This is a genomic window from Acinetobacter tandoii DSM 14970 = CIP 107469 (genome assembly GCF_000400735.1).
Taxonomy (GTDB): domain Bacteria; phylum Pseudomonadota; class Gammaproteobacteria; order Pseudomonadales; family Moraxellaceae; genus Acinetobacter; species Acinetobacter tandoii.
Window position 1 is genome coordinate 436,873 of record NZ_KE007365.1, and the last position, 57,671, is coordinate 494,543.

At 40.6% G+C, this 57,671-nt stretch carries 58 protein-coding genes (2 of these 58 only partly in view); 13 read left to right on the forward strand and 45 right to left on the reverse strand.

Annotated elements, in window-relative coordinates; genetic code table 11:
- The 5 genes from I593_RS06050 to efp all read right to left on the reverse strand — a co-directional run.
- On the reverse strand, positions 1-749 hold the 5' portion of the coding sequence (locus I593_RS06050) for a DUF58 domain-containing protein (RefSeq protein WP_026441054.1). The gene continues 157 nt to the left of window position 1, outside the view; 749 of the gene's 906 nt are visible here — the first part of the coding sequence; it begins with the start codon at positions 747-749; its stop codon lies off the left edge, out of view.
- 20 nt (positions 750-769) lie between these two features.
- On the reverse strand, positions 770-1,729 hold the full coding sequence (locus tag I593_RS06055; protein ID WP_026441055.1) for an AAA family ATPase: 960 nt from the start codon (positions 1,727-1,729) through the stop codon (positions 770-772).
- A gap of 86 nt (positions 1,730-1,815) precedes the next feature.
- On the reverse strand, positions 1,816-2,118 hold the full coding sequence (locus I593_RS06060; RefSeq protein WP_016166690.1) for a YbdD/YjiX family protein: 303 nt from the start codon (positions 2,116-2,118) through the stop codon (positions 1,816-1,818).
- Between the two features lie 45 nt (positions 2,119-2,163).
- Entirely contained in the window at positions 2,164-4,263 is a 2,100-nt protein-coding gene (locus I593_RS06065) for a carbon starvation CstA family protein (protein ID WP_016166691.1), read from the reverse strand.
- A gap of 170 nt (positions 4,264-4,433) precedes the next feature.
- Positions 4,434-5,003, reverse strand: a complete 570-nt coding sequence (gene efp / locus I593_RS06070) for an elongation factor P (RefSeq protein WP_016166692.1) — start codon at positions 5,001-5,003, stop codon at positions 4,434-4,436.
- Positions 5,004-5,093: 90 nt separating this feature from the next.
- On the opposite strand from efp, the gene epmB reads away from it, so the two are divergent.
- From epmB to I593_RS06085, 3 genes are read left to right on the forward strand one after another with little or no spacing between them, the layout of a single operon-like run.
- Positions 5,094-6,110 (forward strand): EF-P beta-lysylation protein EpmB, encoded by a 1,017-nt coding sequence (gene epmB / locus I593_RS06075; protein ID WP_016166693.1) that lies wholly within the window; start codon positions 5,094-5,096, stop codon positions 6,108-6,110.
- 14 nt (positions 6,111-6,124) lie between these two features.
- Complete coding sequence (locus I593_RS06080; protein WP_026441062.1) at positions 6,125-7,870, forward strand: hypothetical protein; 1,746 nt, start codon at positions 6,125-6,127, stop codon at positions 7,868-7,870.
- Complete coding sequence (locus I593_RS06085) at positions 7,852-9,963, forward strand: EAL domain-containing protein (protein ID WP_016166695.1); 2,112 nt, start codon at positions 7,852-7,854, stop codon at positions 9,961-9,963. Before I593_RS06080 ends, I593_RS06085 begins: the two co-directional genes overlap by 19 nt.
- Positions 9,964-10,051: 88 nt before the next feature.
- On the opposite strand, the gene rpmE is transcribed toward I593_RS06085, so the two are convergent.
- From rpmE to I593_RS06105, 4 genes are all read right to left on the reverse strand, one after another.
- Entirely contained in the window at positions 10,052-10,279 is a 228-nt protein-coding gene (rpmE, locus tag I593_RS06090; RefSeq protein ID WP_016166696.1) for a 50S ribosomal protein L31, read from the reverse strand.
- Between the two features lie 201 nt (positions 10,280-10,480).
- Positions 10,481-11,458 carry a bile acid:sodium symporter family protein gene (locus tag I593_RS06095; RefSeq protein ID WP_016166697.1) on the reverse strand — a complete coding sequence of 326 codons (978 nt, stop codon included), beginning with the start codon at positions 11,456-11,458 and terminating at the stop codon, positions 10,481-10,483.
- Positions 11,459-11,618: 160 nt separating this feature from the next.
- Positions 11,619-12,020, reverse strand: a complete 402-nt coding sequence (gloA, locus tag I593_RS06100; RefSeq protein ID WP_016166698.1) for a lactoylglutathione lyase — start codon at positions 12,018-12,020, stop codon at positions 11,619-11,621.
- 1 nt (position 12,021) lies between these two features.
- Positions 12,022-14,181: an AmpG family muropeptide MFS transporter gene (locus I593_RS06105; RefSeq protein WP_016166699.1), complete on the reverse strand. Its 2,160-nt coding sequence runs from the start codon at positions 14,179-14,181 to the stop codon at positions 12,022-12,024.
- Between the two features lie 182 nt (positions 14,182-14,363).
- Here I593_RS06105 and I593_RS06110 point away from each other — a divergent pair, with 182 nt between their 5' ends.
- The 3 genes from I593_RS06110 to I593_RS06120 all read left to right on the forward strand — a co-directional run bounded on the left by I593_RS06110 (position 14,364) and on the right by I593_RS06120 (position 19,075).
- On the forward strand, positions 14,364-17,006 hold the full coding sequence (locus I593_RS06110) for a Lon protease family protein (RefSeq protein WP_016166700.1): 2,643 nt from the start codon (positions 14,364-14,366) through the stop codon (positions 17,004-17,006).
- A gap of 238 nt (positions 17,007-17,244) precedes the next feature.
- The gene (locus I593_RS06115; RefSeq protein WP_016166701.1) at positions 17,245-18,204 is read left to right on the forward strand and encodes a hypothetical protein; all 960 of its coding nucleotides are present in this window, start codon (positions 17,245-17,247) and stop codon (positions 18,202-18,204) included.
- A 4-nt stretch (positions 18,205-18,208) separates the two neighbouring features.
- Complete coding sequence (locus I593_RS06120; RefSeq protein WP_016166702.1) at positions 18,209-19,075, forward strand: arginase family protein; 867 nt, start codon at positions 18,209-18,211, stop codon at positions 19,073-19,075.
- Between the two features lie 60 nt (positions 19,076-19,135).
- On the opposite strand, the gene I593_RS06125 is transcribed toward I593_RS06120, so the two are convergent.
- The 3 genes from I593_RS06125 to I593_RS06135 all read right to left on the reverse strand — a co-directional run bounded on the left by I593_RS06125 (position 19,136) and on the right by I593_RS06135 (position 21,506).
- Positions 19,136-19,492, reverse strand: coding sequence for a hypothetical protein (locus I593_RS06125; RefSeq protein ID WP_016166703.1), 357 nt, complete (start codon positions 19,490-19,492; stop codon positions 19,136-19,138).
- A 60-nt stretch (positions 19,493-19,552) separates the two neighbouring features.
- Positions 19,553-20,536, reverse strand: a complete 984-nt coding sequence (locus tag I593_RS06130) for a hypothetical protein (protein WP_016166704.1) — start codon at positions 20,534-20,536, stop codon at positions 19,553-19,555.
- A gap of 427 nt (positions 20,537-20,963) precedes the next feature.
- The gene (locus tag I593_RS06135; RefSeq protein ID WP_016166705.1) at positions 20,964-21,506 is read right to left on the reverse strand and encodes a GTP-binding protein; all 543 of its coding nucleotides are present in this window, start codon (positions 21,504-21,506) and stop codon (positions 20,964-20,966) included.
- A gap of 544 nt (positions 21,507-22,050) precedes the next feature.
- Between I593_RS06135 and I593_RS06140 the strand changes: the two genes are divergently transcribed.
- Together I593_RS06140 and I593_RS06145 are read left to right on the forward strand one after the other, a co-directional pair.
- On the forward strand, positions 22,051-22,395 hold the full coding sequence (locus tag I593_RS06140) for a hypothetical protein (protein ID WP_016166706.1): 345 nt from the start codon (positions 22,051-22,053) through the stop codon (positions 22,393-22,395).
- A gap of 203 nt (positions 22,396-22,598) precedes the next feature.
- Entirely contained in the window at positions 22,599-23,645 is a 1,047-nt protein-coding gene (locus I593_RS06145) for an NAD(P)H-dependent flavin oxidoreductase (protein WP_016166707.1), read from the forward strand.
- 41 nt (positions 23,646-23,686) lie between these two features.
- Here the strand turns inward: I593_RS06145 and dusB are convergent, their stop codons facing one another.
- The 20 genes from dusB to I593_RS06250 form a co-directional block, all read right to left on the reverse strand.
- On the reverse strand, positions 23,687-24,703 hold the full coding sequence (gene dusB, locus I593_RS06150; protein ID WP_035302169.1) for a tRNA dihydrouridine synthase DusB: 1,017 nt from the start codon (positions 24,701-24,703) through the stop codon (positions 23,687-23,689).
- A 555-nt stretch (positions 24,704-25,258) separates the two neighbouring features.
- On the reverse strand, positions 25,259-25,693 hold the full coding sequence (locus I593_RS06160) for an excinuclease (protein ID WP_026441059.1): 435 nt from the start codon (positions 25,691-25,693) through the stop codon (positions 25,259-25,261).
- 16 nt (positions 25,694-25,709) lie between these two features.
- Complete coding sequence (locus I593_RS06165; protein ID WP_016166710.1) at positions 25,710-26,933, reverse strand: beta-ketoacyl-ACP synthase; 1,224 nt, start codon at positions 26,931-26,933, stop codon at positions 25,710-25,712.
- Positions 26,933-27,658 (reverse strand): 3-ketoacyl-ACP reductase FabG2, encoded by a 726-nt coding sequence (locus I593_RS06170; protein ID WP_016166711.1) that lies wholly within the window; start codon positions 27,656-27,658, stop codon positions 26,933-26,935. The genes I593_RS06165 and I593_RS06170 overlap by 1 nt, the downstream gene beginning before the upstream one ends.
- Positions 27,655-28,092, reverse strand: coding sequence for a hotdog family protein (locus I593_RS06175; protein ID WP_016166712.1), 438 nt, complete (start codon positions 28,090-28,092; stop codon positions 27,655-27,657). Before I593_RS06175 ends, I593_RS06170 begins: the two co-directional genes overlap by 4 nt.
- Complete coding sequence (locus I593_RS06180; protein ID WP_016166713.1) at positions 28,089-29,285, reverse strand: beta-ketoacyl-[acyl-carrier-protein] synthase family protein; 1,197 nt, start codon at positions 29,283-29,285, stop codon at positions 28,089-28,091. Before I593_RS06180 ends, I593_RS06175 begins: the two co-directional genes overlap by 4 nt.
- Positions 29,278-29,835, reverse strand: coding sequence for a DUF3261 domain-containing protein (locus I593_RS06185; RefSeq protein ID WP_016166714.1), 558 nt, complete (start codon positions 29,833-29,835; stop codon positions 29,278-29,280). The genes I593_RS06180 and I593_RS06185 overlap by 8 nt, the downstream gene beginning before the upstream one ends.
- The gene (locus I593_RS06190) at positions 29,825-31,126 is read right to left on the reverse strand and encodes an NAD(P)/FAD-dependent oxidoreductase (RefSeq protein ID WP_016166715.1); all 1,302 of its coding nucleotides are present in this window, start codon (positions 31,124-31,126) and stop codon (positions 29,825-29,827) included. The genes I593_RS06185 and I593_RS06190 overlap by 11 nt, the downstream gene beginning before the upstream one ends.
- A gap of 18 nt (positions 31,127-31,144) precedes the next feature.
- Positions 31,145-33,469 (reverse strand): MMPL family transporter, encoded by a 2,325-nt coding sequence (locus I593_RS06195; RefSeq protein ID WP_016166716.1) that lies wholly within the window; start codon positions 33,467-33,469, stop codon positions 31,145-31,147.
- A complete protein-coding gene (locus I593_RS06200) occupies positions 33,444-34,085 on the reverse strand; it encodes a LolA family protein (RefSeq protein ID WP_016166717.1) in 642 nt (213 codons plus the stop codon). The genes I593_RS06195 and I593_RS06200 overlap by 26 nt, the downstream gene beginning before the upstream one ends.
- Before the next feature lie 7 nt (positions 34,086-34,092).
- Positions 34,093-34,512, reverse strand: a complete 420-nt coding sequence (locus tag I593_RS06205; protein ID WP_005090845.1) for an acyl-CoA thioesterase — start codon at positions 34,510-34,512, stop codon at positions 34,093-34,095.
- A 9-nt stretch (positions 34,513-34,521) separates the two neighbouring features.
- Positions 34,522-36,054, reverse strand: a complete 1,533-nt coding sequence (locus I593_RS06210) for an HAL/PAL/TAL family ammonia-lyase (RefSeq protein WP_016166718.1) — start codon at positions 36,052-36,054, stop codon at positions 34,522-34,524.
- Positions 36,055-36,059: 5 nt separating this feature from the next.
- Complete coding sequence (locus I593_RS06215; protein WP_016166719.1) at positions 36,060-36,974, reverse strand: LpxL/LpxP family acyltransferase; 915 nt, start codon at positions 36,972-36,974, stop codon at positions 36,060-36,062.
- Positions 36,975-36,991: 17 nt separating this feature from the next.
- Positions 36,992-37,726: a glycosyltransferase family 2 protein gene (locus tag I593_RS06220; RefSeq protein ID WP_016166720.1), complete on the reverse strand. Its 735-nt coding sequence runs from the start codon at positions 37,724-37,726 to the stop codon at positions 36,992-36,994.
- Positions 37,727-37,739: 13 nt separating this feature from the next.
- Positions 37,740-39,401 carry an ApeI family dehydratase gene (locus tag I593_RS06225; RefSeq protein ID WP_016166721.1) on the reverse strand — a complete coding sequence of 554 codons (1,662 nt, stop codon included), beginning with the start codon at positions 39,399-39,401 and terminating at the stop codon, positions 37,740-37,742.
- Between the two features lie 51 nt (positions 39,402-39,452).
- Positions 39,453-40,007: a COG4648 family protein gene (locus I593_RS06230; RefSeq protein WP_016166722.1), complete on the reverse strand. Its 555-nt coding sequence runs from the start codon at positions 40,005-40,007 to the stop codon at positions 39,453-39,455.
- Positions 40,004-40,252 carry an acyl carrier protein gene (locus I593_RS06235; protein WP_016166723.1) on the reverse strand — a complete coding sequence of 83 codons (249 nt, stop codon included), beginning with the start codon at positions 40,250-40,252 and terminating at the stop codon, positions 40,004-40,006. The genes I593_RS06230 and I593_RS06235 overlap by 4 nt, the downstream gene beginning before the upstream one ends.
- Before the next feature lie 9 nt (positions 40,253-40,261).
- Entirely contained in the window at positions 40,262-40,522 is a 261-nt protein-coding gene (locus tag I593_RS06240) for a phosphopantetheine-binding protein (RefSeq protein WP_016166724.1), read from the reverse strand.
- Positions 40,515-41,318: a lysophospholipid acyltransferase family protein gene (locus I593_RS06245; protein WP_016166725.1), complete on the reverse strand. Its 804-nt coding sequence runs from the start codon at positions 41,316-41,318 to the stop codon at positions 40,515-40,517. Before I593_RS06245 ends, I593_RS06240 begins: the two co-directional genes overlap by 8 nt.
- Positions 41,312-41,935, reverse strand: a complete 624-nt coding sequence (locus I593_RS06250) for a beta-ketoacyl synthase chain length factor (RefSeq protein WP_016166726.1) — start codon at positions 41,933-41,935, stop codon at positions 41,312-41,314. The genes I593_RS06245 and I593_RS06250 overlap by 7 nt, the downstream gene beginning before the upstream one ends.
- 308 nt (positions 41,936-42,243) lie before the next feature.
- Between I593_RS06250 and I593_RS06255 the strand changes: the two genes are divergently transcribed.
- Both I593_RS06255 and I593_RS06260 read left to right on the forward strand, forming a co-directional pair.
- Positions 42,244-43,458: a DUF1615 family protein gene (locus tag I593_RS06255; protein WP_016166727.1), complete on the forward strand. Its 1,215-nt coding sequence runs from the start codon at positions 42,244-42,246 to the stop codon at positions 43,456-43,458.
- The gene (locus I593_RS06260) at positions 43,425-44,072 is read left to right on the forward strand and encodes an HAD-IB family hydrolase (protein ID WP_016166728.1); all 648 of its coding nucleotides are present in this window, start codon (positions 43,425-43,427) and stop codon (positions 44,070-44,072) included. The genes I593_RS06255 and I593_RS06260 overlap by 34 nt, the downstream gene beginning before the upstream one ends.
- Positions 44,073-44,151: 79 nt before the next feature.
- On the opposite strand, the gene grxD is transcribed toward I593_RS06260, so the two are convergent.
- Positions 44,152-44,493, reverse strand: a complete 342-nt coding sequence (gene grxD, locus I593_RS06265) for a Grx4 family monothiol glutaredoxin (RefSeq protein ID WP_016166729.1) — start codon at positions 44,491-44,493, stop codon at positions 44,152-44,154.
- A 238-nt stretch (positions 44,494-44,731) separates the two neighbouring features.
- Here grxD and I593_RS06270 point away from each other — a divergent pair, with 238 nt between their 5' ends.
- Entirely contained in the window at positions 44,732-45,943 is a 1,212-nt protein-coding gene (locus I593_RS06270; RefSeq protein ID WP_016166730.1) for an aspartate aminotransferase family protein, read from the forward strand.
- Between the two features lie 75 nt (positions 45,944-46,018).
- On the opposite strand, the gene I593_RS06275 is transcribed toward I593_RS06270, so the two are convergent.
- From I593_RS06275 to surE, 3 genes are all read right to left on the reverse strand, one after another.
- Positions 46,019-46,948, reverse strand: a complete 930-nt coding sequence (locus I593_RS06275) for a LysR family transcriptional regulator (protein ID WP_016166731.1) — start codon at positions 46,946-46,948, stop codon at positions 46,019-46,021.
- A 95-nt stretch (positions 46,949-47,043) separates the two neighbouring features.
- On the reverse strand, positions 47,044-47,853 hold the full coding sequence (locus I593_RS06280; RefSeq protein WP_016166732.1) for a peptidoglycan DD-metalloendopeptidase family protein: 810 nt from the start codon (positions 47,851-47,853) through the stop codon (positions 47,044-47,046).
- Positions 47,854-47,979: 126 nt separating this feature from the next.
- Positions 47,980-48,747 (reverse strand): 5'/3'-nucleotidase SurE, encoded by a 768-nt coding sequence (gene surE, locus I593_RS06285; protein ID WP_016166733.1) that lies wholly within the window; start codon positions 48,745-48,747, stop codon positions 47,980-47,982.
- A gap of 155 nt (positions 48,748-48,902) precedes the next feature.
- On the opposite strand from surE, the gene I593_RS06290 reads away from it, so the two are divergent.
- Together I593_RS06290 and I593_RS06295 are read left to right on the forward strand one after the other, a co-directional pair.
- A complete protein-coding gene (locus tag I593_RS06290; RefSeq protein ID WP_016166734.1) occupies positions 48,903-50,120 on the forward strand; it encodes a tyrosine-type recombinase/integrase in 1,218 nt (405 codons plus the stop codon).
- A 300-nt stretch (positions 50,121-50,420) separates the two neighbouring features.
- Positions 50,421-50,810 (forward strand): PAS domain-containing protein, encoded by a 390-nt coding sequence (locus tag I593_RS06295; protein WP_016166736.1) that lies wholly within the window; start codon positions 50,421-50,423, stop codon positions 50,808-50,810.
- A gap of 245 nt (positions 50,811-51,055) precedes the next feature.
- Here the strand turns inward: I593_RS06295 and I593_RS06300 are convergent, their stop codons facing one another.
- The 9 genes in view from I593_RS06300 to I593_RS06340 are tightly spaced (at most 60 nt apart) and all read right to left on the reverse strand, a layout consistent with a single transcriptional unit that may run on beyond the window.
- Positions 51,056-51,433, reverse strand: a complete 378-nt coding sequence (locus I593_RS06300; RefSeq protein WP_016166738.1) for a hypothetical protein — start codon at positions 51,431-51,433, stop codon at positions 51,056-51,058.
- Entirely contained in the window at positions 51,430-52,008 is a 579-nt protein-coding gene (locus I593_RS06305) for a glycoside hydrolase family 19 protein (protein WP_016166739.1), read from the reverse strand. The genes I593_RS06300 and I593_RS06305 overlap by 4 nt, the downstream gene beginning before the upstream one ends.
- A gap of 58 nt (positions 52,009-52,066) precedes the next feature.
- Positions 52,067-52,453, reverse strand: coding sequence for a hypothetical protein (locus tag I593_RS06310; RefSeq protein WP_016166740.1), 387 nt, complete (start codon positions 52,451-52,453; stop codon positions 52,067-52,069).
- A gap of 60 nt (positions 52,454-52,513) precedes the next feature.
- Positions 52,514-52,744: a hypothetical protein gene (locus I593_RS06315; protein WP_016166741.1), complete on the reverse strand. Its 231-nt coding sequence runs from the start codon at positions 52,742-52,744 to the stop codon at positions 52,514-52,516.
- Positions 52,737-54,638 (reverse strand): hypothetical protein, encoded by a 1,902-nt coding sequence (locus I593_RS06320; protein ID WP_016166742.1) that lies wholly within the window; start codon positions 54,636-54,638, stop codon positions 52,737-52,739. The genes I593_RS06315 and I593_RS06320 overlap by 8 nt, the downstream gene beginning before the upstream one ends.
- Before the next feature lie 14 nt (positions 54,639-54,652).
- Positions 54,653-55,054, reverse strand: coding sequence for a hypothetical protein (locus I593_RS06325; protein ID WP_016166743.1), 402 nt, complete (start codon positions 55,052-55,054; stop codon positions 54,653-54,655).
- Positions 55,051-55,332, reverse strand: coding sequence for a carboxypeptidase regulatory-like domain-containing protein (locus I593_RS06330; RefSeq protein ID WP_016166744.1), 282 nt, complete (start codon positions 55,330-55,332; stop codon positions 55,051-55,053). The genes I593_RS06325 and I593_RS06330 overlap by 4 nt, the downstream gene beginning before the upstream one ends.
- Positions 55,332-56,528: a hypothetical protein gene (locus tag I593_RS06335; protein ID WP_016166745.1), complete on the reverse strand. Its 1,197-nt coding sequence runs from the start codon at positions 56,526-56,528 to the stop codon at positions 55,332-55,334. The genes I593_RS06330 and I593_RS06335 overlap by 1 nt, the downstream gene beginning before the upstream one ends.
- A gap of 58 nt (positions 56,529-56,586) precedes the next feature.
- Positions 56,587-57,671, reverse strand: partial view of a hypothetical protein gene (locus I593_RS06340; RefSeq protein WP_016166746.1) — the 3' portion only. 532 nt of this gene lie beyond the right edge of the window; only the last 1,085 of its 1,617 coding nucleotides appear in the window; its start codon lies beyond the right edge, outside the window — the gene reads right to left on this strand; it ends in the stop codon at positions 56,587-56,589.

Consider the following 57,671-nt stretch of genomic DNA (forward strand, 5'->3'; position numbering starts at 1 on the left):
GTACTCGGCATATGTAGATAATCAATATCTATGCTATGTAAATCATCATGTTGCTCAAAAACTTTCACATAAAGCCCTTGTCCCCGTGCCACCTGCTTCCAAGAAACGGCTTGGATAGAATCACCTTGTCGAAAATCACGTAACTCTCGAAATTCGTCCAAATCTAATTCCTGCGCTTGTCGCGAATACTGCTGTTGCGTGACTGAATATTGAGCATGTGGTGCAATCCAAGATTGCCCTTTTAAATACATATAAGTCCATGCCCGAACAAGTCCGAAAGGATAGACTGAAAAAAGCTTGATTGTAGGATATTCAAATGCTCCACGTTTATTGGTTTTGAGTTCAATTACATAGCGATATCTAAGATCTGCAAACATGATCCGATGTATCTGCGTATCAACACTCATCCATAAATAACGTGCTTGAGGTTGAGACTGTTTAAAATAGAGCTCTAAGCTTAAAGGCTGCCCCACTTGCCCCAGTTCCGTATAGGCAACTTCAATCTGCAAACCATGCAACTGCTTAAAAGTAAGGTAAAAACTAATACATAAAATGGCACTAATCAGAAAACAAAAACCAAGAATTAAATTATTGGCATAATTCACACCCGCAATAAAGGTAATTAAAATCAATACCAGATATAAGTAACCTTGCTGATACATAAAAACCAACACATCTTTTTGCGTCAATATTTTCTGTTGCTCAAAACTAAATCTTTTTTTTGTCCATTTCGCCCACAATGACTGAATCAACGTAAATTTCCTTGCCATTAACTGATCGGAATCTGTCGCATAAGCTGTGCAGTTTCAATTTCACTGAGACCTATTCGATGTGCCGTAACCGCAACAAAAACAGCTTGGACATCATCCGCAGTGACGAAACTACGCTGTTCAATTAAAGCATGTGCTTGTGCTGCTTTTTTTAATGCCAATAGCCCGCGTGTTGATAAACCGTGACACCCTTTACGGCTTTCTTGCGCCAAATCTAGAAGATAATCCATGACAACATCGCCCACATAAACCTGCTGTACCAAATGTTGTAATTGCAATATCTCATCTTGCTGAAAGACTTGTGCCAAAGTTGAAATTAAAACTTGTCTTGAATCTTGCTGTAATAATAATTTTTCTGCTGAGCGCGAAGGATAGCCCAGAGACAACCGCATTAAGAAGCGATCTAGCTGAGATTCAGGTAAGGCATAGGTTCCACTCTGGAATAACGGGTTTTGCGTCGCAATCACCCAAAACGGTTGCGGTAAGGTATAACGAATCCCATCGACAGTAACCGCACCCTCTTCCATCGCCTCTAATAAAGCACTTTGCGTTTTCGGGCTACAACGATTAATTTCATCAGCCAAAAGAATTTGAGTAAAAATTGGACCTTGTTTAAACTCAAACATATGCTCTTTTTGATTAAACATATTGACGCCAATCACATCACTCGCCAACATATCATTGGTAAACTGAATGCGTTGAAATTGCAGTCCTGCAATATGCGCCAAAGCACTAGAAAGCGTAGTTTTGCCTAAACCAGGTAAATCTTCAAAAAGTACATGTCCACCTGCCAACAAACAGCTTAGCGCCAACTTGGTTTGTTGTTCTTTATCTAAAATAATCTGGTTAATTTGAGTCAAAAAAGTCTGAACTTTACTGGCATAGGCTTGAATTTTGGCATCTATTTTTCGTGTGTCTTCTGCTAAGTGTTGCTCTTCTTTCTGTTTTGCCCAAATCACAAATGTTCCCCAATAAAAACGGTGCATGATTAACATACACCGTTTTCAACTTTTTCCAAAGGAATCAGTGACTTTCTAAATGTCCATCAACACGGACATTTCTTTAAATTACCACCAGCCGTCGGATAACGTGAATCTATACAATGACGATAAAAGGTTTTTGCATCCATTGGCGTTAAATCAGGATGGTGCTTTTTCATATGCTCCACATAGTTTTCATAATCTGGAACACCAACCATCAACCGAAAGCTTTGCTGTAAACCCTGCCACAATGTTGCAATTCTTGACCAATTTTTTGGCGAAAAAATTAAGCCTTTTTGCGACATGATGGTTATCTTGATGATTTTATAAATCACCGTTTTACCACCTTTGGCAAATTTAAGATTCATCTTACTCACCTCACCTTATGTACTTGCAAAGTCATATCGCAAAAATTAATGTGGCTTAGAAATTGTGACTTCTTCAGTATCTGCATACACAGCTGGCGCTTCATTAACCGTTGGAACTGGGCTTGCCAATGCACGACGAATTACACCAATCGCAGCAAAGATCATCACCACTGCCACAATCATAAAGAATGCACAAAGCGCAGCATTGATTTGATTCGACAATACAATCGTTTGCATTTCTTCAAATGTTTTCGCTGGTTTTAAAATTTCACCCTTCGCAATAGCAGCTGAGAATCTATCTGCTTGCGCCAAGAAACCAATTTTTGGATTTTCATGGAAGATTTTTTGCCAACCTGCCGTCATACAGGTAATGATTAAGAAAACCGTTGGGATAATGGTGACCCAAACATATTTCTCTTTCTTCATTTTAAACAGAATGACTGTACCCAATATCAACGCCATAGCCGCCAACATCTGATTACCAATACCAAATAACGGCCATAAACTATTAATACCACCGAGCGGATCAACAACGCCTTGATAAACGAAGAAACCCCATCCTGCGACAGCAACTGCTGTACCGACCATGTTTCCAAAGAAATTGTGTGTGTTTTTAAGTGAAGGAACGACAATACCTACGGTATCTTGCACCATAAAACGACATGCACGTGTGCCCGCATCTACCGCAGTTAAAATAAACAGGGCTTCAAATAGAATCGCAAAGTGATACCAGAAAGCCATCATCGAACGGTTATTAAAGATTTCCGTAATGATGTGTGCCATACCAATCGCAAAAGTCGGTGCACCGCCCGTACGCGAAAGAATCGTCGTTTCGCCCACTTCTTTGGCAAGCAAACTTAAGGTTTCAGGTGTTACCACAAAGCCTAAATTGCGTACAGCCTCCGCTGCGGATTCTACAGTCGTCCCAAGAACAGCAGCAGGTGCATTAATTGCAAAATACACCCCAGGTTCTAGTACAGTCGCACAAATCATTGCCATAATGGCAACAAATGATTCCATCAACATGCCACCATAACCGATCACACGAATATTCACTTCGTTATCAATCAATTTAGGCGTAGTTCCAGATGAAACTAAAGCATGGAAACCTGAGATTGCACCACAAGCAATGGTAATGAAAAGGAATGGGAACATAGAACCTGCAAATACAGGGCCAGTTCCATCAATAAAATGCGTCACAGAAGGCATTTTCAACATCGGCATTGCAACCATAATTCCGACTGCAAGTCCTGCAATGACCCCGATTTTTAAGAATGTAGATAAATAATCACGCGGTGCTAATAATAACCACACAGGTAAAACAGACGCGACAAAACCATAAATAATCAAACACCACGTTAACTGTACGCCTGTTAAAGTAAAAAATGGCCCCCAGTATGGATCTGCAGCAACATTACCTCCATAGACAATTGCCGCCATCATCAATACAAAACCAATGATGGAAACCTCTGCGATCTTACCTGGACGTAAGTAACGCATGTAAATACCCATGAACAACGCAATCGGTATTGTTGCCGCAATAGTGAATACACCCCAAGGACTATGTGCAAGTGCTTTGACCACCACCAAAGCCAATACAGCCAAAATAATGATCATTACGCCAAGCGCACCAAGCATGACCACAATACCTGCAAATGATCCTAACTCCTGCTTGGCCATTTCACCCAGTGATCGTCCATCACGACGGGTTGAAATAAACAAGACCAAGAAGTCTTGAACAGCTCCAGCAAGAACAACACCCACCAACAACCAAATGGTACCAGGCAAGTACCCCATTTGTGCGGCCAAAATAGGTCCAACTAATGGCCCCGCGCCTGCAATTGCAGCGAAATGGTGACCAAAAAGAACATATTTATTGGTTGGCACATAATCCAGACCATCATTTAAACGTTGAGCTGGGGTTAAGCGTCGTGGGTTAAGTTCAAAAACTTTGGTTGCAATAAATAAACTATAAAAACGATAAGCAATGCTATATACACAGATGGCAGCTAAAACCAGCCAAACTGCATTCACATGCTCGCCGCGACTAACCGCTAATATTCCAAAAGATACCGCGCCTATAATTGCGACTAAACTCCAGATCAATTTGGAAGGGAGTGTAGATTTTCGTTGAATCGTATCCATTCATGACCTCATCTAAGATTCATTAAGCAGTTTGATTTTCTTGTTCGCGTTATATCTGCCGAATTCCTTGTCGACTTTACTCCTTCAACTTTAGTCTGCCACTACGACTTTGGCATAAAAAAAGGGATGATTTTTCATCATCCCTTCGATAATAGTCTATTTTTAAACTATTATGCACGTTCTAAATAGTCACCAGTACGAGTGTCCACACGAACGCTTTCTTCTTGCTGTACGAATAATGGAACACGTACTACAGCACCTGTTTCCAATTTCGCTGGTTTACCACCACCGCCAGAAGTATCACCACGAACACCTGGATCAGTTTCAACGATTTTTAACACTACGAAATTCGGTGCACTTACATTTAATGGCACGCCATTGAATAACATAATCGTGCAAAGTTCATTTGAATCGTCTTTTAACCATTTTGCAGCGTCGCCCATTGCTGTTTTATCAGCCGCGATTTGCTCAAAAGTTACAGGATCCATAAAGTTCCATAGTTCACCATCGTTGTACAAGTAGTTCATTTCTACTTCTACAATGTCTGCACCTTCAAGAGAATCACCAGACTTAAATGTTTTTTCTAAAACTTTACCTGTTTTAAGGTTACGTAATTTAACACGGTTAAATGCTTGACCCTTACCAGGTTTTACGTATTCGTTTTCCATGATTGAACATGGGTTACCATCAAGCATAACCTTAAGGCCTTGCTTGAAATCATTTGTAGAATAATTGGCCATGACTGGCACACTCCAAACTTGCTAACTTAAAATCTGTTAATGCTAGAATAGTCTATTAATGCTAGACTAGCACTATTTTTAACACGTGGCATGATAAACTATTTGTATCAAGAGCAAAACTGGCAAACTCAACTGAGTGACTTAATTACAGACCCTTTAGAGTTGCTTGAGACGCTCCAGTTATCACCAGACCAATTATTATCAGGGGCAATCTTAGCTTCTGAACAGTTCAAATTGCGTGTTCCACGTGCGTTCGTCGGAAAAATGAACATCGGTGACGGCTTAGACCCACTTTTATTGCAAGTCCTTCCTCACCATTTAGAATTAAATGAGCATCCTGAATTTGTGACTGATCCATTAGGTGAGGAACAAGCCAATCAGCAACCTGGTGTATTACATAAATATAAATCGCGTTTTTTACTCACTTTAACAGGCGCATGTGCAGTCCATTGCCGTTATTGTTTTCGCCGACATTTTCCTTATCAGGAAAACTTACCTAAAAATGATGATTGGATCAATATTCGTGCTTATATCGAAAGTCAACCTGATGTAAACGAAGTCATTTTAAGTGGTGGTGACCCACTTACGCTCTCGAATCGTAAATTAAAATTATGGCTGGAACGTCTAGAATCTGTCCCACAAATTAAATTTTTGAGAATTCATTCACGAGTTCCTATTGTAATCCCCAACCGTGTCGATGAAGAGCTCGTTTCTTTATTAAAAAACAGTAGGCTACGCATAATTCTGGTGGTACACTCAAACCATGCAGCAGAATTAGATGATTTTACCTGCGCCAAACTTAAAACATTGGTTCAGAATCAAATCACCGTTTTAAATCAGTCGGTGTTATTAAATGGGGTTAATAATTCTGCACAAGTTTTAGTCGATCTAAGTTATCGACTATTTGAAGCTGGCGTGATGCCTTACTATCTGCATGTTCTTGACAAAGTCAAAGGTGCACAGCATTTTGATTTGGCTTCAAATGAAATTGATGAAATTTACAAAGAGGTTTTAGCAAGCTTACCAGGCTATTTGGTACCTAAACTTGTCAGGGAAATTGCGGGCGAAAAAAACAAAACACCGCTTTTTGGAGTTTCAACTTTCTGAGTTAAATAACAATTATGAATATGAGCACCGCAGAAATGTTTCAAACGCCAACTGAATTAAAGTTGGATAAATTGAGTTTTTGCCAAAGCACGGTGACGGACATTCAGGATTGGGTGTCCAATTTATCTATTTTACAATTAGGTGACTCTTCTCGTGCACTATTTAATGCCCTACTTGAAATTTCTGAACTTCAATGTAGTGAAACTCTGCGTTTTGATTTAATTCATGCTATTCATCCGACCATTGAAAACGTATTAACCAGCTTAGAAAAACATTTTTTTAATCAAGGTCTAATTACAACGGATCGAAATGACCATATTATTGAATTGGCCATGTTATTACGCAGTTGTTTTGCAAAAACATATATTGATATTGCGAAACGCTGTGACCAACAACTGAATCAGCAAAAATTCTCCCTTTTTGCTTTTAGTCAAAAGAAAAACTTGCAAACTGCACGTATTCTCGCAAGTTATTATGGCTTACAACAGCTTGCTCAACTCTTGTATCAACAACAAATTCTGTATACCAATCCACTGTCTGGTCAATGGTTAGTAACTCATCAGTTAATGGAAAGTGCGATTCAACATAATTTTAATCAAACCAACATTAACCAATTGCAAGGTACGCAACACCAACTACAAACGATTGGTCAAATCTATGCGCAAATTATTCTTTTAGACATCCTAAATCCGCATCAGATTCGACCATCCGAAATTCAAGGGCTGTTCTTATGTAGTTATGATTGGGCAAAGTTAATTCAGGTTTTACCTAAAGAAACGACTTTATCACGCTATATTGTAGATACTTCTTTAGACCATCCACCTGTATTTAACGCGCATCAAAATAGTAGTTTTAATCCATCAATTTATATTTCTACTCAGAATCTATTAGATCACCTTACTGAAGCTCAAGGGAAGCATGGTGAATATCTATCTCGAAATGAGAAAATTTTCCTCACCCCTGCTTTACACTTCCATATTCATAGTTTACTCACAAGTAATGCTGAACGCCGCCATGAGCGTTATGAATATTCTGCTCAATTGCATATCTGCTTCGGCTTAAATGTTGCCCATTTCTATTTATCGAAGGGCAAAAACTTTAATGAAACACTAAATTTAGATGCACATTACGGTCTGCAATCTGAAAGTAATATTTTTAGCTCTATGAATGATCATAATCTATTAAGTACGAGCAATATTAAAACTTTAGATCGTGAAGCAAAACAAATTTATCCAGCTGAAGTTCTTGATATTAGTGTCAATGGTTACCGCATTAAGTGGTCTGGGAATACCCCAAAAAACTTAAAAACAGGTGAATTTATTCTGGTACAAGAAAATGCTCAAAGTGAATGGCGTGGTGGCGTTGTCCGTTGGATTAAACAATCGACTGAGAAAAGTCTTGAACTGGGACTTGAAATGCTTGCACAAGATATTTTCCCATGTGCAGTTTACGTAAAGACTGATCGTAATACAGGCAACTACTATCCAGCCTTATTAGTTCAAACTGCCGAGTTGAATGAAGTGTCAACCACCCTCATTTTACCCGGTTCACACTTATTCAGAGAAAAACAAACGATTCATTTACGCCTAGAACAAGATGAACTGAAAGTTTATTTACTAAAAGCACATTTAATTACACAAAGCTTTATGCGGTTCGATTTTGAATTACTAAATGATCAACAAGAACATTTGGTTGAAAATTTTATTCGGAAACAAACCAACGAAATTAAGAATCATGATTTATGGGAAGCATTGAAGTGAGAAATCCACTATTGTCCAAAAAGTTAAAACGTACGGAAACTCGTTTACTCATAATCGATGACAACCAAATTCGTTTTAACAAAATCTGTGATTTATTAACGACAAGTGAACATCAAGTACACGCTTTTTTATTAGATGACTTACAAACTTTCGAAAAGCAACTCCATTTAAATTGGGATATTGTTATTTTCGGTCGTGCCTACGATTTAAAATATGAACAGGCCTTAAGTCTTATTCGTCTGTCTAAGCAACCTGAATTACCGCTTATTTTACTCAAACCTGATGATTATGAGCCGAACCAATACGTAACCTATATTCGAAAAGGCGTCTATGATGTCGCCAATTTAGATTTTCCAGATCGATTTTACCTGTCTTTATTACGTGCGCTCTCTTTTAGTCGCCTAAATCAAGGCCAACAACATCTCATGCAAGAGCTTGAAAATGTACAGACACAAGCACAGGCATGGGTAAGCGAAAGCAATAAAGCTGTTGCGATTATTCAAGAAGGAATTCATATCGGAGCCAATGAGGAATATCTTCATCTCTTTGGTTTAAAAAGTGAAGATGAAATTATTGGTCTGCCTTTACTGGATGTATTACAACCGCAAGATCTGAATGATTTTAAACTACGCTTTAAAAAAATATCGCAAGGGCAATTAGATCAAGGTCGTTTTGAGCTGACGACACTCAATAGTCATGTCCAAACAAATCCTTTAAAAATTGAGTTTTTAGCAGCCGTTGAAGATGATGCCCTACAAATCACGATTGAGTTAAATCAAACTGAACACACTACATCGGCTCAGCCTACGGTTGCCCAAGTTGAAGCCCCTGCCGCACAACCCAATACCTATCAACTGATTAACAGAACCATTGCTAAGCAACCTGCTGATTTCAATGCGCTTGTACTTTTTTCACTTGCATCTTGTCCCGAATCTATATTTCAACAAGACTGGGCAACCTCAAATGCCTATTTTTCGAATATTCATAGCTTCTTAAAAGAACAAACCAATGTTCCATTGTTTAAGGTCAACCATGCGTTATATGCAGGTCTATTCCAAGGTTCTAGTGAAAGTGTGTTGGAATCTAAACTAATTGGATTAAGTGCTTTATCTAAACCACAACTATTAGGTGTAAATCAACAAACCTTCCCATTAAATTTAAGAATGGGTTACACATTGATTCAACACAATATAAAGGATGAGCAACAGTTCCAACAGCTAATAGAACGAGCGTACAATACAGCTCTACCATCTGGGCAAGAACAAAATAATATTGAACTCAACCCGATAGCCCCACCTCATATTGAATTAATTGATTCTCATTTGAATCTGCAAGAACACTCTAGCTTATTAAAAGCACTGCAAAAGAGTTTAGAGCGGGGGGAAATTCATCTTAAATATCAACAACTGTATGATAAACAAGATAGCAACCTATACACCTACGAAGTTACCAGCGGCTTCATTTATAATAATGCTTGGCAAGATATTACATCAATTCGTGAACTTGCAGATGACCCAGAATTCTCGATTAAACTGGATCGTTGGATTTTAGTTGAGGCATGTAAACAGTTACATAACTTTATTACCCAATATCCTGATGCTAAAATTATTGTTAATTTAAACAAAGAAGTTCTCTTCTCTGACCGTACATTCCCTGCATTTATTGCTAAATTAATTACGATTGTGGGTAGCAAACAAAGTCACCCACTCATTTTACAATTCTCTGAAGAAGATATTGCCAAGAATCTAAATGATGCACAAAAATATACAGCTCAATTAATTCAAAGCGGTGCGGAAATATCATTGCGTGAATTTGGTAACTCGATTTATAGCGAATCTATTTTGAATCAGATGAGTATTAACCATGTGACGTTGCATCATCAGTTAGCGCAGATGCTTGACTCAGACAAATCTACTGAAGAATTGCAAGAACGGATTAATCATTTCCATGAAATTAAAGCAACACAAATGTTATTACGTGAATTGAATAATATGACGATGTTCGCCAATGCATGGAATGTGGAAGCACGCTATCTGCAAGGTGACTATTTCCAGAAAAAACTGGATCATTTAATTGATGTACAAGACCAATAGGTATAGGTCTTGTACTTTCATTTTATTTTTTAATATTTCTATAGACATAAAAAAACGAGCCAATGGCTCGTTTTTTTCAACTGGGGTATTAGTCGCGTTTGATAGAACGAGACATACCAGCAAAACGTTGCTTGAATTTGTCGATACGACCACCAGTGTCAACGTTCTTTTGCTTACCAGTGTAGAATGGGTGGCATGCAGAACATACGTCTAAGTAAAGAGCTTCTTTACCAACAGCTGAACGAGTTTCAATTACGTTACCGCAAGAACAAGTAGCTACTAATTTTTCATATTTTGGGTGAATATCGGCGCGCATGGTCGATTACTCCTAAGTGTAAGAAAGGCTTATGCTGTCATCGCAATTGACCACTCTTGCATATTGCAAGGAAAGCTTTAAAGCAGGTCAACACCACAACAGACCATTCTCTTGGCCCACCGAGACGGATACCGTCAGAGCTAAGCACAACAAGTGGACAGTATTATACGCCAAATAAATCCAGATAGCGAACTATTCTCTTCATTCGTCTGGATTTTGTTTCGACCAACGATTTGCAATGATGCCACACACCATCAACTGGATTTGGTGAAAAATCATAATTGGTAAAACAATCATCCCTAAAGGCTGACCAATAAATAAAATTTGCGCCATTGGAACACCACTAGCGAGCGTCTTTTTGGAACTACAGAAAAAAATTGCAATTTGGTCTTTACGGTTAAAACCGAATACCTTTGGAAGATAATAAGCCAACAACATGATTACTGTTAAAAAAACCGAACATGCCAACACCAAAAGCAACAAGGTTTGCCAACTCACTTCATTCCACAATCCCGCAACGACTGCGCTACTAAAGGCACCATAAACCACCATCAAGATCGAACCTTGGTCAAAGCTTTTAACCAAGCGTGGTACTTTTATCATATGTGGGTAAACGAGTGGGCGGAACAATTGTCCCAAAACAAAAGGCAGTAACAGCAATAAGGTAATTTGAATGATGGAGGATGTTGGATCAAATTCATGTTCCGATTTGCCCAAAATAAACACACTCACCAAGACAGGGGTAATAAACATTCCAATGATATTAGAAAATGAAGCACTACATACCGCGCTGGCGACATTGCCTTTGGCAACTGAAGTGAATGCAATTGATGATTGTACGGTAGATGGTAGGAAACACATGAACAAGAAACCCCAATAAAGCTCTTGCCCTAACATTGGTAACAGGACAGGTTTTGCAAGTAAGCCTAAAATTGGAAATACTGCAAAAGTGAAAGCAAATACCAATACATGAAACTTCCAGTGCATAATCCCTTGAACGATTGCTTCACGGGAAAGTTTCGCACCATGTAAGAAGAATAATATTGCAATTGCAATCGTAGTAATGACATTAAAGAAATGGGCAGCCGAACCAGAGACAGGAAGGAAAGATGCCAGTACAACCATGGCAACTAAGAGTAAAGTGAATCGATCCAAGGCAAGAAGCTTGAGCATGTTCATTGCTTAACGTCCTGTTATATATATTTTAAAAAAGTAAAGATGAAATAAAACCCAGTAGACAAATTTTACCCGTAGGTCAACTTCATCTTACTGGGCTATTTAAATATTGCTAGCTTTTCAACTGCTATATTCGATATTTAGTTAATCAATAACACGATACTTAGTTATTACGTGCATTTGAATCTTGCTGAATCAACTCAATTTTATAACCATCTGGATCTTCAACAAAAGCGATCACGGTTACACCGCCTTTCATTGGTCCTGCTTCACGTACAACTTTACCGCCACGTGCTTTAATCTCTTCACATGCTTTATAGGCATCATCAACCCCAATTGCAATGTGACCATAAGCATTACCTAAATCGTAGTGATCGGTATCCCAATTATGTGTCAATTCAAGCACTGTGTTATTGGCTTCATCGCCATAACCAACAAATGCCAGTGTGAAACGACCTTCTTCATAATCGCGTTTACGGAGCAAAGTCATACCCAGCACTTCGGTATAGAACTTTAATGACTGTTCTAAATTGCCTACACGTAGCATAGTATGGAGCATTCGCATATTATTCATCCTTCAGTTGAAGTTGTTTGTTTTGATGATCACGGAGTAACTTCGCGACCCAAACTACCAGAATTAAAATTGGAATTCCAATTAAAGTGGTCATCAAGAAAAATTTCGGATATCCAATGTGAGTCACTATGGTACCCGAATACCCTCCTAAAATTTTAGGTGTAAGGGTCATCAGTGAGCTAAAAATAGCGTATTGAACGGCAGTAAAAGAAACACTCGTCAGACTAGAAAGAAAAGCGATAAATGCAGCCCCCGCCAATCCAGAAGCCAAATTATCGACAATAATCGCAAAATAAAGCCATAACGTACTATATGATTTAATCACCTTACCTGTAATTTGCACATTTTGCTTCGCATCTACTGAAGTGAGTATCGGGTCTATCGTCAATTCTAAAGCAGATTGTTGCTTAGACAGTTGATAAGTATGGTTAATCTTGACGACTTCAGACGCATTTAGCGTATTTAATTGAGCTATCACCTGCTTATTTTTGGCATTTTCTAATAACTTGCCATCAATCGCACCACTAAAAATGCCTTGTGCATCTAGTTTTGCAGGATATTCTTGACCATCTAACCATAAGCTGATGGGTTGCTCTGGTTTTAGTTGTGCAACATCAACACCTTGAATCTGGCCTTTCACCACAACAGATTGCTGAACCTCTTTCGGGCTTAAAGCATTATCCGCAGTTAACGGAAATAAGATAATGGCTTTAGTCGCTGGACCCATTAAATAAGGCATCTCTACAGATGATTTTTCATCAGACTTATCAGCAAATGCAACTGAAGCATAAATTTGATTGGACTGACTCAGTACTTGAGCTGGAACATTCAGCTTCCAATAACCCACTTCATCTGCCTGAACTTGATAATGCTGTGCACCAATAGAAACGTCGACTTGCTGCAAAGGTTGACCTGATTTTACCAAGCCAATAAAAATGAGATTGGTTGAACTTGCAAGAATGGCACCAACAAACATCAGTTTCATAATGTTCATCCGCTGCGCCAATAAACCACCTAAGAAACCGCCTAAAAGGCTAAAAATGACACCGTAAATTTTCACGGCTTCAGCAATTTGCTCTTTGGTGAAATTCAAATCTTGATAAAAGACATTGGAAATCACACCAGCAATAATATCGGAAATACGATAAAAACCAATCAATAACAAAAGAACTAGAGCGAGCTTTACCCCATAACGTCTAAAGAAATCTGCAATCGGATTGACCCACGTTTCAAATGCCATTTGCTTATTCACTGCACCCATTTTGACTAACACTGCACCGACAATCAGTGCTATAGCCCCTGAAGCCAGAAAACGTAATGCCTCAAAACAAAATAATAGAAATGAATCTTTGATCGCCAAAGATGCAACCAAAGCTTCGATTAAAGTGCCAGAATAAATATAGGACAAGACAAAACTAATAACAGCAACAAAGAACACCATGACCAAACGATAATAATCTGAACGTTGATATTCTTTATAAACACGATTGACTAAGGGTTCTCGAATAATGAAGGTCGTTAGAATACCCACCAACATCACCGCTGCCATGGCAAGATAAGTTGTTTTCCACGCAGTATAAATATAATTGCCTTTCGCAGTACCTAATGACGCCGCCAGAAACAACGCTCCTGCACCCGCCACAATCATCCCGATGCGATAACCCGCATTATAGGTCGATGCCAAAACCGTCTGCATTTCGGTTTCTGCTAATTCAATACGGTAGGCATCAATGACAATATCTTGCGTTGCCGCAGAGAAACCTAACAAAACTGCACCAACTGCCATTTGATACAAATGGCTTTGTCCTAAAGCAGGATCTGAAAATGCCATAATACAAATGGCACAAATAATGAGGCATTGCGCAATCAGCAACCATGCACGGCGACGCCCCAACCGTTTGGTTAAAAACGGAACGGGGAGTTCATCAATCAAGGGAGCCCAAACAAACTTAAAGGAATAACCCAAAGCTGCCCAACTAAAAAAAGTCACAGCACTTTTTTCAATACCTGCTTCACCAAGCCATAGAGATAAACTAGAAAAGATTAGTAAGATCGGAATACCGGCTGAAAAACCAAGGAACAACATAATTGCTGCTCGCCGATCGAGAAATGCCTGAAATGCCGCTTTCCATCCATTTGCTTGAGTTGTCATTCGGTTATTATTTTCTACAAAAAATCATGTGTGCTATTCAACCGTTTAAGTGCTCTGGTTTCAACAGTATTTATGAAATGATTACGGTATTTTGACGAGAAAAACAGCGGCATTGCTTGAATTTTTCCACTAAACCTGTATACCTTAAACCTCTACCGCAATATTTTGTTTTGGATTTCACAGTGACCCAAAAACTTGAACAGATGAATTCTTCTTTATCCACCAACCCTTCAAATAATAAAGCACGAGATCCGCAAAACCACTTGATTACTGCATTCGAGCAAACCGAAATTCAAAACACATTCAATCAAACACGTTTAAAATCAGAACAACTCACCCATATCCCAAATTTAACCAACATTCCGACTTCAACTAAACGTATTAAACCGCTCAATAATTTTCTTGGACAAGACCGTGCACGTGCTTCTGTAGAAGCAGGCATTGCTTTACCGTATTCTGGCTATAATATTTTTGCTGTAGGTACTGCGGGCTTAGGTAAACGCACCATGGTTAAACGCCTGTTGCAACAACACGCCAAAACCATGCCCACACCAAATGACTGGGTTTATGTCAATAATTTCAAGTCATCTCGCCAACCGATTGCGCTTCAACTCCCTGCGGGACAAGCACCCAAATTTCAGGCCCTACTACACCAAACATGGCAAACCATCTTAAAGCAACTTGAACGTCGCTTTACGACTGAAACCTATCACAATCGTATTGAACTAATTCGCCAACAAACAGGTGACGAACAACAACAAGCCTTGGTTGAATTAACCAAAGAAGGCGAAGAACTCAGTTTGAAATTAGTCACGCGCCATGATGAGCACTGTTTTATTCCTGTGCAATTTAAAGACGATCAACTACAAGAGATGTCGCAAAAGGATCTGGATGCATTAAATAGCAAACAGCGCGCAGAAATTGTCTCAAACATGCGCTATATGGATAAAAAGCTCGAGCGTTTAGGTCTGCACTTAGGTGATCTAGAAGATGACGCACGTGACAAAGTTCAAGAACTGAATCGTGAAATTGCCAATCAAGTGGTCATGCCGCGTATTGATCTATTACTTAATAAGTTTTCTAAAGTTGAGGGTCTAGCCGAATACTTAAAACTTTATGCCGAAGACATTATTAACAATGTTGAGATTGTACTTGAGCAAGAAGAAGATGATTTCACACCCGGGCTGTTTAGCCGAGTACCAGCGCGTTATCAAGCCAATATTATTGTAACCTATAAGCCAAATAGTGGTGCGCCTGTCATTTTTGAAGACTTCCCAACCCACTACAATTTATTGGGGCATGTCGAACAACTCACACAACACGGCACAATTACCACTGATTTCACGCTGATTCGTCCAGGTTCATTGCATAAAGCCAATGGGGGTTTCCTCATGCTTGAAGCAGAACAATTACTCGAACAACCTTATGCATGGCAAGGTTTGAAGCGTGCACTCAAATCTGGAAAATTAAAGCTTTCTTCGCTTGAACACATGTTAACGCTTACGGGCAGTATTTCTATTGAACCAGAAGCAATACCGCTCAATATCAAAGTCGTATTATTGGCAGAGCCAGAAGTCTATTATGAAATTTTGGAACTCGAACCTGAACTCGGTAGTGTTTTTAAAATTCGTGCCGATTTTACCGATACACTGCAACGTAATGACGCCAATGAACAAGCTTATATGCAGTTGATTGCAGATTATGTGCAAGCCGATAAATTATTACCTTTTGATCGCTCAGCCTTGGCTGCTTTGCTCACAGATTCGAGCCGCCAAGCCGAAGACCAAAGCTCCCTCTCGCTCCACGCGTTGACTTTGGGTGACCTAATTCGTGAAGCTCACCATCATGCTGTACAAGCAGGCGATAAAATTGTAGCTGACAAACATATTAATACTGCCTTACAACATCGTCAGTATCGCTTAGGCTATTTGCGTGAACTGTATTGGCAAGATCTCTCCCGTGGTACACAACTAATTGAAACACGTGGTCATCGCTTAGGACAAATCAATGCTTTATCCGTCATCCACTATGCAGATGTTGAATTCGGCTTACCTTCTCGCCTAACAGCCTCCGTTTATCAAGGGGGTGGCGATATTCTTGATATTGAACGTAGTGTTGAACTCGGTGGCTCATTACATGCCAAAGGCGTTCTTTTAATGTCGAGCTTCTTAAAAGCACATTTTGGTCGTGAGCAAATTCTGCATTTCTCTGCCGCCCTCGCCTTTGAACAAAGCTACGGTCAGGTCGATGGCGACAGTGCAACTGTTGCTGAGCTATCAGCGCTCATTTCTGCAATTAGCCAATTACCTATTGATCAGTCATGGGCAATTACTGGCTCTATGAACCAATTAGGTCAAGTACAACCTATTGGTGGCGTCAATGCCAAAATTGAAGGCTTCTTCGATGCCTGTAAACTACAAGGACTTACAGGTAAACAAGGGGTTATTATTCCACGTCAAAACATGCAACATTTAATGTTGCGTCTTGATGTGCGCGAAGCCGTTGAACAAGGTCAATTCCATATTCATGCCATTGAAACGATTGATCAAGCTCTTGAAATTTTAATGGCTCGACCTGTAGGCACACTCGATAAAAAAGGTCGCTATAGCAAAGGATCAATCTACGCTGCGGTCATGGAACAGCTTGAATATTGGCAGGCAATCGAAGATGGTGCTGAAATTGAAGAAGCGCCAAAGAAAAAAAAGAAAAAAGCCAAAAAAGATAAGAAAAAAGCCAAAGTCCCTGAGCAATTGACTGATGAATTACTTAAAGAAAGTAGTGAAACAGTAGAAGTATCTGCAAGTGAGCCAAATCTTCAACACTAACTCAATCTGAACTCTAAACAATGACCAGTCTTTCGAGGCTGGTTATTTATATTCACTTTTGAACAAAGGTATAAAAATCATCCAATATAATGAATAAAAATAGTATAAGTGATTTTATTCAAATATTTTTTTGCTATTGTATGACCTTATAAATCTCTAATAAAACTTGAGAATAAATCAGACATTTCATTTAAAAGAAATGTACTTCAAAATGTTTTTGTATAAAAATGAGGCAAGGATGAACGAAACCGATCACGAAATTATTCAATTGTTCAAACTACATATTCATCCGCTATCCTTTAAACTGACCGAAATGCTCAATGAGCATTTTTCACATCAGACAGAACGCCGAGGCTGTGGCTACACACAGGCAACTCGAGTATTGGCTGAATACATCAATACCACTCGATTGCCACGAGATTTTTCTGATTTAAAACTTTTTAATCAATTTGAAACAAAAGGATTAAAAACTTTGCTGGAGCAATCTCAGTTCGCAATTTCAGATTGGCATAATTTAGATCTAAATCATGCAGCACATACACTTCCTGACTCAACGCCTGAAGAGTTTAAGTTGGAAGTACAGCAGCAAATTAAACTGCAACAAAAACTCCGTGGGATTTCTTCACAGGCAACATTAGAAGAAAGTAAACTTTTATGTAGTTTAATTGCCGATATTATTTTACCTAGAACGTCTGCACAAACAGGTCTAGTCGAATTAAAAGCTTTAGAGGAAAAGCCTAAAGTGGGTTCATGCCCAATGGCAGAAAATTTCTTCCTTAAAATTGCGCATGGTCGTATGCTTAGACAAGGTGAAATCAATATTTTTGTCGATGAACAACAACAACCGATTTTATTAGAAAAATTAAATATGGGAGATAATCACTCTTGTATTAGCTTGAAACCTGTTTTAATGAATGGCGTATGTTTACCCGCTGGATCATTATTTTCTGTGAATTATGATCGTACCCTCATTCAGGAAAAATTAGCCAATCAGAAATTTAAAGGCTACGTTATACCTTACTCAGCCATTAATGGGTTTTGGTTTTTACGCCTTACAACCTTAGCTGTTTCACCAGAAAATCGTGAACGAGCTTTTACAACACATTATAAACAGCAAGTTGATAATGGCTTATTTAGTCCAGGAACGACTCAACTCCAACAATTACGTGATATTGCATTAATGCAGATTCAAGGTTAGTCCGATGCTTCAGGTTTGTTACTCTCCGCAGTACTTCGCACAAACTCATACCAATAGTATGGAGAAATTAACTGCGGTGGCTGAGGCATTAAAACCCTTAGGCATAGCAAATTTTCATGAGCCTCATCCTCTATCAATAGAGAGTTTAAAGCAATTACATGCTCCTGAATATGTCGATGCATTTCATACAGGAAGTCCTGAAAAGATGGCAACATTTCAGGGCTTTAAACCTTGGAACACGCAACTTAGAGATGCTGTTTATCAAATTAATGCAGGTCAAATTCTTGCAGCTGAATTAGCATGGAAACATCAAATTTCTGCCAATATTGCTCAAGGATTTCATCACGCTATTTATGATTTCGGTAGTTCATTTTGTACATTTAATGGTTTAGCACTCATCGCCCAAACATTTCCTAATAAACGTATTTTTGTACTCGATTGTGATCAACACGGAGGGAATGGAACAGCTGAGTTTACCAAGCGATACGAGAATCTATTTAATTATAGTATTTATGGACTTGCCTTTGGCTGCCCCACCTACGAACGTTCTGAAACCAGTCACATACATAAACATAGTGGGAATTTTAGCCAATATATCCTCGCCATTTATCAAGCCTTTAAAAGGGCAATTGAATGGAATGCCGATCTAATTGTTTATCAGGCTGGCATGGACTGTCACCAAAATGATCCTTGTGGTTCTACTTGGTTTAGCACCGAGTTAATAGAAAAACGGGATGAGATGATTTTCAGATTAGCTAAAAAACATCAGATTCCTTTGATGTTTGTCTTGGCTGGTGGCTATCAAGCCCTGCCTGAATTAGTTCAGCTCCATTTAAGCACTTTTAAAACTGCACACCAAATTTATTATTAGAATAAGAACCAAAAAAATGCCAATGTGAGTTACATTGGCATTTGAATAGCTTTGATTTTATTAAGAAAAATCAAGACCTTTTTCAAAGCCTTTAAGTTCATAACGAGCCATAGCCAAGTTTGATTTAGCGCGGTCGAGTACCAAATACAAAAATAATGATTCATTGGTATCTAATGGGCGAATTAAGTGGTATTGCTTACCCAAAGAAATAAGAATATCTTCAATATTATCATTGAGTTGCAATGCTTTTGCCACTTTGCGTTTAGAACGAATCACTTCAGTATTACCCGCAGCTGCAAGTTCTAAATCTACACCAGTCCCCTGTGTAGCTAAAGCAAGACCACTGTCGCTATCTACCAGTGCTGCTGCTACAAAACCATCTAAACTTGTTAGAGCATCTAGACTAACACGTGCCATTTCTTGTTTCCTCTTGGTATGGGAATTACCCCGTTAAAATTATGATTAGGCGCAGATTATTTATAAGCCAAGTTTTTTGCGTAATTTTCCAATAAAACTACGAAGTTTATGTCCCTGGCCAGATTCTACTTGTTTTGTATCTTCCTGAAACTTCACTTCATTTTGATCTACAAAACGCCCCAATTGCAGTAAAACAGCACAAGATACAAAATTCAATATCTGATCATGACTTAAATTCAAAAACTGTTTTACATCGCTTATTTTTGCGCCATGCGAGAAACATGCTGCCATTTTTAGAAACTCTTTACGCTTAAAATCACGTTCAAATTGAGGCCAAAGATCTAATTTAAAATTCTGATTTAGCTTAACCTCAAGTAGTTTCAAATCTGTTGAAGCATTCACCACTTTCCACAACCATGTGCGCAAATCATAAACTTCTTTATTTTTTGTCATATCTTGAACAAATTGCGCTGTTGCATAAGTTTGATTCAAAGTTGAATTCAGTTGAATAGTTTTACCTGCGCCTACCCATACTCTTTCTGTACGTGTATCAATCAAAGCTAAAAAACCACTCGCATCAAATAATTGAATAAAACCATTTCTTGGAGTGAATATTTCAGCAAATACCTTCTCGATTGACATTTGTTCCTGTGGAGTAATCGTTGGCAAAATTGACGTTGCTTTATTACTTACAGGTAACGAAAAAGGCATAGCCGTGACTGGTATCAATTTTTCAGACAGCCATTCATGTAGATGCTCTAAATTTGAAAAAGGGTAAAAGAGTTGATCACCTATAATACGCCCAGCATGTTCGACCTTTTTGACTAAACGCAAATAGGTAATATGTGGATTACTCAAAACTTTCTGAATACCTGGTGCATTAAAGAACACATCATTTACAAGCAACAGATCAATTTTACTCTCTGCCAAATTTACCCATTTCACCTGTGTTGAAGATGGTAGTGCAAGTAAAACCTGCGTTTTAATATGATCTAACGTACTTAAACTTAGTCCAAATACTGCAATATTTAAAATGCTCTTCATTCAAAATTAACCATAATTTCAAGATTTAAAACACATCCTTACACCCAAAATTCCATCTATTTTTTATTTAATTTCTGAAAGTGATCACACATTTTCATCAATTAAAATGTCATTATGGACAAAATCCATTAAGACGATTGGGACAATCAAATGTTGCCGCCGATAAAAAACTTACCCATTTTCTAAACTTAAACTCATCCTCCAAAATATATAAATTGGATTATTTTCGATCAATTAAAAATACTGACTACGTAAATTCCCACATTGATTCTCAAAGAGATTTGAGTTCAGATAATGAGTTCAACGCACTCTAGAAAAAAATAATCAAAAAAAACGATGAACATTATGTATAGAACATATATCTCTGCATAAGTGAATTCTAAATTAGCTGTACCATTTCAAATAAAATAGACATTTGAATTACCCATCAAATCGCTACAAGGTTTTGGCTTTCAAGCATTGCAATTAATGTCTCAATTAAAAGTAGCACATCATCTTTTTCACGCGCATCCACAGCAAATATAGGATAATTTTTTTGATGGATACGCATCCAGTCTCTATAAGTTTTTAACTTTAATTCATGTTCTACATCTATATGGGTTATACCCACCACAATATTAGAACCATAATTTTCAAATGCGTTTAAATAAAATTCTAAATCAAGCAATCTTTCTGAACTACTATGATCAATCAGCAATACTATCCCTATGGCTCCTTTACAGACAATTGACCACATAAAATCAAATCGGTCTTGCCCTGGGGTTCCATATAAGCCTATTTTTGTATCGTCATCTAATTTAATCTCACCATAATCAATTCCGACTGTGGTTAAAAGTTTAGAATGAGCTTGGGTATCGGTATTTACTGCTTCTGTGCTAATTACTGCTACATCAGAAAGTGTTTTTATCGCAGCAGATTTACCCGCCCCCATCGTCCCACCAAAAACAATTTTGTATTGTTGTAAAATCATGACTTAACCAAACAGAAAAAGTGTGACTCAATTCACATTATAAATTATTTTATTGACATAAAACATCAATTTTTTAACATTTAATAAAAAACAGATGATAAAATCCCTTAATATTTATAAGTGTTTAATCCCATTTAATGCTTAAAATCTTATTAAATAAAATTTAAATATTTGTTTTAAATGATGATTAAGTAATGAACTTAAATATCTATTCATTTAAATTCGATTGGCATTTTTGTTCAAAACAATAATTTATATTCGACCTAAAATTTTTCTAGACTTATTAGAAATAAAACAAGTCATAAAAAATCAGTTCTTCATAATCACTGTACACTATAAAGTATATCTTAACAATTTCATATTTTTATTAGTTCAGAAGGCATCACTAACGATTTACAGAATAATATCGATATGTTTCACACCCACACCAGAGTATCAATAATAATTACAAATACTTAACATTTTTTGAGCATACTTTCAGCAAATTTACTTTATATTTTGTCTATCCCTTAGTCGGATAGAACAAATAAAAAGGAAACTTCTTATGAATAAATTGCTTATTGTTTTAGGTCTAGCTGCTGCTGTGACTTTGGTTGGATGTAGTAAAGAAAAAGCTCCAGAAACTGGTGCTACGACAGGCGAGCATTTGGAAAATGCTGCTCAACAAGCGAGCCATGATATGGAAAATGCTGCTAGTGAGGCTGCTGCTAAAACTCAAGCTGCAACCAATGAAGCGGTAAATAAAATTGACAATGCAACGGATGAGGCTGCTGCTAAAACCGAAGCTGCTGCTAAAGACGTGAAAGATGCCGCAAAAGACGCAACAGCTCATGTTGCGGGTGCTGTTGAGCAAGGTGCTGGTGACGTAAAAGAAAAAGCTCAACAATAATCTTCCACAAAAAAACACCCTGCTATAGGGTGTTTTTTTATTGCTTAAATTTTTTATTTAAAGCTCTATAACACAGCCACATAAATTATAAAATTACATACAAAGTCAGTATTTCTAATCCATATTTTTAGATTAAATAGTGAATATTATTTGCTTATTTTATTCAGCTTGGGCACAGTTAAGTAAATATATGGAGCCTGATTATGTCTTTATTAGAACAACTAGAAATTAAACATCCTATTTTTCTAGCGCCGATGGCAGGTGTTTCCACACCGACATTGGCAGCAGAGGTTTCTAATCAAGGTGGATTGGGTTCATTAGGCTTAGGAGCAAGTTCTGTAAGTTCTGCACGCGAACAAATTCTTGCAACTCAAGCCTTAACAGATCATTCATTTCAAGTGAATTTTTTCTGCCACCAAAGCCAAGTTTTAGACCAAGCGATTGCAGCGAAATGGATCGAATATTTAAGCCCACAATTCTCGCGCTTAAATATCGCTGCTCCTCAACAGCTAGAATGTATTTATCCAAGTTTTTTAGACAATGATGATTTTTTAAATCTTGTGCTTGAAACCAGACCTAAAGCCGTAAGCTTTCACTTTGGTATTCCACACCCACATCAAATAAAAGCATTAAAAGCTGCGGGTATTCTTACTATGGTCTCTGCGACAAACTTGCCAGAAGCACTGGCAATTGAAGCAGCAGGCATTGATATTGTTATTGCTCAAGGAATTGAAGCGGGTGGTCATCGTGGTATTTTTAATCAAAGTATTGACGGTGCAATCAAAACTTCTGATTTAGTGCAACTATTGAGTCAACATTGCCATATTCCAGTAATCGCCGCAGGTGGAATTATGACGGGACAGCAAGCACATGTATTACTACAGCTTGGTGCTCAAGCGGTTCAACTCGGCACTGCATTTGTGCAGTGTAAAAGTTCAAATGCAAATGCTGCTTATCGTAAAGCATTATTAAATGCACCAGTTACACAAATTACGGACAGTATTTCTGGTCGCCCTGCCCGTGGATTAGTAAACACTTGGCACATGACAGTGGATCAACCAGACCGTCCTGCTGTACCTGCTTACCCATATACTTATGACTTAGCTAAACAATTACATGCAGCAGCAAGTCAACAAGGTGACCATAGCTATGGAGCATTCTGGGCAGGCTCGAATGTGGCTCAAATTCGGGAATTGGAAGCCGCTGATTTGATCAATCAATTGGTGCTGGAATTAAGTCAGGCACAATAAATGAAAAGCCCAGCAATAGCTGGGCTTTTTACATCCGACTTTTAAATATCAAGTAAATTAACCTGTTCCACTTGAACATCGTGCATGGTTTGACCTTCACTCAACAATAAATCGAAATAAGTTTCAACAACTTGAGCCTGTTCTGCTGTGGTTTCGACCTTATACATGTTCTGGCGAAATTCATTGCTTGCTCGTAGTCCTTTGGTATACCAAGCAATATGCTTACGTGCAATTCGGCAGCCTGAGTATTCACCATAAAATTGATAGAGTTCGGCTAAATGTCCGAGTAGAACCTCTTTGACTTCTGCAATCTGTGGTGCAGCTAAATGCTGTCCTGTTGTTAAATAATGTGCGATTTCTCTAAAAATCCAAGGTCGGCCCTGTGCAGCACGCCCAATCATAATTGCATCTGCACCCGTATAGTCCAATACATGTTTGGCTTTTTCAGGACTATCAATGTCACCGTTGGCAATTACGGGAATATTCAGTGATTGTTTAACTTCTTTGATTAGGTCATAACGTGCAGTATTTAAATACATATCTTCACGAGTACGCCCATGTAATGCCAAAGCAGCAATACCTGCTTGCTCGGCTCTTTGCGCTACACGCAAAATATTTTCATGGCCATTTAAAAAGCCCAAACGCGTTTTTAAGGTAACTGGTACATCTACCGCAGCAACAACTTCATCTAAAATCCGCGCAACCAAATCTTCATCTTGTAATAAAGCAGAACCAGCCAACTTATTACACACTTTCTTGGCAGGACAACCCATATTAATGTCGACAATTTGCGCTCCATTTGCGACTTGGTAACGAGCTGCCTCTGCCAAATCTTTCGGATCGGAACCTGCAATTTGCGCTGAGATTGGAGCTAACTCTCCATCAAAGTTAGCTCGATACAAACTTTTTTTGCTCATACGCAGGGTTTTATCTGCTGTCATCATCTCACTGACCGCGTGTCCAGCGCCAAAGTATTTACAAAGTGTCCGAAATGGGCGATCTGTCACACCCGCCATCGGAGCAACCCAAAGTTTCTTGTCTATTGATCTATCAAACAATTCTTTAATAGTGTTGTTTTGACTCAATTTTTAAATTCCCACATTCTCAATCAATTTGAAATACTCTCCAGCACGTTTAGCTATTCCTTAGCCCTCATTTTCGTCACTTCAATAGTCATGACGTAAATGTTTAGTATGGTTAAAAAATAGCTTCAATTGGCGAATATATAATAAGCTGATGGTAAAACTCGATATTGTGTCAGGAATGATTCCTCACACGTTACAACAAGAACTTTGTGAAAACGCCTTTAGCTTAGGAAAGGATTCAATAGCTTGGAGCAGAGATACGAATCAACACGGCTATTGTAAATCTAGAAAGCCATACGATGTCAAAAAATTTGGAACAATTCATGAATCTAAGTTAATAAAGACACATGCTAAGTGAGATGACATACAAATTAATGGTGCCATGAAAGGATTTCATCGCAGAGAACCCGAGTAGCCAATCTTATTAACAATCTAATATGGTCAATTAAACTCGGATTTAGGCAAATCCGAGTTTAAACAGTCTTAAAAAGATGTTTATCTCTGGGATAATCAATATTCTTGACTACTCTAGAATTTCACCAAATTCCCTTTTAATGCTACGCCCGCCAATGCTGTTCCTTTAGCGCATTGGTATGTAGTCGTGCTGCGTTTTTCATTTGATTTATAGAAACTCACCACATTAGTCACGGCATTTGCCCCATTGGCTTTAGCTGTGTTTTGAAATTGAATCAGTGCGGAACGTAATACATGGTCACATGAACTTTCTGCTGACTTGGCAAAACCATTGGTTTTTTTGTTGGTCACCAAATCTTTTTGAATCACTTTGCCACCCGACTTGGTTCCCGCCAAATAAAATTTAACTGATCCATCCAATACCCCATCGGCAACTGCACGATTCACCGCATCTTGGAAATTAAAATCATACATCTGGTCTGCCGCTTGAACAGAAGCAATACCACATAAAGAAAATACTGTTGCTGCAAAAATATTATTAAAAGACATCATTATAACCTTTGTTTTATTCAACACGTTTAAAAATTAGAGAGGTGTTAATCCCTCCAAAAGCAAAATTATTGCTCATGATAATTTGCGTTTCTGCGGAACGCATACCTGACACAATATAATCTAAATCACCGCAAGCACTATCAATCTGATCTAAATTTAACGTAGGCACCAACTGTTTGCGGTGCATCATTTCAATACTTAACCATGCTTCAATAGCACCACATGCCCCCAATGTATGCCCAAAATAACTTTTTAATGAACTAATCGGTTTTTTACCCAAGATTTGCGCTGTCGCCTGTGATTCAGCGATATCTCCTTGATCAGTTGATGTCCCGTGTGCATTGACATAATCAATATCAGCGGCAGTAAGCTGTGCATCTTTCAATGCAAACTGCATACAACGCCCCATCATTTCAGAATCAGGTCGAGTCACATGCTGACCATCAGTATTGCTTCCATAACCGACAATCTCGGCATGAATTGTAGCGCCGCGTTTTTTGGCATGTTCATATTCTTCTAAAATGAGGCAACCTGCACCTTCTCCCACCACCAAACCATCTCGGTTCGCGTCAAAAGGGCGTGGCGTTATTTCAGGTCGATCATTTTGCATACTGGTAGCTAAGAGTACGTCAAACACAGCCGAACCTGCAGCACTCAGCTCTTCTGCGCCACCTGCTATCATTACGGTTTGCTTGCCATATTTAATAGCTTCATACGCCTGTCCAATGGCCATAGAACCTGAGGTACAGGCACTTGAAGTTGGCAGCGTTAAACCTTTTAAGCCAAAATAGATGGTCATATTCACTGCACTGGTATGCGACATCATCCGAATATAAGTCGTCGCATTCATTTGATTCATATTATTATCAATCAACATCGAACCAAATTCACGTACAGCATCCACACTTCCAGCAGATGAACCAAACGCTACACCAGTTTCACCACTTTTTAAAATATCATTATTTAGTAAACCTGCATTTTCTAATGCTTTTTCAGCACAGACCACCGACATTAAAGCAACGCGGCCCATGCCTCGTGTAACCTTGCGATTAAAATGCTTGGGTACGGTAAATGATTCGACTGGGCCGCCCAATTTACTGCGTAAATCGGAATAAATTTCCCAATCAGGCATATAACGAATACCACTTTTGCCTTGTGCAAATTGTTCAAAAATTTGGTCTGCGGTTTCGCCTAAAGAGGTAATTCCAGACATTCCTGTCACAACAACACGTTTCATTAGATCAGCCCCCCATTGACTGAAATCACTTGGCGGGTGATATAACTGGCATCATCACTACATAAAAACTTCACGGCTTTTGCAACTTCTTCCACCTGCCCCATGCGTTGCATCGGAATCATTTTCAAAGCATGTTCCTTGACTTCTTCGGTCACCATTTCAGTTTCAATCAAGCCCGGAGCTACACAGTTCACCGTGATTTTACGTTTTGCCAACTCTAGCGCCAGTGCTTTGGTCGCACCAATCAAGCCCGCTTTAGCTGCACTGTAGTTGACTTGACCACGGTTGCCCATCAATCCAGACACTGAAGACAAGGTCACAATACGACCACCTTTTTTCAAGCGGATCATTGGCATCATTACTGGTTTTAGCACATTATAAAAACCATTTAATGAAGTTGAAACCACATCATCCCAGTCATCATCGGTCAATGCAGGAAAAGCCCCGTCTCGAGTGAGTCCTGCATTCAGCACCACCCCATAAAAAGCGCCATGCTGTGCAATATCTTGCTCTAAAATCGTTGCAATTTTTTCACGGTCATTCACATCAAACATCAACACATGGCTGTCTTGACCTAAGGCTTGAATCTCCTGTGCTACTGCTTCTGCTTCTGACTGTCTTGAACGTGCATGTACCGTGACATCAAAGCCTGCTTTGGCTAACTCTAAAGCAATCGCTTTGCCAATTCCTCGACTCGAACCTGTTACTAAAATTCTTTTATTCACACTAATTTTCCAATAATTTCGTTCATATTTTCAGGCTCAAATACACTCAACATGGCACTGAATTTGTGTTCTTGATATTCAATTTCACAATGAAACTGCCCTAAACCCTCATGCAGATAACTTTGTTCTACCCGAATCTGCACCGTGGTCCCTAAACTAAAATAGGCACAAGGCAACTGCATTTTACGCGTTCCCAATAAAAAACCAATTTTTGGTGGCAATCCCTGAGTTTGTCCTTTATAGCCTGCATAGACACTGATGGTCTGTGCCATCAGCTCAATACTGCTCCATGTTGGCAAACCTTCTGACTCACAAAACATCAAATCCGGTGTGATATGAAGTTCTGCAATGGCAAACTTATCCTTCACTTCAATAAGATGGCTGACAAAAACCATGGTTTTTTCGTGCGGAATAAACTGTACTGCATCCATCATGGCAAAACTGTCCCCAAAATTAGACTAATATTGCTACCACCAAACGCAAATGAATTACTCATAACATAACGTATTGGCGCTGTTAAATTAGAATCGAGCACATAATTTTGCTTAGCCAAAGCATCATCCAATTCACCAGAATGATGCAGCGGTAACCATGATTGATCCAATAAAACCTGTTGACAAATAAATGCTTCGATTGCACCCGCTGCCCCTAGACAATGCCCTGTTTTATGTTTGGTGCTACTTAATGCCACCATATTGTCTGAAAACACAGTATGCACAGCTTTAATCTCCATCGCATCATTTTGCGGTGTAGAAGTACCATGCAAGTTTAAATAACCAATATCGCGGGCTTCAAGCTGTGCAGCAGCTAATGCTTTTTGCATTGCTTCAGCAGCCCCTCGCCCTTCTGGATGTGGTGCTGAAATATGCCAAGCATCCATTGACTCACCACTCGATAGCAACATTACAGGTGCTGGTGATTTCGACAATAAAAATAGTCCTGCGGCTTCACCAATATTGATGCCATCACGATTAGCACCACAAGGCTGACAAATACTGCTCGATAAACTTTCCAAACTGTCAAAACCATTTAAGGTAAGTTTACATAGCGTATCAACGCCTCCAACCAACACAGCATCAACCAAATCGGCATTGAGCAAACGTTGCCCCGCTGCCATGGCTTTGGCCGCCGAGGAGCAAGCGGTAGAAATGGTATAAGCAGGCCCTTCCCAGCCCAAATACTGTTGTAAGGCTTTCGCTAAACTGCCCATTTCTTGTTTTTGGTGCTGTACAGACTGTGGTGCTGACTGTTGAAACTGCATTTTTAAAACTGGTTCATTATCCGCAATTCCTGACGTTGACGTGCCGATAATCACCGCAAGACGTTGTTTTGGAAACTGTGCAGTATAAGTACGAATTTTGGTTTCAATTTGTGCCAAAGTCGTCAAGGCAAAGCGTAAATTACGCGAATCGGTAATGCTCAAAACTTCAGGAATGTCTTGAATTAAGGTTTGATCAGCAGCACCTACCCATACCTTACGCCCGGCAATCAGATCCTCTCGTTGCGACAAGGTATTTTCGGCGCTTGTTAACGCATGTTGAAGCTCCACAGGATTTTGTCCCAAAGCTGACAGCGCTGCACTGAACTGAATACCGACGGCTGAAGTATGCTGTACATTTTTAGTCATCGATACCGCCTTGATCATCTTCTAAAGTATTACTCACTGCACTGATCACCATTTGATATGGCACTTGCAAATTATCCAGTTCAATTACCCCTTCATTTTGCTGAGTTTTCAACACAGGCTGCTGTTGAATATAAATGGTATCTGCTTTTTGTATAACAGTGTTTTGAGCAGCATGTAATGCAGCAAAATTTGGATATGTTGCATACAGAATATCGCGCACCACATAATCAAATGGTAACAACTTCATCGGCTCAATACGCTGTTCAACTTTAACCTTTTGACCGTCAAAACTGAGCTTAAACAACTGCTGCCCTGTAAGGCTGAGCGCCAACATGTCAAGTGATTGTCCCTGTTGCTGCTGGTACAGTAAAAAGCTAAAACTCTGTGTTTTCCACTGCACTTCTATTTGATCTTGGCGTTGGTAATTTTGTGCCACCCACTGCGGAGTCGCCAATCCTTGCGCTTTAGGGATCCAACTTTGACAGGCACTACAAAGCAAAGCACTGGCTAAAACCCAACTGATGGTCTTTAAACACAGCTTAAGTTTCATCAGTCAGCAACTCATTCTGTTGTTGTGCTTCGCGGCAATATTCTGCCAAAGTGCTCAAGCGTTGCTTGGCATTACGATGGATCGGGTTAGTTGTATCCCATGCATAACCTGCCAGTAAAGATGCAATCATACGGCGGATTTTTTCATCCTGCTGAGTCGAAAACACCACATCCTGAAACTCTCCTGAATACCATGACTCAACATAGGCACGGAACACTTGAATACCTTTACGCAGTGGCTTTTCGTATTGCTCCATCCAATCTACTGCCAGCCCTTGCAGTACTTGCTCGACCAAAGGCACCGCTAAGCTGGAAGATTTCAATGCAATCGTTACACCCGAGGAAAACACAGGATCTAAAAACTCACCTGCATTGCCGAGTAGTGCATAGTTTTCAGATGCCAAATGTTTCACATCGGCAGAGTAGCCCACCAAAGTACGTACTGGAGTATCATGTTTGGCGTGACGCAGCACATGTGACAAACTGACATCATCAGCTAAAATACGTTTCTGTAAGGCTTCTAAATCATAATCTACACTGCCGTCATAGCCGTATTTTTCAAAAAAATCTTGCTCCGCCACAATACCAAATGAAGAACGTCCATCGGCAAAGGGAATCAGCCAATACCATGCACGGTGGTCTTTTTCATGCACGGTAATTAAAATTTTCTCGCGGTCAAATTCAGGATCATCCAACAAACCATCTTCAATATGGGTAAAGACCGCACGGCGCACTGGAAAGTCCGACGGACTCTCTAAATCGAGAAACTTCGGCAAAATGCGACCAAAACCACTGGCATCCAATAAGAATTTACCCTGAATTTGATAGTTGTTGCCTTGCTCATCTTTGACCGTCAAAATCGGCTGTGCGGATGCGACATCGACCGCCAAAACTTCATGACCAAAACGAATATCTGCGCCCATTTTTTCGGCTTGCTGAGCTAAGAGCTGGTCAAAATTGGCACGTCTTACCTGCCATGTGGTGCCAGGACCTTCGCTAAATTTTTGGGTAAAGTCATAAAAACTGCGCTGCGTGCCTCTTAAAAAGGCTGCACCATTTTTAAACTGAAATGCATATTCATCAGCATGTGCACGAACCGTATCCAATAAGCCCGCTTCTTCTAAAAACACCATACACTGCGGTAATAAGGACTCGCCAATGGAGAAGCGTGGAAAATATTGCTTTTCGATAACTGTGACTTGATGGCCTTTTTGGCGTAGCAAAGCTGCTGCCGAACTGCCTGATGGTCCCGCCCCAATAATTAAAACATCTGTTTGTTGCATGGTGCTCATTGCACTGTACCCTTTAACTCAGCTCTTTGGCTGATATTGTTGAACCACAACATGTTTTACATCGGAAGATGTAAAAAGTGTGGCATAAAGAAACGAAAAAATAACGCCCAATAAAACTGTTAAGCCAAAACTGTGAATGGCATAAGTATGACTAAACGACAATAAGCCAAACCCGAAGAAAGTCGACATCATACACAGGAATAAAGCCATACCCACCACCTGCGGATGATCATGTCCGTGGCGGTAGAAAATCGCATAATCGACCCCAATTCCAATGATCAAAAAGGTGCCCATAATACTAAATAAATTAATCTCGACACCCAGCCATGCTTGAATCGCAAACGTGGTCATTAAGGCCATGCTGACAGGCAACACCAAAGGCAGAATAGATTTTTTGCCATAAAGTACACCCAAGCCAATGGCTAAAATCATCAAAGCACTAAGCAATAGCCATTGCGCCTGTTCACGATGTTGTTTGAATAACTCAGACAGTTGATGAACAGGACGTAACAGTTGCACATCAGCATTTTCAAGCTGCTGCACAGCGTTCACATCATGCACATTTTGTAGCATCACTAAACGTTGCGTCGGGCTCATCTGCAGAAAATGCAACGGATGATCTTTAAAGACTGCTTCAGTCAATAACGGTTGGTCTTTTAAATGCGCTTGCCAATTTAAAACATCGGCAGTATTAAGCTGTAACGCCTGTGCATATTCCACTAAAGCGTGCTGAGGAATCGCCTGTAACATCGCAACATTCTGTTTTTGCTGCTCAAGCGAGGGAATCCACTGCCCTAAAGCTTGCACAGCATCTAACTTGCCAACCTGCTGTAAGGGAGCAAGTTTTGCCAGCAGTTGCTGTTCATGCTGTTCTAACTCTGCGGGTGTTCGGCCCTGTACCACAAAATATTCGCTGCTTTGCTGTTGCATAAAGCGCGAGCGAATGTATTGATCTTCTTGCTTTAAGGTAGCATCCATACTTTGTAAATTACGGATGTCATCATTACTTTTCAGAAAGGCGAGGCTGCTGCCTGTTACCAGTACAATCAGTGAAATCATGCCATAGCGCAGCGTGTTGTGGCTTTGCACATAATTACGTGCTTTGCCAATAAAACCCAGTGAACGTATCGCTGGTTCCGCATTCAGCGCAGGCAAACGTGGCAGTAATAAAATGCTGGTCACCCATGCAGCACTCAATCCAACCATGGAAAAAACTGCAATTTGTTTAAACCCTGGAAATGGGGTAAAACTCAGCACCACATAGGCCAATAGCGTGGTCATCAACCCCACAAATAGACTCGGCAATAATGGTTTTAAAACAGCAAATCCATCGATCTGTCGGTGCTGAGACTGCATGGCCATGAAGTAAAATGAAAAATCGACACAGACTCCAATCAAACTGGCACCAAAGACCAGTGTCATCAGATGAATTTCGCCAAAAATCCAATATGTTACCGCAAAGGCCACCAGACTACCTGTACCCACCGCAACCATTTCCGTTAGCATGGGTCGTATCGAACGGAAACCAAACCAGACCAGCAGTAAAATGCCAATAGTCGAGCCCACGCCAATGGTCGAGATTTCCTCTTTAGCAGAATTGGTACCAAACTGTGCAAACAGTAACGTGCCTGTCCAGTGCGGTTTAATCTGCAACTGGTTGAGCTGCTGATTGATGCTTTGAATAAAGGCAGCGGTCTGCTCTTGGTAGGCAATGTTATAAGGGCTGTTGTTGAGCTGAAGCACCATCAGGCGCGAAATGCCCTGCTCATCACGAATCGTAGTAAAGCCTTGCTCTAAATTGATATCAGCATTGCTTTGTAAAGCACTTAAACCCACTGCATAACGAGGAAACAACAGTAAAGGATCTTGCTTGAGCATTTCAGCCGTAATCGGCATGCCCGGACTCATCAGTTGTAATAAGCCCTGCTCCATCAACGCAGCATAGTCCTGCCCCTGCACAAGCTGCTGATCAGTCTTGGATAATAGCCCTGCTTTGTGCTGATACAGCGCTTGGGCAAATTGATCGGGATCGAGCTGCGGACGAACAGGTAAAAACAGCTGACTTTGATTAGCTTGGGTTTTAAGTGCTCGTGTTGCCTGTTCTAATTGCTGATCTGTTTTCGCATCTAACACCACAAAGACTTTATCATTTAACTGCTGACTCACATATTGCTGTGCTTGTTCCAGATGCGCATCTTGATGGGCCTCAGGCAACAGAGCAAAGATATTGGTTTCAATCTTAATGCCTTTATTCAGCCAAGCCGTGCCCAGTGCCAAAGCAATGACACACAAAATCAGTAGCCAAAGGGCGCTAAACTTATTTTGCCAATTGGAAAAGCGCATTTTCCGCAGCCGTTAAAGTTTGAGGTTGAGCCGTTTGCTGGCTAAAACGAATGATGGTGCGATTATTGGCTTGTTCCAAAATCGTGATACGGTCCACATAACGCTGACCTTGCGCATCAACTTGAACAAAAAGCTTTTTAAATAGACTGCTTTTCGGCGTTAAGCTGACATTCCACTGCGTCGGGCTGTAGTTGGCAGACACCACATTAAAGTTTTTAGCGAGAGCCGCCTCATTGCCCGACATCAACTGTAAAAACATCGTCGCTACAGAGCCATACGGGGTTTTGTCAACTTCAATTTGACTGGAAGTACGCTGCGTCTTTTGTACCAACTTACGCGGTGTCACCACCAAATCGGCTTTGACTGGACTTTGAATCTGCCACAGCACACCTTGATTTTTGCTGAACAGTACCGTGCCTTTGGACACATAAGTTTTATTCAGAGCTGCCAGTTTTTTCTGCTGCTCAAATTGGGCACGCACCACAGGCGTTGCACCGAGTTGAGCAAACACCTGCTTCAATTCAGTATTTTGTGCATTCACTGCGGGAGCAAGCAAAGTCATCGCACTTGCCATACACGCAACGGAAATCGTCTTAGAGAGTTTGTATCGAATCATGCTTGCATTACTCCGCCTTAAACTCAGGCCATGCATTTAAACAGTCCAACAACACCTGCGGCGACTGGAAGCACATTTCACGTTTTTCAATGTGTACCGCCACTTGCGAAGTAAAGCCCTTGGTCAGCTTTCTGCCCGAAACTGCATCGAAAATCAGATATTCAATTTTCAAACGATTTTCCCATTCTTTCAAAACAGCACGCACACGAATTTTTTGCTCAAACTCAATGCCCTGCACATAACGCACATAGCTTTCAATCACAGGCCATGCATAGCCTGAGTCACGCATCTGGTTATAGTTATAGTGAAATTGATCTAACAGTTTGCATCGTGCAATTTCAAAATATTTTAAATAATGACCGTGCCACACCACATGCATGGTATCGACATCATGAAAGGGCACTTCAATAATTACATCAGCATACATGCTCATTTCCTATGAATATTGAACAGCAATGCTGTCTAACAGTTCTAAATCTTCAAAGCGATTGACCAATGCCTGAAGTTCATGTTGCAAAGGACGATCTTCCTCTACATAGGTGAAGCTCTGAAGCACCCAGTGTTGAAATGCTGTTAAAACAGGGCTGAGTTCTGTATCTACACCTTTGAGTTTGACCGCCTGAACCGCTGCACAGCTGAGTGCCGCAATCACTTGTTCGGTCAGAGTAATCACACGACTGGCATCACGCGCAGCAATGGTGCCCATGCTAACTTTGTCTTGATTATGACATTCAGTTGAGCGTGAGAAAATCGATGCAGCGAGTGTCTGTTTTAAAGCTTCTGCCGTCCATGCCGAAACCCCGATTTGCACTGCTTTAAAGCCATGATTCAATGGTAAACGCTCAGGACTTGAACCAGTTAAATTGCGCGGTAAACCATTGTTCATTTTATAGTCCACCAACTGCGCCAATTGACGATCCATCAAGTCGGCAATATTGGCAATCATGATTTTTAGACTATCCATCGCTTGAGCAATATGTCCGCCATAGAAATGACCACCATGCAATACACGTAGGTTCACTGGGTCAATCAATGGATTGTCATTACTTGAATTCAGCTCATTTTCAATAAACTGACGCAGCCACACTTTGGAGTCTTCAAACACTCCAATGACATGCGGCGCACAGCGCAGTGAATAACGGTCTTGCAGACGTGAACTTTGGTGTTCGGTCTGCACTTCACTGTTTAACCAGTCACGTAACTGAGCTGCAATATGTTGCTGTCCCGGATGTGGTTTTTGTGCAAACAGGACTTCATCAAAATGACTTGGATTGCCCTCTAAGGCCAAAACATTCAGTGCGGTAATCAAAGTACTGGCAAAAGAAATCTGTTCTGCTTTTTTATAATTCAGGCAAGCAATCGCGGTCATGACCGCTGTACCATTCATTAGGGCCAAGCCTTCTTTAGGACGCATCACCAACGGCTGCACACCTTTTTCAGCATACACTTGTGCAATCGGTACGATCTGACCTTGATAGTACACATCGCGCTCACCGACCAAGGCCCCCGCGATATAAGACAAAGGTGTCAAATCCCCACTGGCACCCACCGAACCTTCTGAGGGAATCACAGGAATGACATCTTCATTCAGCATCCAGACCAAACGCTGCAACAAGGCATGCGAAACACCCGAATAACCGCGTGCCAAAGAACATAAGCGCACCACCACCACAGCTCGCGCTGTAATCAGGTCTAAGTTTTGCCCCATGCCACAGCCATGAAAACGAGACAAATGTAGTGGCAGCTCATGCACTTGGTGTGCTGGAATTTCGACTAAGCACGAATCGCCATAACCCGTGGTCACACCATAAATGACGCCTTCGTCTTGCAACAACTGATCGAGGAAATCTGCGCCGCGTTGAATCAATGCTGTCCATTCAGCAGAGGTAGGCAATGCCACCTGTTTTTCTTTACGCGCTACAGCCACAACATCTTCAATACTGAGCAGAGTTTCCCCAACAATTAACACAAGACTTATCCTTTATTCCAAAAATTATAAAAATTAAACCATTGATAAGGCGCGCGTATGCAATGCTGCTCCAACAGTTCCACATACTGTCGCGTGGTTTGTTGCATGGCCTGTAAACGCTCTTTCCGTGGCCAATTTAACTGCTCCACCACTTGATGAATATGCACTTCAAAATGTGTATCTACCCGATAGCAAAACACCGCCAACACTGGGGCTTTTAATAAACTGGCCAGAATCCAAGCGCCTTGCGGCCACAGCGCTTGCTCGCCTAAAAAAGCAACTGATTGTACCCGATCCGACTGCACAGGTACGCGGTCTGCCGCCACAATCACCCATTCACCCTGATCCAATTTATCCTGTAAAATCAGTGCTGTTTCGATTCCAAGCTCATCCACCGAAACCAAATTGACATCGGCATGTTCATTCAGTTTTTTTAAAAACTCATTGAACTTGGTGGCATGTTTTTGATACACCAACACATTAATTTTCTGCGAATGCTCTGCTTTAATTGCACGCAGTAATTCAATATTGCCAAAGTGTGACACCACAATGACCGCGCCTTTTTGATAGTGTGAACGAAAGTGCGCATGACCATGTAGCTTTAAGTTCTGCTCCGAAATATGCCCAAGCCAACCTTCAATTTTATCTAAAATACATTCGCCAAATTGCATCAAATGCGTATAGCTGTGCCAAAGCTGTGGCTCAGCCTGAAACGGTGACTGCGCACCTGCAAAATGATGCAGTTTTTTTAAGTACAACAGGGAAGCCTGACGCGCGGTATTGGAAAAAAGCCAGTACCATAAAATCACAAAGTACAATACGACTCGGCACAGCCAGCGCCCACCCAAGCGGTAGAAACCCAGCATCAGCATCAGCGGCAACATCCCGCCGCGCTCTTTCACGGCGCTCCATTTCTGCATATGCTTCTCTGACCGCCTTAGCCTTTGACTTTCTGATAAATCAGTTTGGGGAACCGCAGCAGCATGCCACCCAATAAGCGGCTATGCGCGCGCGCCATACCCAGATTGTCACGCCAAACATCGAAATGTGAAATGCCATCTTCAGGGTAAATCACATGTGTGGGCAGATTGATAAACGGCACATTGTCCCATTTCAAACGCACCAAAATTTCAGAGTCAAAGCCCATACGCGGTTGAAACTTGGCTGTATTTAAAATGTTCACCGTCTGCGCCAGAGGATAGACACGGAAGCCACACATGCTGTCTTTAATGTCAAAAGACAGGCTGTTAATCCACACCCAAATGTGCGTTGCATAACGGCCATAGAGACGTTTTTTTGGAACAGTCGCATCAAAAATCGGCTGACCAATAATCATGGCTTCAGGATGTTGGATAGATGTGTCTAAAAAGCGTTGCACATCCTGCCAGTCATGTTGTCCATCGGCATCTAATTGCAAGGCATGGCTATAACCGCATTGATAAGCATGCTTTAACCCAGTGGTCACTGCCTGCCCCTTCCCCTGATTGTGTGTATGTTCAACCAGATCGACCAATGGGTGGTCATACGCGAGCTGATGTAACAGTGCTGTACAATCAGTATCACTGCCATCATTCACCATAATAATCGGTAACTCAAAAGAGCTTAAATGCGACAGTAACGCAGCCAAATAATGCGGATGGTTATACACAGGAATCACAAAGCAGTGTTTCATTTTGTCTCTCGGCTTAAACGTCTGAAGGGACAGCAAATAGCAAACGTCCTGATGTCAATATTTTGTCATCGTTTTTTAGCTCAAAACTGATCTTATGTGCTTTACGACTGAGCACTAGTTCTACCGTTTGATAGGGTTGGATCAGCCCTTGGAATTTTAACTGCTCAAAACCATTACACCACAGTAAATCTGCCCAGTTTTGTTTGGCAAAATGCTGGATAAATCCTATTTGTCCTACGCCCGGATAAATTGGGAAGTTCGGGAAATGTCCTTTAAAACACTCTAACTCAGGCATAAATTCTAAAGCATAACTGATCTGCGTATCCTGAGATTGCTGCGTCAATACCACAGGCAAGGTCATCGGCTGAAAGAGCGATTTTAAATACTGTTTATTCAACTTCGATTGTGCATTTTGTGGCATTTGCGTTAAAAACCGCCACTGCCGCGGAATCGCGATACTTTCCAGCTTCTGTTGCAATTGTTTTTTCAGTTGTGCAGTAAATGCAGCTTTGCCCTTTTCGATGAGCAACCCCCTTGCATCCTCGGTCAGTACAACCACCACCGCCAAAATCTGACGTTGTTCTTTTTCATGAATTAAAACATGGCACTGCTGTATTTCAGCCAACTCAGCGATTTTCGCTTCAATTGCATCGAGACTTAAACGCTTTTCTTCGAGTTTGACAATGCGGTCCAAACGCCCCAATAACTGAAATGGACTTTTGTGATTATCTGCATCCACGAGCTGAACTTTATCACCTGTCAAAATCCAATCCATGCTAAAGGCATGGTTGGTTTTAACGGCTAACTCTTGCTGCTCGGTACATTCTATTTCGACATTGGCAAAAGGTGTCCATAGTGCATCATCTGCCTGACGGTGAGCGATCCCACCTGTTTCAGAACTACCAAACACTTCGGTAATCGGACGGTTCAGCAAAGGACGCACACCTGCATCCAACTTTCCACCAGAAGAATAGACCATCTGACAGTCTTGCAATACCACATCTGTGGTCCAGCGCTTCAGCAAAGCGGGGCTGGAAATCACATAATTGGGTAGCTGCACATGGGTGATTTTCTTTTGAACATCAACCACATCTTCAGGGAAAGCCAGTTGTTTTTGATAAAAACTGCGTCCACTGGCTAAGGGCCACAACAACTTAAACAACAAACCATAAATATGTTGATGACTCACTGTGGCAATGGCTACCGTCTGCTCAGGCAAATCAAAACTGGCTTCTAAACCACAGACTTCATTGAACAGTTGTTGCAAAGTGCGGGGAATCTTTTTCGGCTGCCCAGTTGAGCCTGAAGTATAGAAATACAACTGCGCCTGATTGGAAAAGGCAGCATCAAATTGAAGTTCGAACGTCGATGGCACAGTCGACGGCAAACGTTTTAAAAAATAAATCTGCTGCTCAGCCAGTTCTTTTTCTAAGTCACTGACCCGATGCGGAGGCAACAGTACTTCTTTACCTGCCTGCAAGGCCGCAAACAATAACACCAAAAACTCATAACTGTCTTGTTCCCAAAGCGCCCATACAGTTTGATTCAAGTGTTGAATTTGCGCAGCTTGCTCAGCCACATCCGACCAAAAGGCTTGGAAAGAAATCAGACTTAAGTCCCCCTGAATACACAAGGGACGAGATGAATGTATATGGTGTTGAAAATGACAAGACATAAAATTTATTTTTAAAACCGTATTTCTAATCGCTATAGTTCGAAGTCGCTGTTATTTCTGTGTCTGATGCAGTCGTTGCTGGCGTTTGCGCAAGATGAACTCACCCAGTAACAAACCACCCATCAAGACATAGGAAATCAGACCGTTATACAACACCCAAATATTCATCGGTGCAAAGAAAACAGTGATCAACGCGATGACTGCATTGATGCAGAAAAATCCACACCAGACTTTAGTGACTTGACGAGTCCATTCTACTCCTTCTTTGGGCAAATCAGGCTCGACCAAACGTGCAAAACGTTCAATCATCGATGGTGGTCGGATCAAGGTACTAGCAAAAATAAACAGTGCCCCAAGGCTCATAAAGACAGGGTAAAGCTTAAGCCATGCATGATCTTTTAAAATCAAACTGAGTCCACCACATAAAATGGCAAAACTCGTTAATGGCCACAGCAACGCATTACCCTTGCTCAATAGACGAAGAACACCCAGTGCAATCAATAAGGCGCTAACCCAAATATACTGTCCATGTGCTAAAGCATAAGCCACAAAAAAAGGATAGAGGATCAATCCGACCACTGCTACCCCTTTTAAAATATTGCTCATGCAGCAGACATGTTCTGAATAACAGTCACAACATCTTGCACTGTACGGACATTCTTAAAGTCTTCAGGATTTACTTGCTTACCTGTCAATTCTTTAATTTTTACAACCAAATCGATGGCATCAATACTATCTACATCTAAATCAGATGCAAGATTTGAATTTAACTGAACATCGTCTTGTTCAATCTCAAAAAGTTCATCCATCCATTCACGTAACTTTTCGAGTACTTGTTCTTGAGTTAGCATTACAACCTCTTATGCCGTTTGTTGCATTTCAACCAAAGCCACTAAGCTTTGAATTGATTTAAAATATTCTTTAGTTTCAGTCGACTCTGCATTCAAATGTATGCCATAGCGCTTTTTCAAAGCTAAACCTAATTCTAAAGCATCAATTGAGTCCAAACCCAAACCATCACCAAATAAAGGTGCGTCTGTATCAATGTCGTCAATACTGATGTCTTCAAGGGCAAGGACATCAATAATCATTTGCTTTAATTCATCAGCAAGATTACTCATTTACGGATAACTCTTGGTTAAAAAACCACTGTAATTGTTGATTTAATTGACGCACATTTTTGGGATTAACTGTTACGTCATCCAATACGTCTTCCACACGAATTGCATCCAGTACTTTCACTTGAATATGAAAGGGACGATCTGGAATATGATACCATTTTTCGTTTTTCGTGAGTGTCGATGGTGTACATGTAATCAGTACGGGACGAATTGGGACTCCAGCACGCAACGCAATATTAGCTGCACCACGTTGAAAATCATTCAACTGTTCACCCTTGGCAGTCCGCGTTCCTTCAGGAAAAATGAGCAAAGATGCTGCATGATCTTGTTGTAATTTTGACACACAATCCTGAATAAACTGCTCAGAACCAGCATTTAAAACATAACCTGCATTTTGTACAGGCCCTTTAGTAAATGGGTTTGACCATAGCGTCTGTTTCACGACACAGTTCGCCCGTCCCATCAAGCCAATTAAAACCACCACATCGATCAGTGTCGGATGATTGGCAATCACCAGTTCTTGTTGACTTTGTTGTAGTTTCTCTAAGCCCTCAACTTCATAAGTCATAATGCCGAGTTTTACCATCATTTCGGTAAAACCCTTAAAGCTATGCTTAATAACCTTTTGTGTCCGCTGCGTGCGAATATCCAAGTCTTGTGAACTCAACTTCACCATTGGGGCAATCAAAGCACCAATCGCTACACCACCAAGACCAAAACTGGCAAAACTCAATCCAGTTGCGCCAACACGCCAGATATAATTGGCTGTTTGTTTTATTTGCATTTTTTTTAGCATTTGGTCCACGCTTCGTATTGACTCTGGTCAGAGTTTTGCCAGAAATCATAAAATTTCAAAGCCTGTCTAAAATGTACTTCTGCTTCAAGCAGGGTATTGGCATTCACGATCAAATTGACTGGCTGCAATGAAACTAAAGCTGCCATCGAAAAAGCAGAAAACGCTTGATGTTCTACATAAATATCAGGCAATGGTTCTTCATAATAAACCACTAAGACTTGGCGTGCATTGGGGGCTGTTTTTAACCATGCATATGCTTCAATTAAACCATCATTCCATGAACCAGCTAAACTGGTTGCTGGAGTGGCATCCTGACATAAAATGGAATATAACCCAGAAATTGCATTATGCACTGAAGTCGAAAACTGGGTCGGCGATGGTGTTTGATCATTCAGCACATCTTGCAAAATAGTGAGGGTTTTCGCCTCATCGCCACATTGTGACACCCATACAATATAATCAGCTTTTCCAAGATCTAAAACGTGGATAGCATTATTTAATGCGAGTTTCGCAAGTGATGATAACCGTCGACGCTGCATCGCAGGTATTCGCGCTATAGAGCTCAGCTCCTGGTCAGCTAGGCTCATAGTTAAGTTGGATACGTGTAGTTGCATCATGACAAGCAGTTTTTTAAAAAATTATTATCAATGCTAAAATTATAGCATTTACACAAAAAGAACACAAAAACAACGAAAGATTAAAGTATACAAATAGTTTTCATATTGCCTCATGTTTAGAACCCGCCAGCAATTCGATAAAATATTTAAAAGCCTTCATCCTTCTCACCCATCTTTTAAAGGCAACAACTAAATTATTTGACAGTTAATAGGAGGCAATATACATATATATTCATAACTTTTAATCAGCAACATAGTATACTGCACCTGCTCTATTTGCTCACCCCCTTACCTATTGTCCAGAGACTATGAGAAAAACTGCTTTTTCTGTATCCCTAATTCAATCACTAAAGCCATTAAGTGTATTAGCACTCTCATTTAGTCTTATTGCCTGCGGCGATCACTCATGGTGGAAGGATGACGAGCCTACTTTAAATAGTGATCAAATTAATCGTCTTATTCCTTCACGTGTAAATGAGCGCAGTTCTTGGGCCAAAGATATTTTTGACATTACCGAGCAGTTGGGTATTCCTCAAACTAAAGAAAATATTTGCAGTATTGTGGCTGTAGTCGATCAAGAATCTAACTTTGTTGCCGATCCTAAAGTGCCTGGTTTGGGTGAAAAAGCAGTTAAAGAAGTGCAAGACCGTCTCACCGAAAAATTTACCGATAAATTGGGTGAAAACATTGGTGGGACAGTTGCTGGTTATTTTGAAGAAGTTTTAAAAACCCAGCCTAGTCCCGAAGATAATTACTTAAACCAAATGCGTCGTGTGCAAACTGAGCGCCAATTGGATGAACTTTATCGTGAAATATTCGACTACATGTCGCAACACTATCATGTCAGCGCACTTACAGGCGCAGCCAAATTGGTTGGACAAGATGTCGGTGAAAAAATGAATCCCATTACAACCTTGGGATCTATGCAAGTTCACATCGGCTATGCCAAAGCACATAAACGTCAAGGTGGCAGTATTGCAGAGCTACGTACAGACTTATACAGCCAATACGGCGGACTATATTACGGTATTCACCGTTTAATGATGTATCCAACGGATTATGACAAGGCGATTTACCGTTTTGCTGATTACAACTCAGGTATGTATTCAAGTCGGAATGCAGCTTTCCAAAGCATGTTAAATGACTTGACCGAAGCTGAACTTAGCCTTGACGGTGATCTTCTACTTTATAATAAAGATGGGTCTGTACGTTCAGCAAAAAGCGAATCAGAGCGAGAGTTAATCAATGTATTTGCTCAAAATAATGTTTTAGTTACACCACGCCAAATTCGCAGCGATTTAAAGAAAGAAAAAGAGAAAGACTTTGAAGAAACTGCGACTTATCGCGCAGTGACTAAATTATATGAAGAAAAAACGGGTAAAAAGGCATTTTATGCCATGATGCCTCAAGTCGTCATTTCTGGACCAAAATTAAGTCGCGATTACAATACCAACTGGTTTGCAAGCCGTGTAAATGGACGTTATGAAACATGTATGCAACGGGCGAAACGCATAAAAATCTAGCATTATTCGATTTTGATGGCACTTTGTGCAAAAAAGACAGCTTTACTGGCTTTATTTTTTTTGCACTCTCCAAAAGACATATCGTCAAACAAGGCTTGAAACTCCTACCATGGATTCAAGCCTACTATTTAAATGTCTACCCTGCTCACGCCATGCGACCAAAACTGTTTTATGGCATGTTTAAAGACATTGATTATGCTGAAATTCTACAAATTGCTGAAGAATATGCACATCAACTGATGCACGAATTAGACCCTAAATTTATTGAGCAATTGCGCCAACATCAAGCACTTGGACATGACGTGGTTTTGGTTTCAGCATCAGTCGATTTATATCTAAAACCATTATGCCAATTATTGTCGATTGATCTTATTTGTACTGAAACTGAAATTCGAGATGGTCGACTTACAGGATATTATCAATCTGCCGACTGTAGTCGAATTGAAAAGAAAAACCGTATTTCTCAGCAATACTCTGTGGCTGAATATGCAAGCATTTACGCTTATGGCAATAGTGAAGAAGATCTCGAAATGTTCAGCCTTGCCCAATACACCTATATGGTAGGACGAGACCAGAAACTTCCAGCTTTGCCAGCTCATTTAAAAATGGCTTAAGCTCCAATATCAGCTTTAATTTTCAAGCATAAAAAAAGCCAACTTGATGTTGGCTTTTTTTACCTACAGCAGAAACAAATTATGCTTCTGGTGCTGGACTGTATTGTTCAACTAAAGGCTTTAATTCACCTTTTTGGAACATATCAAGCATGATATCGCTACCACCGATCAACTCACCGTTAATCCACAATTGTGGGAATGTCGGCCAGTTCGCAATACGCGGTAATGTTGCACGAATATCTGGATTTTCTAGAATATTAACGTAAGCAAACGGACGACCAATTTGACTGAGTGCTTCTACAGCACGAGCAGAAAAACCACACTGTGGAAATTGCGGAGTGCCTTTCATATAAAGAAGAACTGCGTGTTTAGCAATCTGGTCACGAATTAACGCTTCTGTATCGCGTGTTTGTTCAGTCATTGATGAATCCTCAACTAATCTGCCTTGCATTATACCCAAAACACAACAAAACAGTATGCTTAAAGCAATATTTCCAGTTTTATTTACATTCAGGCTTTAATTCTAGATGAGATTTTGCTTATATAGGGTTTGTTTTTCAGTTCTGTCCAGAATTGTAAAATCAATCCACTAACATCCCCTACTTTCGGTAAACCGATGCTAGTGAAGTCAATTATTTCTTTTCAAATACGAGTTAGTTATGAATACCTTTACTCAAGCCCCTATACAAACTGATCAACCATCTCATTTGATGCCTGTGTTTGGCCGTCAGCCGATCAGCTTTGTCCGAGGCCGAGGAGCGTATTTATACACTGCGGATGGAACTGAATATTTAGATGCTTTAACAGGGATTGCAGTTTGTGGTTTAGGACACTCGCATCCTGAAGTGACCCAAGCTATTGCAGAACAAGCGGGTACGCTTATTCATACCAGCAACTTATTTGAAGTCCCTTGGCAAACTGCTGCTGCACAAAAACTTGCACAAGTTGCAGGCATGGAAGAAGTATTCTTCTCGAACAGTGGCGCAGAATCGAATGAAGGTGCAATCAAAATTGCGCGTAAATTCGGACACTTACAAGGTATTGCAACGCCTAAAATTATTGTCGCAGATCATTCATTTCATGGGCGTACCTTAGCGACTTTATCTGCTACAGGCAATAAGAAAGTCCAAGAAGGCTTTGGACCTTTGGTTGAAGGTTTTATTCGCGTACCTTTTGGTGACGTAGAAGCCATTGAAGAAGCTGCAATTCAACATCCAGATATCGTGGCTATTCTGGTTGAACCGATTCAAGGTGAAGGTGGTGTAAATACTGCACCGCAAGGCTTTAGTTATTTAGAAGATATTCGTCGCATCTGTAATCAACACAATTGGTTAATGATGCTTGATGAAGTTCAAACCGGTAATGGTCGTACAGGTAAATATTTTGCTTATCAACACACCAATATTGTGCCAGACGTACTTACCACAGCTAAAGGTCTGGGGAATGGCTTCCCGATTGGTGCTGTGATGACCCAAGGTCGTGGTGTAGGTGTGCTCACTGCTGGAAACCACGGTTCAACTTATAGCGGTACAGCTCTAGGTTCGCGTGTGGTTTACACGGTTATCGATGTGATCGAGAAAGAAAACTTAATTGAAAATGCCGCAAATATGGGCAGCTACATTGTGCAACAATTAGCACAACAGCTTTCTGATCAAAAAGTAGCTGTGCGTGGTTTTGGTTTGATGATTGGTATCGAATTACCTAAACCATGTGCAGAATTAGTTCATATTGCACGTGATCAGCATCAGTTAATTATTAATGTAACTGCGGGTTCAGTAGTTCGTTTATTACCACCGTTAAACATTACTCAAGAGCAAGCAGATCAATTGATTCAACGTCTAGTCACTATGATTCAAGCTTACCTTGCTTAAGCACAAAGCGATGTAATACATATTACATCGCGTAACAAAAAAAGCCGCGTATAGCGGCTTTTTTACTTCAGCTTTTTATGAAGCTTCTTGATAAATTCTGCCACCGGGTAATTGGCAAAAATATTGTTTCAATGCATCTAAACAGCGGTGAATTTTCATCGGCTGTTGTTCACGTTTCGATGTAATTGCATATAAATAGAAATTAGGTAATTTCCACTCTGGTAATACTTCTACCAATGCACCATTGACTAAATCTTTTTGAACATCAAGATATAAAATTCGAGAAATTCCATGTCCTTGTAGACATAAAGACTTGGCAACCAACACGTTATTGGTGGTCAAACGCGAGTTCATTTCAATACTCACAGATTCACCAGACATGCCATGTTGGAAAGCAAAACTTTCATAGTTTTTCATTAAGTTAACGGGAATCAGATCATGATTCTTTAGATCTTCAGGACGCGAAATTGGTGCCGTCTGATTTAAATAACTTGGTGAAGCAACTAACACTTGTTCAACGCGGGCCAGTGGAACCGCATGTAAACTTTGATCTTCAATTTTCGGACTCATACGTAACGCAATATCAATTCGACCTTCAATCAAATCAATATAATGATTGTCCGCTTCCAAATGAACAGCTAAACCTCGATGGGCCGACATCCAATGTGATAATGCAGGAATAACGTGATTTGCACCTAACTCTGGAGTTGTCGCAATACGCAACTCCCCAACTAGGTCATCACGTAATTCGTTAATACGAATCTTCCCACGCTCTGCAGCAGCTAGCATCTCTTGGCAGCTATGAAAAAAAGCTTGTCCAGCTTCAGTCAAACTCAATTTCCGTGTCGAACGATGTAGAAGGATCACTTCCATCTCGTGTTCTAAAGAACGAATCTGTTGGCTTACAGCACTTGTAGTAATTCCTAACTCTCGTGCGGCTCCGCTAAACGAACATTTTTCCACAACACAAGCAAACACTCCCATTGCTCGTAGTTGATCTAACATAAATTTCCCTCTAAACTTATGAGATGCTCCTACCTTTCGATAAAAGCAACTCATTGGATTATACGGTGAAATTTTAAAGTTGTAATGATCTTAATTTAATTTATTGGTAAAACATTAGTCGGATTGATTGGCTTACCATTTAAACGTACCTGAAACTCAAGCATGGTACGGCTTGCACCAGATGAACCCATCTCTGCAATTTTTTGACCAGCCGTTACATTTTCTCCGCTTTTCACAATCATCTTACTGTTATGTGCATAAGCCGTAATATAACCATCAATATGCTTAACTAAGATTAAATTACCATATTCTTTCAGCCCATCAGCAGCATAGACCACTTGACCATTTGCTGCGGCATACACTGGATCACCCACATTACCACTATAACGAATACCTTTCACATTATTGGCTAAATTGAAGTTTTCAATGACTGCGCCATTCGATGGTTTAACCCAACGTAAAGAAGTTACTGGCGTTGGAGTTACAGGTACAGAGCTGGTCGAAGGTGTTGTCGTGACTGCTGGCGTGGTTGGTAAAGTAATTGCCTGACGTTGAATCGGAGCAGTTTGTGTAACTGCCTGTGTCGTTGTAGTACGACGGCTATTACCCGAGCCTTTCAACTTAAGTGACTGTCCTACATAAATACGATACGGCGGTGCAATATCATTCATATCAGCAATGCTGACATAACTTAGTCCGTAACGTGCCGCAATTCCACTCAAGGTATCGCCAGAGCGTACAGTATAATAGTCGGGAGCCGTCGCGTAACGGGTCGGATTATTAATTTGAGGTTTGGATGCACATCCACTTAAAATAACAGTGGTAACAATAGCTGTTGAGATGACTAGGGTTTTCAACAATGCTGTTGGCGTAGCAAAGATCCGATTTTGCGACATCGCAGGCATTTATCTTCCTCTCTATATATGTCGTTATTGGTTTTCATGCGCGTAAGAGTAGCAAAAATATTTTGAAAAAATCCGCATTCACGGACTTTTTCACAAAGTTACAACATTTACAAGACTTTTGATGCTTTAGCGATACTGTTCATGTAAGTTCTGTAAAATTTCATAATTGGTCGCATCCATTTGAATGGGTGTAATACTGACAAAACCATTTGCAACAGCAAAGAAATCTGACTCAATCCCCGCAATTCCTTGTTTTGGTTCAGCCACCGCCTCTCCCGACAAACCAATCCAATATACTTGGCGACCACGTGGATCGACATGACTAGTAATCGGTTTGGATTGATAGCGGCGACCTTGATAGGTAATTTTCTGACCTTGCAGCTCAGCAACATCAGGAATATTAATATTCAAAATATGACGCGGTGGTAACTCTGGCAAACCTGCCTGAATGAAGTCGTGTACCCATTGTGCCGCAACTGCATAATCTTCTGGATGCTCATAACCACGTACATTGCTTCCTGCTAAAGAAACTGCGATTGCAGGCTGTTTCATTAAACGCCCTTCAAATGCTGCACCAACTGTTCCTGAATACAGCACGTCATCACCAAGGTTGGCACCGCTATTAATGCCACTGACCACCAAATCAAATTCAAAGTCGAAGAGTCCATTCATGGAGAGATACACACAATCTGCGGGTGTGCCATTCACCGCCCAAACATCTGGCGCAATTGAGATTGGTCGCAGCGGTCGATCTAAAGTTAAAGCACTGGAAAAACCACTTCGTTCACTTTCAGGTGCCACAATCACCACACGACCTAATGGTTTTAACGCATGTGCTAAAGCTTGTATCCCTGGCGCAAAAACACCATCATCATTGGCAATAAAAATATTCACTACAATCTACTTGAATCTATATTAGTCTAAAAAATCCTTTACACCCCTTTATTTATCTATTTCTTTAATCTATTTTAGTCTGTATTGGTTCGCACTAATCTGTCAAAAAAACGGGTACTGTGGCGGGTAACTTATTTAATTGAACGGGTAACTTAATGCTCTCAGATACCAAGATAAAATCTTTAAAGCCTAAAGAAAAAATGTACAGAGTGCTTGATGCAGAAAGGTTATACATTGAAGTAAGACCCTCTGGCAAGAAGATATGGCGCTTTAAATACACCCTGAATGGCAAAGAAGGAACCGTAAGTTTTGGTGAATACCCTATCGTTTCACTTGCCGAGGCTCGTAAAAAGAAAGATGAATCCAAAGCACTGTTGAAGGATGACATCAACCCTGTAGACGACAAGAAGAAAAAGAAGATCGAGGCTGTTACTGCCACGACCAATACTTTTAAGGCTGTAGCTGAAGAATACGCTTTGGAACAGATGAAATATAAAAGTGAGGACTACATAGAGCAGTTCAAGCGATCAATGCGAAAGGATATTTACAAGGTTATTGGCCATAAGCCTGTAAAGGATGTCAATTCCTCCGACGTGCTCACTATTATGAAAGACACTATGGTTAGGGTGAAGAAGCTTAGTCATTACGGCACAGGTGAGGCAGCAGCCAATCAGAACCGCAGATTTGTCAGCCTGGTAATGAAATATGCCATTGTTACCCTTAGAGCAGATAATGACCCCACATACGCTGTTAGAAGCGCCATAGAAGCACCTGAAATTGAGCATGCACGACCATTAGAGAAAGATGAACGTATCAAGCTAAGAACGCGCCTAGAGTTGTACGGTGGCACAACAACGGTCAGAAATGCCTGCCTAGCTATGATGTATTCTATGTTACGTGCATCTGAAATTAGACGCATGCAATGGTCCTTTGTGGACTTTAATGAAAAAGTGATTGAGTTTCCTAAGGCATCGAGACGACGCAAACAGGAGCGCAGCAACAAAAAGAACCATATTCATTTAGTTCCAATGTCGGATCAGTTGTGTGCCTTACTTAAAGAGCAGTATGAAATTTCTCAAAATGAGACTTATGTTTTTTCAGCGCCATTTAAAAATGATGAGATGTTGGCAAGAACAACACTAAACAGAGCATTAGTTTTTATTGGGTTGCCGGAAGTCACCACACATGATTTTAGGGCGACCGCTTCCACTTTGTTGAATGAGAAAGGTTATAAGCCTGATTGGATCAATAAGCAGTTAGCGCATGTTGAGGAAAATAAAACAAGGGCGACATACAATCATGCAAAATGGTTGGATGATCGTAGAAAAATGCTCCAAGACTGGGCTGACATTGTTGATAGTTGGAAGGAGTGAGAATGAAAGACTGGCTCTACTTCACCATTGAGCACCCGATCAAATATAGCGGGCCTTTCTGTACAGAAAGTCAGTTCGTTGTACTAACCTCTAAGAGAATGGAATGCTAGATCATAGAAGTATTTAAAAAAATCTTATAAAGTGTATTTTAAATACATCTAAATTGTTACATAGGCAACTTAATGTTATTGGGCAAATCTATAATTGAGGATAAAACGAAACCTACTTTTCTTATCCCCCTATATCAATCGAATGTAAAACAACTATTAAGTAATAAAATTTTGTATCAGAAGGAATCACATGATGAACAACAATGAACTTGGCGAACTTATTTTAGAGCAAACTAGTGATGCGGTAATTTATGCCGACAAAGATGGCAACATCCAGCGCTGGAATAATGCCGCTAGTCAATTATTTGGATTCTCTAAAGTTGAGGCACTCGGGCAAAGTCTTGATCTAATCATTCCGGAGCGTGCTCGAAAGGCTCATTGGCATGGCTTTAATCTAGCCGTAGAAAATGGAAATCTTAGGCTTTCTGGAAAACCAACCTTGACTCGAGCAATTCACAAAAATGCAGAGAAAAGGCTCTACGTACAAATGAGTTTTTCATTAGTTAAGGATAATGATGGTCATGTGCAAGGAAGCGTTGCAATCGCCAGAGATATGACAGACACCATGGCACAAAAGTAAAAATGTTTATACTGAACACACTATCAAAAATGGTGAGCCATTCTATAAAGAATCTGGTTGGTCGCTTGGTTTGAAGAATAATTATGTGGTTTTGAGTGGGGTGAAAAGTTAGCCCTCAAGAGAGGGCTTGCACAATAGCACCGTGCTTAGCTTTACAGTCATTGTATTTTGAAACCACATCAATAGACCAAACCAAAGCCACTTTACCCCGCCCAGACTCTAACTTTTGTAAATCTGCACAAGGTTCAAGGAGGTTCGCTGGAATCGTTGGCGATAAGTGAGTTGATTGCTGACACCCCATCATCATCAAAACAATGCTGCTGATACACAGGACGATCAATGATCTTTTGCACTGTACGCGTAACTTGCTCGACTTTAACGCGTTGGTTGGATTTTTCGGCTTCATAATCTGAGCTCACTTTATTGATTTGATCTTGCTTGGCTGCCAAGGCTTTTAGGTGCTTTTGTTCGATCTCTTGGATTTTGACGAAGCACTTGGAATCGGCTTCTTTAAGCTGGCCAGTTTTGCTGTTCAACAACATCAGGCAGATCAGTAACAAAAAAGCGAGAAATACGATGATGCATTCTCGCCAAAACTTTGCCGCTAGAATGATATAAGTCATGACATCCAGCCTTTAATTTTCGTTAAATTAGCTTTTCGGTCATTCAAACCATTTGTGCCACCATTAATCTTTTTGGTGATAGAAAGCACGTCATCTTTATCAGCGAGCTCATTCAAGGCGTTACTTGTCCAGAACTTGCAAGCAACAAGTAATCCGATACTTGGCGTAGCAACAAGTTCAGGATGTGACTCAAAATCAATACCAAGTGCTTGCCCGTACTTTTTATAGTTTGCCCGTCCTGTTAGCTGAATTGGTCCACGCCCTTTAAAGCGAACACCATCCCCTGCCATGACATTGCCTAGATCCTTTCGCCCCTCATAAGCTGCTCCAGATGCAATTTCCTGCATATATTTGAAATTTCCAGACTCATGTGCAAGTTGTGCAATAAAATGAGCAAAACGCAGCTCGTTATATAAGATTGCATAGTCTTTAAAGTGTACATTCGACGCCAATGCAAGCTCTTCAGCCCAACTCTGATTAGCACCAAGTTTTTTAAATAGTGCTGTTAATGTGCTTCGACCGATATTTCCGTCTACCACTACACCTAAAGTTTTTTGCAGGTTTTTAAAGTTCATTTCACTTTCCTATAGGCAATAAAAAAACCGCCCTAAGGCGGCATTGATTTGTTTTGCATTAATTACTTAAATCATCTTTAGTTTGTTTAAGTTCTTTCACTACTTCAATAATGGTTTTCCCTTCCTGCCTGTTTATGAAGTTGAAGGTCCACCGCACAATGGCCCAGCCAGGTAAACCGCAGACAAAAAAGAAGCCACCCAATGCAATCATTCCCCATACATCTGTAACCCACTCATGCAATCCCCATTTAACGATGATGAAAGCACCTCCAGTTAAGCTAGAAATAACCGTACAGATCAAACCCACAGCCCATTCCTGTGGTGAGCGAGGTAGACGCATCATGATGACAACAGTTGCAACAAGTGCGATTGCTAAAGTAATTACTACTGCAGCACCATAAAATTTTAAAAAAGCAGCAAAACCACTTGTAGAGACAGGCTCCATATAATTCCCCAAATTTTTGACATAAAAAAACCGCTTAACGCGGCACTCACTTGTTCTCACTTAAACTTCAATATTCATGACTTCACCAATCGGTGCACTCCTTACAATTAATTGCCCTTTCACAAAGACTCGACTCCCTATTTGAAATACCGTGGTAGCAGTACAAGCCACCAAACCTGATCCATCGATCACCAACACTTTATAATTCGGATGATCAGCCATCTGAACAGTACCTACAAATTCAGATTCCCTGGGAATGAGATCCAATAAGCGCTTATATGCATTACTCATGATTAACTCGCTCCACGGTAACGATCTGTGTGACTTTGCTATAGGTGAATGAGCAACTCACTGAATCTACAACTCCCCACCACTCTGCATTGAATGCCAAAATATCTGCTGGTTTACACAGCCCGATTTTTTGAGTTAAAGGCATGGTAAAAGTATGCATCTCTACCATTCCTGCCCTGGCTAATGCTGACTTAGCATAAGCACCCATTACTGATGCAGATGTAAACAGATTGTTGTTAACCGTTTCTAGCAAGATGTCACCACTGCTGCCAGTGCGCTTTACTAGTCCTGTTTGCCCAGTCTTATCATTGGTAAGGCTAATGCCGTTATAGTCAGGATAGGTGTCATAATCAGTAGATAACTCAGTGACAATTGATTCTGGCAACAGAATGTCGTAGTCATTCGTGTTCATCGAATCCCAGAAGGTTTTCTTATAAAGTGGCTTGATGGTTATCGCCTGACTATCTGCCTCGCTATATACAAATCCTCCACCTGCAGCTGTAATTTCCTGAATGGCTTTGATCGGCGTCAATCCTGAGTAACTGAAGCTCTCCGTTGGAACAATCCAACCTAATGCATCGATCAATTGCCAATTCAGACCCAAATCAGGATAAGCTGATCGATCAATCTCAGCTTGAACCAGTTGTACAGACGTACGCTCATTCTCCTGAAGGAAAGCCCGAGGTGGTGAAGATGGTGAATCCAGTAAAGCTGATGGACTACGCCCCGTTAATGTATAGGTTTCTTGGGCAAACTGCCGTGATCGGGTGCGACTCTCCAGTAGCATCAAATGCTCGAAGCCATTCACCACGATTTTTAAAATGACAGGCTGTCCTGCAACTGGATCTAGTTTTGACAATTCAAACGCAGGAATCGCTAAAGTATAGGACCAGCACCAACTCTGTCGATCGGTGCGGTAGTTCCCATTTAATACATGAATCTTTTGCCCATTATCAAGGCGCGTTACGCTAATTTCATTCACGATATACCACCATGGTTTTGATTCAAATGTAGGAATACAGTCGTCTACGCCAAAATTCAGAATGACGTTATGTGAGTCCACATCTGTGCAGAGACAATTGAAAACCAGATCCGTATTACCAACGTATTCAGGGATTTCAGCTTCTGGCCAAGGCTCAACCGCATGTTTGCGGTAATAAGTGGGCCGAGCCTTTTCCCAAGGAATAGAGTTTTGAGTAACGAGTTCTAAACCTTTATCCCAATCAAATAAAAACTTGTGTTCGAAAACCTGTGCAACCTCATGACTGAATGTCAATTGCTTGCGTTTGCGAATGAGTTCATCCCATTCTGTAGAACGTTGAATCCTTAGCTTCAATGATTCTTCAAAAACCAAGCTCTGATTGATGAAGTACTTTTGATTCTCTTGCCAATACAAATAACCTGAACTGCTTAGCCCTGTGCCTTGTTCAAAGGCTTTTTGCACCGCCACCCTAAGTGCAAGGCCTGCCTGAAAGTTACTCTCAGTAGAATGACTGATGGTCAATCCTGAGTCATAAAAAAAGGCACTGTGATGTGCCTTAATGGTTGGTTTTGACCATGATATTTCAGGTGTAGTCAAATATGGAATTGCTGTCTGGTATTCAGCAGCCCAGTAAGTTTCAATACCACGTGTATGATTAATATCATTGATGCCAGATATACTGGATTGAATAGACGTATCAATAACAGCAAGCAAGGCGCCTCGATTATCGATATTCCCCCAATTTCCACCACTGATTTCAGCCTGAATATTGGTATTGATCGTAGCGAGTAAAACACCTAATTGTGGCTCAACATCAGCAAAATTTAATACGACGTTATGACCGTCGACTGGCGTGAATGGTTGCTCAAAATCAAGTACGACATTATGCGCGTCTGGTGGCGTGTAAGACATTGACCACCTCTAAATCAGTAGGGTTTCAGAATGATGCTGTCGAGTTTTTGATGAGAGCCCAGTGCAATATCAGCGCTATTTAAAACAATATCTGTGCCTGAGATACCAATTGTGAAATCTGCATAAGGTTCGTCATCTCCATTGTATAAACGAGCCCAGATAGCAGTTCCTGCTTTAGCTGCCAGAGCTGTGTCAGTTGGATAGAGCTCAATCCCATCAACCAATACTTGCTTGATGCAAGGCTCAGGCAATGACAATGCACATAATGCATTTGCAGGATTTGCTGCAATTTCAGTACTGGCAGGCTTGGTGTCACTGTAATACACGAAATATGCGGAACCACTACCTGTATCCAAAAAATCAGCATGGGCTTGTAGGGCTAAAATTCCTGCTTTTTTTGATATTTGTACTGTCATTTCGTCACCACATTATCTTGGATTACCGCATTAAATACTTGTGCAATATCACGTGCAAAAACTGTAAATCGATGCCCTTTAGGTAAACCCTTGAATGTGTAAGCACCCATGTCATTGCTTTGTGTAGCGACGATTTGATTATTAAGTGGGTTAAATAAATGAACAATTGCACGATATGGCACACCCTTTTTCAGCACAACCCCTGAAATCGACACAAAGGTATTCGAACCACCCGCATAATGTTCGGCATTTGATCCCTGATATGGATTGTATTCCATCACAAACTCCCAAGATTGAATGCGTAACGTCTATTGTTAAGCTGAAGATCAATTACATACATCATGTTGCTATAGGCAACAGTTGAATATGCAGCATCAGAGCGTGCTTTATTGATGTAGCGTAAACACGGTAACACCCCCATCAAATAAGAATTTGCAATCAAAGTGAAAGGCATACATGCAAAATTATTAGAATAGGTATTGATCGTTCCTGAATCATACAGGCCATGTGCAGCAAGTACTGAAACCTGTGTGTTTACGCCAACACCATTAAATATGATTGCTGGGCAGTTATTTCCGTAAAATGGCGCACAATTTTGTCCCACGGAAAAGTCTCGACTTGCTCCGACAGTGGCATAATCCCAAGTGGCCAACAAATAATACGGTGTGGCATCAACCCCATCGATCAGATCGTAGACTCCAAAACCATAAAGTAACTTATGGCTGTCTGAGGGTTTCATTGGATTCACTAAGTAGAACCCTTGGCTATTCCCTACAATCATCCATGGTCGATTACCACTGATTGATGAGTCAGAGTCAGCTCCAGCGGTATATGCATCCGTACTCCTAGCATAGTACCATTTAGCCCACCCCGCATAAGCACTCGAACCAGAACCCGTCCCCACCCAGTTTTTAGTCGGATTATCGGCATCAAATGGAATCTGTGTCGAAGACAGATCATCAATACCAGCACAATTCTCAAGTACACCCACTTTGGCGTATTTCGCATAGCTATCCGAGTAAACTGGATCGAGACTATTATCCACTCTTAAAAATGGGCGATACACTGCACTGACATTTTTATCTCGATAAACGGCCTTATTGGGGCCTGCAAATGATTTTTCATATCCCAGCGGTTTCAGAATCGCATTTCCAATCGTTGTCACTGTGGTTACAGTACTCTCGATGACAACAGCTGCCGCGTTTGGAACCCCGACAATTCGAAAATCACCATTTAAACCCGTGGGAACGAAGCCACTAAGTCTTAGGACTTGAAACATCTTCAGTTGATGATTGGTTGTAAATGTAATCGTCAACTGAGAACCTGAACTGGTGACGTTATTAATTGCAGGAAGTGTTAGACCGTTGACAAGACAACCATCGAGCACATTAATCAGGACACCCCATGCATTACCTAGGCTTGGTGCATTGTAGTTTTCACTACAGATAAATTGATAATCTGTACTTGCGACCATTTTCGATTACTCATAAAAAAAGACCACTTAAAGCGGTCTAAATTGATATTAGTTTTTGCTACACATTACGATTGATATCGCCACGGAACATGATCTGGAATTGATCCGAGATTGTTGTCGGCTCGGATTGCTTCACTGTTCGGATGCACCAGACTGGGAATGTGGCCGCTTTGGTATTGAAGCGCAGCACATTGCCTGATGCCCACCCCGTTCCCCAACCTTCTTTCTTGATGGTGAAATAAGGAGAACCAGTAACTGGGTTGATCGGAGAGCAATCTACATTAATTGAACCCGTTCCAATTTGACCCGCATCCTCACCAATAATTCTGAAGTTAGTAGAGTCGGTAAACACAATCGCCCAGCGTTCCTGAATCGCACCTTTATTCGTGACTGCAATCGGATAAAGCGCATCATTGTAATTCGCAGAAAGACTTGCGCCTGAGGCTGTATCGGCCCATGTGTTATTCCACACAGACTGTACGAACTTAGCTGTATAGCGTGACTGCATATCATTAATGACTAAAGCAGACCCGACGACTGTATTTTCAGCTTGATAGTTATGCGTCAAAGGCTTGGTAAATGTCACTTGGCCATTAATCTGCACATCATTAATCAAGCCCATATCCTGATAGCGATGCTTTGCCGAGATTGGAGCAACCAAAGCACCCAAGGCAAAATCACCACCCAGAGTCACACGCCCATAATCATAATCCACCGTATATAAATCAAAGGGCACTTTGCTTCCATGGGCATCCTGCAACTCGCACCACGAAATACGCTGATCATTCAAGTTGTAAGTTTGCCCTGCAACATGGCTTGGCAACTCTTGAAGCTTGGTTGCACTGATAATCCCGAGATCCCCAACACGAAAAATGGGTACTCGCCCATCAGGTGGCAAGCGCGTTGCAGAGAGTCCTAGGATATCTGCATCCAATGGAATGTATGTATATGCCACTGCATTGAAACGCACGCTATCCGCAGCAATCCAGAATGGCACATTGATATAATGATCCGTACCTTCAATAAACTCCAGTTCAGGCAAATACCATTCTTCAGCTTCGATTTCCGCGCGATTGGCTTCTGTAATCTTGGTTTTGGTATAAAAATAAAGATCGACAAAACCAGTTTCATAGTTAATCGAGC

Excerpts from the sequence above, each read along its gene's own strand:
- I593_RS06060 (WP_016166690.1), bottom strand. The coding sequence starts at position 2,118 with ATGAATCTTAAATTTGCCAAAGGTGGTAAAACGGTGATTTATAAAATC.
- I593_RS06065 (WP_016166691.1), bottom strand. The coding sequence starts at position 4,263 with ATGGATACGATTCAACGAAAATCTACACTCCCTTCCAAATTGATCTGG.
- efp (WP_016166692.1), bottom strand. The coding sequence starts at position 5,003 with ATGGCCAATTATTCTACAAATGATTTCAAGCAAGGCCTTAAGGTTATG.
- epmB (WP_016166693.1), top strand. The coding sequence starts at position 5,094 with ATGATAAACTATTTGTATCAAGAGCAAAACTGGCAAACTCAACTGAGT.
- I593_RS06080 (WP_026441062.1), top strand. The coding sequence starts at position 6,125 with ATGAATATGAGCACCGCAGAAATGTTTCAAACGCCAACTGAATTAAAG.
- I593_RS06085 (WP_016166695.1), top strand. The coding sequence starts at position 7,852 with ATGGGAAGCATTGAAGTGAGAAATCCACTATTGTCCAAAAAGTTAAAA.
- rpmE (WP_016166696.1), bottom strand. The coding sequence starts at position 10,279 with ATGCGCGCCGATATTCACCCAAAATATGAAAAATTAGTAGCTACTTGT.
- I593_RS06095 (WP_016166697.1), bottom strand. The coding sequence starts at position 11,458 with ATGAACATGCTCAAGCTTCTTGCCTTGGATCGATTCACTTTACTCTTA.
- gloA (WP_016166698.1), bottom strand. The coding sequence starts at position 12,020 with ATGCGAATGCTCCATACTATGCTACGTGTAGGCAATTTAGAACAGTCA.
- I593_RS06105 (WP_016166699.1), bottom strand. The coding sequence starts at position 14,181 with ATGACAACTCAAGCAAATGGATGGAAAGCGGCATTTCAGGCATTTCTC.
- I593_RS06115 (WP_016166701.1), top strand. The coding sequence starts at position 17,245 with ATGAACGAAACCGATCACGAAATTATTCAATTGTTCAAACTACATATT.
- I593_RS06120 (WP_016166702.1), top strand. The coding sequence starts at position 18,209 with ATGCTTCAGGTTTGTTACTCTCCGCAGTACTTCGCACAAACTCATACC.
- I593_RS06125 (WP_016166703.1), bottom strand. The coding sequence starts at position 19,492 with ATGGCACGTGTTAGTCTAGATGCTCTAACAAGTTTAGATGGTTTTGTA.
- I593_RS06130 (WP_016166704.1), bottom strand. The coding sequence starts at position 20,536 with ATGAAGAGCATTTTAAATATTGCAGTATTTGGACTAAGTTTAAGTACG.
- I593_RS06135 (WP_016166705.1), bottom strand. The coding sequence starts at position 21,506 with ATGATTTTACAACAATACAAAATTGTTTTTGGTGGGACGATGGGGGCG.
- I593_RS06140 (WP_016166706.1), top strand. The coding sequence starts at position 22,051 with ATGAATAAATTGCTTATTGTTTTAGGTCTAGCTGCTGCTGTGACTTTG.
- I593_RS06145 (WP_016166707.1), top strand. The coding sequence starts at position 22,599 with ATGTCTTTATTAGAACAACTAGAAATTAAACATCCTATTTTTCTAGCG.
- I593_RS06160 (WP_026441059.1), bottom strand. The coding sequence starts at position 25,693 with ATGTCTTTTAATAATATTTTTGCAGCAACAGTATTTTCTTTATGTGGT.
- I593_RS06165 (WP_016166710.1), bottom strand. The coding sequence starts at position 26,933 with ATGAAACGTGTTGTTGTGACAGGAATGTCTGGAATTACCTCTTTAGGC.
- I593_RS06175 (WP_016166712.1), bottom strand. The coding sequence starts at position 28,092 with ATGATGGATGCAGTACAGTTTATTCCGCACGAAAAAACCATGGTTTTT.
- I593_RS06180 (WP_016166713.1), bottom strand. The coding sequence starts at position 29,285 with ATGACTAAAAATGTACAGCATACTTCAGCCGTCGGTATTCAGTTCAGT.
- I593_RS06185 (WP_016166714.1), bottom strand. The coding sequence starts at position 29,835 with ATGAAACTTAAGCTGTGTTTAAAGACCATCAGTTGGGTTTTAGCCAGT.
- I593_RS06190 (WP_016166715.1), bottom strand. The coding sequence starts at position 31,126 with ATGAGCACCATGCAACAAACAGATGTTTTAATTATTGGGGCGGGACCA.
- I593_RS06195 (WP_016166716.1), bottom strand. The coding sequence starts at position 33,469 with ATGCGCTTTTCCAATTGGCAAAATAAGTTTAGCGCCCTTTGGCTACTG.
- I593_RS06200 (WP_016166717.1), bottom strand. The coding sequence starts at position 34,085 with ATGATTCGATACAAACTCTCTAAGACGATTTCCGTTGCGTGTATGGCA.
- I593_RS06205 (WP_005090845.1), bottom strand. The coding sequence starts at position 34,512 with ATGTATGCTGATGTAATTATTGAAGTGCCCTTTCATGATGTCGATACC.
- I593_RS06215 (WP_016166719.1), bottom strand. The coding sequence starts at position 36,974 with ATGCAGAAATGGAGCGCCGTGAAAGAGCGCGGCGGGATGTTGCCGCTG.
- I593_RS06220 (WP_016166720.1), bottom strand. The coding sequence starts at position 37,726 with ATGAAACACTGCTTTGTGATTCCTGTGTATAACCATCCGCATTATTTG.
- I593_RS06225 (WP_016166721.1), bottom strand. The coding sequence starts at position 39,401 with ATGTCTTGTCATTTTCAACACCATATACATTCATCTCGTCCCTTGTGT.
- I593_RS06230 (WP_016166722.1), bottom strand. The coding sequence starts at position 40,007 with ATGAGCAATATTTTAAAAGGGGTAGCAGTGGTCGGATTGATCCTCTAT.
- I593_RS06235 (WP_016166723.1), bottom strand. The coding sequence starts at position 40,252 with ATGCTAACTCAAGAACAAGTACTCGAAAAGTTACGTGAATGGATGGAT.
- I593_RS06240 (WP_016166724.1), bottom strand. The coding sequence starts at position 40,522 with ATGAGTAATCTTGCTGATGAATTAAAGCAAATGATTATTGATGTCCTT.
- I593_RS06245 (WP_016166725.1), bottom strand. The coding sequence starts at position 41,318 with ATGCTAAAAAAAATGCAAATAAAACAAACAGCCAATTATATCTGGCGT.
- I593_RS06250 (WP_016166726.1), bottom strand. The coding sequence starts at position 41,935 with ATGATGCAACTACACGTATCCAACTTAACTATGAGCCTAGCTGACCAG.
- I593_RS06255 (WP_016166727.1), top strand. The coding sequence starts at position 42,244 with ATGAGAAAAACTGCTTTTTCTGTATCCCTAATTCAATCACTAAAGCCA.
- I593_RS06260 (WP_016166728.1), top strand. The coding sequence starts at position 43,425 with ATGTATGCAACGGGCGAAACGCATAAAAATCTAGCATTATTCGATTTT.
- grxD (WP_016166729.1), bottom strand. The coding sequence starts at position 44,493 with ATGACTGAACAAACACGCGATACAGAAGCGTTAATTCGTGACCAGATT.
- I593_RS06270 (WP_016166730.1), top strand. The coding sequence starts at position 44,732 with ATGAATACCTTTACTCAAGCCCCTATACAAACTGATCAACCATCTCAT.
- I593_RS06275 (WP_016166731.1), bottom strand. The coding sequence starts at position 46,948 with ATGTTAGATCAACTACGAGCAATGGGAGTGTTTGCTTGTGTTGTGGAA.
- I593_RS06280 (WP_016166732.1), bottom strand. The coding sequence starts at position 47,853 with ATGCCTGCGATGTCGCAAAATCGGATCTTTGCTACGCCAACAGCATTG.
- I593_RS06290 (WP_016166734.1), top strand. The coding sequence starts at position 48,903 with ATGCTCTCAGATACCAAGATAAAATCTTTAAAGCCTAAAGAAAAAATG.
- I593_RS06295 (WP_016166736.1), top strand. The coding sequence starts at position 50,421 with ATGATGAACAACAATGAACTTGGCGAACTTATTTTAGAGCAAACTAGT.
- I593_RS06300 (WP_016166738.1), bottom strand. The coding sequence starts at position 51,433 with ATGACTTATATCATTCTAGCGGCAAAGTTTTGGCGAGAATGCATCATC.
- I593_RS06305 (WP_016166739.1), bottom strand. The coding sequence starts at position 52,008 with ATGAACTTTAAAAACCTGCAAAAAACTTTAGGTGTAGTGGTAGACGGA.
- I593_RS06310 (WP_016166740.1), bottom strand. The coding sequence starts at position 52,453 with ATGGAGCCTGTCTCTACAAGTGGTTTTGCTGCTTTTTTAAAATTTTAT.
- I593_RS06315 (WP_016166741.1), bottom strand. The coding sequence starts at position 52,744 with ATGAGTAATGCATATAAGCGCTTATTGGATCTCATTCCCAGGGAATCT.
- I593_RS06320 (WP_016166742.1), bottom strand. The coding sequence starts at position 54,638 with ATGTCTTACACGCCACCAGACGCGCATAATGTCGTACTTGATTTTGAG.
- I593_RS06325 (WP_016166743.1), bottom strand. The coding sequence starts at position 55,054 with ATGACAGTACAAATATCAAAAAAAGCAGGAATTTTAGCCCTACAAGCC.
- I593_RS06330 (WP_016166744.1), bottom strand. The coding sequence starts at position 55,332 with ATGGAATACAATCCATATCAGGGATCAAATGCCGAACATTATGCGGGT.
- I593_RS06335 (WP_016166745.1), bottom strand. The coding sequence starts at position 56,528 with ATGGTCGCAAGTACAGATTATCAATTTATCTGTAGTGAAAACTACAAT.